Raw genomic sequence first — 57,671 nt, forward strand, 5'->3', positions numbered from 1 at the left:
TTTCGCCGGAACCGAAGGCGAAAAAGGCGCCGCCGTCACATTTGCCGCCGAAGCTGTTAAGCGCGGCGCTGTTGTTATCGATAATGGGGCAGACTTTCGCATGGACCCCAAAGTTCCTTTGGTCGTCCCGGAAGTTAATGGCAAAGATGTTAAGAAAAATAAAGGCATCATCGCCAATCCAAATTGTTCAACTATTCAAATGGTCGTTGCCTTGCAACCTATTCACAAAAAAGTCGGCATTAAACGGGTTATTTTAACAACGCTTCAAGCCTCGTCTGGCGGCGGAAAAAGCGCTGTTGAACAATTAAAAGAAGAAGTAACCGCAATTGCCAAAGCCGGATGTGAAAATGTTCATTTCACCGTCAGTCATAAATCCATGGCACAGCAATTAGCCTACAATGTGTTCCCTCATATCGGAAGCTTTGTGGAAGATGACTTCACCAATGAAGAGTGGAAACTCGTCAAAGAAACTCACAAAATCATGCACGCGCCCAACATGAAAATTTCAGCCACTACCGTTCGTGTTCCCGTTAGAACCGGACATAGCGAATCTGTTTACATTGAAACCGCAAAGCCAATTTCACCTAGCCAAGTTAAAACTCTTCTCGCTAAAGCGCCCGGCGTTATCCTCATGGATGATGTTAAAAAGAATCTTTATCCGATGCCTAAAGATGTCGAAGGCAAGGATGAGGTTTTTGTCGGCCGCATTCGCCGCGATCCATCCGTTAAAAACGGTTTGTGGCTGTGGGTTGTCGCCGATAATCTGCGTAAAGGCGCTGCCTTAAACGCTGTTCAAATCGCCGAAGAATTGATCAAATAGCTAATTTAGATGCTCCCTAAAATGCGTGCGTTTAAATTAACCATTGAATACGACGGAACGCATTTCTCCGGCTGGCAGTCGCAAACTAAAACAACGCGCACAGTTCAAGGCGAGATCGAGCTTGCTCTTAAAAAGCTTTTTGGTAAAAAAGTAAAGCTGCACGGTTCCGGACGAACGGATAGCGGAGTTCACGCGCAGGGGCAAGTCGCTCATTTTCGCGTCAATACGCCGCGAACGACCGAAGTCATTCTTCAAGCGCTTAACGCCAATTTGCCAGACGATATCTCTATTCTAGAATGCTGTGAAGTTCCCAAGGGTTTCCACGCACGGTACAGCACTAAAACAAAGACCTATCGCTACACGATTTTAAATAGAAAAACGCGCTCACCGGTCGGGCGTCAGTTCTTTTATTTTTGTCCATACGCGCTTAATGTGGCCCGCATGCGGAGAGCGTCAAAAGCGCTCATTGGCGAAAAAGATTTTAAATCATTTCAGGCGTCTGACACAGCTAAAAATCGCGCGCTTAAAACAAAAAATACCGTGCGCACGATCAAACAGTTGAGGATCAGAAAAAAGAACGATTTTATTTATATCGATATCACCGCCAACGGCTTTCTCTATAAAATGGTACGTAATATCGTCGGAACTCTCCTTAGTATCGGACGAGGAAAACTTTCACAGGAAAGCATTAAAAATATCCTTACCGAAAAAAATCGCAACTACGCATCCGCCACCGCTCCGGCAAAAGGATTATGTTTATTAAAAGTAAATTATTGACAATTCAATCAAAAATGATATACTTCAATAACTTTTTCAGAATAAAATTAAGGACGAGGAAATGCAAAAAATAAAAACGTTTATCGCAAAAGATATTGATATCAAACGCGCTTGTTATGTCATCGACGCCAAAGACAAAATCCTAGGACGCATCGCGACAAAGGCCGCGGCAATTCTACGCGGAAAACACAAAGTCATTTTTACGCCAAATGTTGACTGCGGAGATATGGTCGTTGTCATCAATGCCGATAAAATCCGTGTTACAGGCAAAAAGTTGACCGATAAAATCTACAAGCGCTATACCGGATACCCAGGCGGTGTTAGAAAAGTTCGTTTAGAAGAAATGCTCAAGAAACATCCGACCCAAGCCATTACGCTGGCTATCAAGCGGATGATCCCAACCGGCCCCTTAGGATACCGGGTTATCAAGAAATTACGTGTTTACGCGGGTGATCAGCACGAACACAAGGCACAGAAACCAATTGCATTAGAGGTCTAATCCATGGTAGAAATTGTAAAATTTTCAGCAACAGGCCGGCGAAAAACTGCCGTCGCACGAGTGAATTTAAGCCCGGGCAGCGGAAAAATTGTCGTCAATGAATTTGCTATTGAAAAATATTTCACGCGGGAAACCGATCGAATATTGCTCATGGAGCCTTTGCGGTGTACGAACTCAATTGCTAAATTTGATATTATCGCCAAAGTTTTTGGCGGAGGAATAACCGGCCAAGCGGGCGCTATGAAGCTTGCTATTTCCCGGGCTTTAGCTGTTTGCGATGAGGAAAACCGAAAAGCCCTGAAAAAAGAGAACTGCTTAAGCCGCGACCCCAGAATGAAGGAACGTAAAAAGCCGGGGCAGAAAGGTGCACGTAGAAAATTCCAGTGGGTTAAACGGTAAACCTATAGCAGCCAATTAAATAAAGAAATTTAAAAACCTATCTCCTCGACAAAAACGTTGACGAGATGGGTTTTTTATTTTAAGATAAAACATTGTTTTTTAAATTCGATTTCAACAAAACTTATTGAAAATAAAAGGGATAAAAATGATCCGAGTCGGTATTGTAGGGATTAGTGGTTATTCAGGCGAACTGCTTTTAAACATCCTCTTAAAACATCCGCAGGTACGTATCACTTATGTCAGCGCCGGGACCACCAAAGGAAAAATTGAAGATATTTTCCCCTATCTAAAGGGAAAAACAAGCCTTGTTTGCGGCGAATTTGATGCAAAAAAAGCGGCCGCATCGTGCGATGTCGTATTTTTAGCGGTCCCGCATACGGCTTCACTTAAGATAACTCCCCAGCTTTTAGCCGAGAAAAAGCGGGTTATTGATCTAAGCGCAGATTACCGGTTAACCGACACAAAAATATTTGAACAATGGTATCACGTCGCTCATTCCGATAAAAAGAATCTGGCGCACGCGGTTTACGGGCTTCCGGAGCTTTACCGGGAAGATATTAAAAATGCTCAATTGATCGCAAATCCGGGCTGTTACCCGACCACGGCAATTTTAGCTTTAGCGCCGATCATGGCCATGAAAGCAAAATCAGTCGCGTCCGTCATTATTGACGCCAAATCAGGCACCACCGGCGCGGGACGAAAAGCCGCGGCAAACTTACTATTCGCAGAAGTGAATGAAAATTTCAAGGCTTATAAAGTGCTTTCACATCAGCACACACCGGAGATTGAGCAAATCTTGTCTTCGTTGGCGAAAAAAGATATTAACCTAACGTTTACAGCGCATCTTTTGCCCGTTAGCCGGGGAATTTTGGAAACTATTTATGTTCAATTTAAAAATAAAAGCGCGTTAGAAAATCTTCACGGCCTTTATACGAAATTTTACAAAACGGAACCTTTCGTCCGGGTTTTAACTCCCGGTTTGCAACCGGAACTAAAATTCGTCAACGCAACAAATTATTGCGACATTGCTATTGTCGTCGATGAAGCGAAAAAATTGTCGATCATCACCAGCGCTACCGACAATCTTATGAAAGGCGCGTCGGGGCAAGCGGTGCAAAATATGAATATCATGTACGGTTTCGATGAAACGGCAGGGCTCTTATGAAAATTATAAAGGGGGGCGTCACAACTCCGCAAGGATTTACCGCTAACGGAATTTCGGCCGGAATTAAGAAATCTGGGAAGCCAGATCTTGCGCTTATTGCGAGCGACGTTCCTGCTATAGCCGCCGGAGTTTTTACTAAGAATTCTGTAAAAGCCGCACCACTCATTGTAACAATGAAAAATATCGCCTCCGGCAAAGCCCAGGCCATTATCGCCAATAGCGGTAATGCGAATTGCTTTACCGGAGATTTCGGGCTTCTTTACGCGCAAAAATCAACAGAATTGATCGCCAAGCTCCTTAATATAAGCGCAAAACTTGTTTTGGTGACATCGACGGGAATCATCGGAAAACCTTTGCCATATCAAAAGATCGTTCATGGCGCGCCACGACTGGTCGCCGGTTTAAATTCTAGCGGCGGACGAAAAGCCGCCAAAGCCATTTTAACGACCGATCTCGCGCTCAAAGAAATTTCCGTCCAAATTAAATTGAGCGGAAAAAAAGTTTCGATCGGCGCCATGGGCAAAGGTTCGGGAATGATCGCGCCCAACATGGCCACAATGCTAGGGTTTATCACAACGGATGCGGCCATTAGCGCACCCATGTTAAAAGCCGCGCTTAAATGCGCCATCAATAAATCGTTTAACAACATTACCGTTGACGGCTGCATGAGCACCAATGACATGGTTGTTGTTTTTGCTAACGGTTTAGCCGGCAATAAGCCGATCATAAAACAGGGAAAAGAATTTAAAACTTTTTGCGATGCCTTAACTTTTGCTTGCGTTGATCTGGCTAAAAAGATCGTCTGGGATGCTGAGGGGATCACAAAATTCATCGAGATCACAACAAGCGGCGCAAAAACGGTTGAACAGGCAAAAAAGATATGTTTCGCGATAGCCAACTCAAATTTGGTCAAAACAGCCGCCTACGGAAATAATCCGAACTGGGGACGGGTTGCGGCTGCCGTTGGATCATTAGGATTTCCCATTACCGAAAAACAACTGAAGATCCGGTTTGATTCTTTTAAAAAGAAGCACATCCACATCAATGTCGATGTCGGATTAGGAAAAGAGAAGGCAACCGTTTACACATCGGATCTATCTGTGGAATACGTGAATATCAATGGACGATATAATTAAAAAAGCCGGGGTTCTGGTTGAAGCTATTCCGTATATCCATGCCTTTCGGCGGAAGATATTCCTAGTTAAATACGGCGGAAGCATCCTGGAAGATGCCACCATCCGAAAACATGTCTTAGAGGATATTGTTTTCTTAAGCTATGTCGGGATCCGAGTTATTTTGGTGCACGGCGGCGGACAGAATATCAACGCGCGTTTGACCGAGATCGGAAAAAAAGCGGAATTTCACGAAGGCATTCGAGTTACCGATAAAGAAACATTGGATATTGTTTGCGACGAGCTTGATAAGCTCAATAAAAAACTCGTGGAAGAAATTAAAACTTTGCGCGGCGATGTGGTGGGTTTACGCGGCCATCACAATATTGTCCACGTTCAAAAGAAAAAAGCTTCTCGCGACCTAGGTTTCGTGGGGACCATTACCTCCGTTGACCAGGAAGCCATTGAAACGAACTTGAAAAAAGGGCAAATTGTCGTTATGTCTCCGATGGGAATTGGCGTCGACAAACAAACGCACAATGTGAATGCCGATGAAGTCGCCGGCGCCATCGCAACATCCATGAAGGCCGAAAAGCTGGTTTTATTAACCAATGTTCCCGGTGTTTTGGCGCGCCACGAAGACAAAGACTCTTTGATCTCATCGGTAACGATCAAGGACGTTGAGACGCTCAAGAAAAATAAGATCATTCAAGGCGGCATGATCCCTAAGGTTGATTCATGCGTTGAAGTCTTACTGGGTGGAGTTACCAAAGCGCACATTATTGACGCGCGATTGCATCACGCGCTTTTACTGGAAATCTTTACCGACCGAGGCGTCGGCACACAAATTATCAAAGAATGAAAAAACAAGAAGTTTTCGACAACTATAACAATTTCATCCTTTCCACTTATACGCGAACAGCAGGTGTTTTCGTTAAGGGCAAGGGAATGACTTTAATTGATATGGACGGAAAGAAATATCTGGATTTCTTTCCCGGATGGGGTGTGAGCAATGTCGGGCATTGTCATCCGAAGGTGATGAGCGCCGTGCGCGATCAGATCGGAACACTCATTCATCTTCCGAATAATTTTTATCATCCCCAGCAGGCAAAATTAGCCAAAGAAATTGTGCGATGGTCTTTTCCGTCAAAAGTCTTTTTTGGCAATAGCGGCGCCGAGGCTTGCGAAGGCGCTATCAAGTTTGCCCGGGTTTTCGGACAAGGCCGTTATGAAGTCATCACTTTCGAGAATTCTTTTCATGGCCGAACGCTCGCCGCTGTTACCGCGACGGGACAAAAAAAATATAACGCGCCGTTCGCGCCTTTACCGGAAGGGTTTAAAACAGTTGCGTTCAATGATATAGAAGCTATTAAGTCAGCCATCACCGATAAAACCGCCGCTATTATGTTAGAACTTGTTCAAGGCGAGGGCGGCATCAACGTCGCCAAGCCGGAATTCTTAAAAGAGCTTCGGCAATTGTGCGATGAAAAGAAATTGCTTCTTATTTTCGATGAAGTTCAAACCGGTATGGGACGATTAGGGGAAATGTTCGGATTTAAAGCGTTTGGTGTCGTGCCGGATGTGATGATATTAGCCAAATCGCTGGGCGGCGGACTTCCTATCGGCGTTATGGTCGTCAAGAAAGAAATCGCGGATATTTTTAAACCCGGCATGCACGCGTCAACATTTGGCGGAAGCCCTTTGGTTTGCAAAGCCGCACTCGGCGCTTTTGCCGCCATCAGTAAAGATAAAATGCTCATCAATACGCGAAAAATGAGCCCGTATTTTTTCGCAAAGGCAAACGCTTTAAAGAAAAAATGTTCCTGCGTCAAAGAAGTACGCGGCTTAGGGCTTATGATGGGCATTGAACTAACGATCGAAGGAAAAGCGATCTTCGAAGAATGTTTCGCGCAAGGACTCATTATCAATTGCACGCAGGGAAATGTTTTACGGCTTATGCCGGCTTTAAATGTCACAAAAAAACAGATCGATAAAGCATTTTTTATTTTGGAAAAAGCTATCAGAAAGGTTGCAGGTTAGATGAAACGTGATTTAATAGCCGTACAAGACCTATCGACGGAAGAATTAAAGCAAATTTTTTCTTTATCAAAAGATGTTAAGCAAAATAAAGAAAAATTTTCCGGATTTCTTAAAGGAAAAACGATTGCCATGGTTTTTCAAAAACCTTCTAACCGAACGCGCGTTTCTTTTGAAGTCGGTGTTTGGCAATTAGGCGGAAACTGTGTTTATCTCGGCCCGGAAGAGATCAATTTAGGAAAACGCGAATCAACATCCGATGTGGCGAAAACACTGTCGCGCTATGTCGGCGGGATCGTCGCGCGGACATTTTCGCACCAAGATGTGATTGACTTAGCAAAGTTCGCTTCGGTTCCGGTTATTAACGGGCTTTCAGATCTAGCGCATCCGTGCCAAGCCCTGGCTGATATCTTTTCTATTGAAGAAAAATTCGGGGACGTTAAAGGATTAACGCTCGCTTACGTCGGCGACGGCAATAATGTGTGCAATTCGCTTATCTTCGGCTGTGCTTTGATGGGAATGAATATTTCCATCGCATCGCCCAAAGGATATGAGCCGAATGCCGCTTACGTTAAAAGCGCAAAACGTTTTTCCGATAAAAACGGCTCCGCGATCGAAGTCAGCAATGACCCGCAAAAGACAGTCAAAGACGCGGATGTCATTTACGCCGATACTTGGGTAAGCATGGGCCAGGAAGCAGAAAGCAAAAAACGCCTCAAAGATTTTGACGGATTTCAAATTGACGCCAAGCTTGCGGGCAAAGCCAAGAAAAATTATATTTTTATGCATTGCTTGCCGGCGCATCGAGGGCAAGAAGTTACGGACGACATTATTGACGGAAAACATTCCATTATTTTTGATCAAGCGGAAAACCGAATGCATGTACAAAAAGCAGTTTTGATGTTTCTATTAGGGGGCACAAAATGAAAAAAGTTGTTTTAGCATATTCAGGCGGATTAGATACCTCTTGCGCCATCACTTGGCTCAATAAAAAAGGTTACGACGTCATTGCCTTTATCGCCGATGTCGGCCAAGGCGAGAATTTTTCCCAAATCAAAAAACGCGCTCTGGCGACCGGAGCATCCAAGGTATATGTTTTGGACCTTACAAAAGAATTTGTGGAAGAATATGTTTTTGCCGCCCTTAAAGCCGGAGCAGTTTATGAAGGGAAATATCTTTTAGCCACCGCTTTGTCGCGGCCTTTGATCGCCAAATACCAAGTGGAAATTGCTAAAAAGGAAAATGCCTCGGCAATCGCTCACGGCTGTACCGGTAAGGGAAACGATCAAGTGCGCTTTGAAGTGACCGCGCGGATCTTAAATCCAAAGCTCGAGATCATAGCGCCCGTTCGTATTTGGGAATTTAAAACACGGGAAGACGAAATTGACTATGCCAAAGAAAATAAAATTCCCGTTGATGTCACCAAGAAAAAAGTGTACTCCATCGATAAAAATATTTACGGTATTTCTATCGAATGCGGAATTTTAGAAAATCCTTGGATAGAACCGCCGGAAGACGCGTACCAGATCACAAAAAGCCCTTTAAAAGCGCCAAATAAGCCGACCTATATTGAAATTGATTTTGAAAAGGGAATTCCGGTTAAGCTCAACGGTAAAGCGCATAATTCCGTTTCCATGATTTCAAAACTAAACGATCTTGGCGCGAAAAACGGTATCGGCCGGGTAGATATGGTTGAAAATCGATTGGTGGGAATAAAATCGCGGGAAATTTACGAAGCGCCCGCCGCAACGATCTTGCATTTTGCTCACAAAGAGTTAGAGGCGCTGGTCTTAGACCGAGAGACGCTTCATCAAAAAGAGATCGTAGCGCACAAATACGCGGAATTAATTTATTACGGGCTTTGGGAAACGCCTCTAAAGGGCCAGCTCGACGCATACATTGAAAAAACTCAAAGTAAAGTCAGCGGTACCGTGCGCCTGAAGCTTTACAAAGGAAATTGTATCGTGGCGGGACGAAAATCACCGCATTCGCTTTACAAGGAAGAATTAGCCACCTACGGCGAGAAAGATGTTTTTGATCAAAAGCTCGCCGAAGGGTTTATTAAAATTTTTGGGTTACCTTATTAACATCAAAAGGAAAAGACATGCCTAAAAAACTTTGGGGTGGACGATTTACCAAGAAGATCAATCCGCTGGTAGAGGAATTCACCAAATCTATTCAGTATGATTTTAAGATCGCGCAAGCCGATATTATCGGCTCGCTTATCCATATTCAGATCTTAAAGAAAAACGGATACCTAACAGCTGAGGAAACCTTGGAGCTCCAGGCCGCGCTGGGAGAAATCTTTGAAAGCATTGAAAAGGGCAAGTTCAAACTCGATATTGCCTGCGAAGATATTCACACGCAAATTCAAAATATGCTGGAAAAAAAGATAGGCGATCTGGCGCTAAAACTTCATACCGCGCGTTCGCGAAACGATCAAGTGGTTTTCGCTACCAAGCTTTACTGCAAGGCGAATATTTCCGAGATCCAGGATAATATCAACGCATTGATCGGCAGTTTCGAAAAGATAGCCGGCGGAACCGACATCATTATTCCAGGACTCACGCATATGCAGCACGCGCAGCCTATTTATCTTAAGGATTATTTTCTAGCCTTTGTGGAAATGCTTAAGCGTGACCATGTGCGCCTCGGGCAGATATTGGGAAATATCAAGATCACCCTCGGCGCCGGCGCTTTAGCCGGAACGCCTATTGACGCGGCGCTTTATAATGAAGGGGTTTCTGAACATCTTAAGACGCAAAAAAAGAACCTGACCGATATCTTTAAGGTTGAATCGACGGTTAATTCGGTCGATGCCGTAAGCGATCGGGATTTTGTGATCGAGATCTTAAGCGCGCTTTCGATTCTAGGCATGCATCTTTCACGGCTTTCGGAAGATCTGATCATTTGGTCATCGGCAGAATTTGATTTTGTGGAAATTGACGAAAGTTTCTGCACCGGAAGCTCTCTGATGCCGCAAAAGAAAAATCCCGACGCGCTGGAACTTATTCGCGGCTATGCGGGGCGGCTGTACGGCAATTTGGTCAGTGTTTTGACGACGATGAAGGGGCTGCCGCTTACGTATAATCGGGATATGCAGCTCGATAAAGAGCCTTTGTTTAATTCCATCGAGATCGCGTCCGATGAGCTTAAGATCTTAACCGGACTAATTGCCACCTTAAAATTCAACAAAGGAAAGATCGAAGCGCAATTAAAAGACGAATCGCTTTATGCCACCGACTTAGTTTACTATTTGGTGGACAAACGAATCGCCTTTAAAGAAGCACACACACTTGTCGGAAAACTGATAAAATATTCACTTGATAATGATATCCGGATCAAGGATATGCCCGAAGAACTACTAAAGAAGTTTTCCGGAAAATTCATCAAAAAAGAAATTGTTAAATTGTTCGACCCAAAGGTATCGGTCGAATCAAAGAAATCCATTAAACGAAAGTAACCATGCACGATTTTTTATTTAAAAACAACGAGCTTTACTGCGAAAAAGTGAAAGTTTCCACGATCGCCCAAAAAGCTGGAACGCCGCTTTATATTTACAGCCGCAAAACGCTAGTCGATCATTTCACTAAAATCAAAAAGGCGTTCGCGCCGGTCGCGCCAACCATTTGTTTTGCCATGAAATCGAACGACAATTTATCGGTCGTTAAGACACTTCTTAACGAAGGCGCTGGTTTAGATATCGTTTCCGGTGGGGAACTTCAAAAAGCGTTAAAGCTTGGCGCGAACCCACAAAAAGTCGTTTTTGCATCCGTAGGTAAAACGGAAGCTGAAATTACCTTGGCCATTCGTACCGGAATTTTATTTTTTAATGTCGAATCCGTTCCGGAACTCGATGAAATAAACCGTATCGCGAAAAGATTAAAGAAAGTAACGCAAGTAGCGCTTCGCATCAATCCGGATGTCGAAGCAGCCACGCACCACTTTGTCACCACGGGAACGCTAAAAAATAAGTTTGGAATTGATCTGCGCTCGGCGCGCCAGATCTTTAAATCGCGCGGAAAATATTCCAACATAAAGATCAACGGGCTTCATGTCCATATCGGTTCACAGATAACGACATCAGCGCCTTTTATCACCGCCATCAAAAAAGTTTTGGAATTTATCCAAACCTTGCGCAATGACGGGATCGTTTTGGAATATTTGGATATCGGCGGAGGCCTAGGCATTATTTACAGAGACGAAAAACCGCAAACCGCGCAGGAATTTGCTAATGCGGTGTTGCCGCTTTTGCAAAAAACAGGGCTTAAAGTCATTATGGAGCCCGGCCGGTTTATTGTCGGCAATGCCGGGATTTTTGTCACCCGGGTTTTATATATCAAAGATAATGGCTTTAAGAAATTCATGATCGTTGATGGTGGGATGAACGACCTTATTCGTCCGTCTTTGTATCACGCGTATCATGAAATTGTTCCTATTAAGAAAACAAACGCGAAGCCGCAAACCTTTGATGTGGTTGGCCCGGTTTGCGAAAGCGGGGACTTTTTTGCCAAAGACCGAAAACTTCCCACCGTTAAAAAAGATGCTCTTTTGGCGGTGATGAGCGCCGGAGCTTATGGATTTGCTATGTCGAGTAATTATAACGCGCGTCCACGCAGCGCCGAAGTTCTGGTGGATGGAAATAAATTTGCTGTTGTTCGTAAAAGAGAAACATTCAAGGATCTCATTCGTGGAGAAGTGATCCCGGGGTTTTTAAAATGAAAAAAATAGCTTTCACGAAAATGCAGGGTGCCGGAAATGATTTCGCGGTCATTGAACACGCGAAAGGGAATTTGCGCGCGCTGGCACAAAAGATGTGCCATCGTAAATTCGGAATAGGCGCGGACGGGATTTTGGTTTTAGGAAAATCTAAAAAAACCGATTACCGTATGCGCATTTTCAATTCTGATGGCAGCGAGGCCGAGATGTGCGGCAACGGCGTACGCTGTTTGGCGAGCTATATCGTCCGAAATAAAAATCCAAAAAAGAAAATATTCGGCATTGAAACCTTAGCCGGAATTATTTACTGCGAAGCTAAAAACGGTGTCGCGCAGGCGCATTTAAGCGCGCCCAAAAATTACGCTTCCAACATCACGCTCAACATTTTTGGGCGCGCTTTAAAAGTCAACTTTATCGACACCGGCGTGCCGCACGCGGTCGTCTTTGTCGATTCTTTAGAAAAAATTGACGTGGAAAGAATCGCGCCGCAAATTCGTTGGCATAAAAAGTTCGCGCCCCGTGGCGCCAATGTCAATTTTGTGGAGCAGGTCGGGAAAAACTTTATTAACGTGCGTACCTTTGAACGCGGCGTGGAAGGTGAAACCTTAGCCTGCGGGACCGGAAGTGTCGCATCCGCCGCTATCGCATTTTTAAAAGCAAATCCGAATGCGCAAAACGCAAAACAAATCGTTAAAGTTTTAACAAAAGGCGGAGAAACTCTTCTTGTCACCGTCGAACTCATTAACGGAAAAGTCCAGAATGTTTGGCTAAAAGGAAAAACCGATTTTGTATCGGAAGGAGTTTATTACGATGATTAAGGGCTCGATCGTTGCGCTCGCCACACCGTTTTCAAACGGCCGCGTGGATGAGAAAAAAATCAAAGAGCTGGTGGAGTTTCAGCTTAAAAACGGCACCAATGGCATTGTCCCGTGCGGAACAACCGGAGAATCCCCGACACTTTCTACCGAAGAGCACGAACACGTCATCGAAGTCACCATCAAAGCCGTCAATAAACGTGTTCCTGTCATTGCCGGAACCGGTTCTAACTCCACGTCTGAGGCCATCGTTTTAACACAACACGCCGAGAAATCCGGCGCCGATGCCGCTTTGATCGTTTCGCCTTATTATAATAAGCCGACACAAAAAGGGCTTTATTTGCATTTTAATGAGATCGCCAAGAATACCAAGCTTCCTATCATCCTTTACAATATTATGGGCCGCACCGGAGTTAACATCGAACCTGTCACCATGGCAAAACTTGCCGCGGATTGTAAAAATATTGTCGGTGTCAAAGAAGCCTCAGGTTCTTTGGAGCAAATGGCCGCCGTGCGCAAACTTTGCGGGCCGAAATTTATCTTACTTTCCGGAGATGACGCCTTAACACTTCCGCTTTTAAGCTTAGGCGGGATGGGTGTTATTTCGGTTGTAGCTAACATTGTTCCGGCGGATGTTTCCGCGCTGATCAGCGCCTTCAACGAAGGAAACTTGAAAAAGGCGCAAGAGATCCACTATAAATTACTGCCTTTAGTCAAAGCGATGTTTCTGGAAACCAATCCTATTCCGGTTAAAACCGCCATGGGGCTTATGGGCCTTTGCGAAGGGAGTTTACGCCTGCCGCTTTGTGAAATGTCAGATGAAAATTTAGCGAAACTTAAAATAGCCTTAAAAGAATACGGATTGCTAAAGTAAGAAGAGAGGAACTGCTTATGATCAAACTCGCCATTAGTGGTTGTTGCGGAAGGATGGGCGCGCGAATAGCCGAATTAGCCCAGCAAGATTCAGAATTCAAGATTTTGGCCGCTTTAGAGATCCCCAATCATCCAAAGCTCAATACGCCCTTAGGCGGTGTTAAAATAACCTCCAATACCGCCGCCATCAAGGGAAGCGACGTCCTCATCGAATTTACTTCGCCTGAAGCGACCATGATGCATTTAGACGAATGTGTCAAAACCGAAACAAAAATGATCATCGGCACGACAGGTTTATCCGCCGATCAGATCAAAAAAATAAAGCTCGCTTCTAAAAAGATCCCCATCGTTTTTTCCTCCAATATGTCGGTCGGTGTTAATTTGCTTTTTAAGCTAGTCGGAGAATTGGCCGCCAGAACCGCCGGAAAATACAAAGTCAAAATTGTCGAAGCCCATCATGTCCATAAAAAAGACGCACCATCCGGCACCGCCAAAACCATCGCGCAGGCAATAGAACGGGCCAGCAAATACCCGGTTGAAGATATTCAATCCATCCGCGAAGGAGAGATCATCGGCAATCACGACGTCACCTTTGAAAGCGATGTGGACATCATCACCATCGGCCATCACGCTAAAACGCGAGATATCCTTGTTCAAGGAGCTCTTGTCGCCGCCAAGTTCATCGCCAAAAAGAAAACCGGATTGTTTAGTATGCAAGACGTATTGGGGCTGAAGTAACATGTCCCGACGTTTTCTATTCATAATGGTAGCCGGGACTCCGACTTACGCCAACGGCGTAATGTCGGAGCAAGATGTTTTAGGGTTAAAGTAATTACCAAATTCCCAATATCAAATGCCCAATGTCAAGCAAATTCCCAATTTCCAATACGCAATTAGAAATTAACATCAAAGAATGGATGTCTTAAACGAAAAAGAATTTTTCTGCCCTTATTGCGGCAGTTGTAATACGATAACACTGGAACCGGGACAGGGAAAAGAGTACGAATTGATCACCGATTGTGAAATTTGCTGCCGGCCAATCGTTGTTTCCATAAAAATGATCGGCGAAGAGGCAGAGATCACCGCCCGCGCGGAAAATGAGTAGCGAAAAGACAATTTAAATGAGCCGCAATTGGGCTATTTGATTTTCACGAAAAGGTAAGTTCCAACAATAAAGGAGAACAGATGAAAAGATTTTCATGGATGATACTGGCGGGCGTTATTATATTGTTTTCAAACGGTTGTAGTTTTGTCGGCATCGAAGACGGACAGGGCGGCATAAAAGCCGACTTTGGAAAGATCGCCGATGAGCCCTTAGGAACAGGGTGGCATTTTTTTATTCCAATGTTTTCATGGATCGAAAGATGGGATATCAAAACTCTGGAATTACAAGAAACCGCCAATGTCCCTTCCTCGGAAGGATTGATCTCGCAACTCGACATCTCGGTCCTGTACAACGTCCCCAAAGAGAATATCGTAAAAGTCAGAAAGACCATCGGCCGGCATTATGTGGCAACGGTCATCGAGCCTTACGTCCGTGAATCTATCCGCAATATAGTGAGCGGCTACGAGGTTAAAGCTCTTTTTAGTGATGACGGAAGAAATAAAATAGGCAAAGGAATGCTCAACTTTCTTAAAGAGAAACTCGAACCGCGCGGAATTAACGTTCAGGATGTTTTGTTGCGTGACGTGCGATTACCTTCGGTTTTCTCTGATAGTATTCAGCAGAAATTAAAAACAGAGCAGGAAGCCCAGCAAAAACAATTTGAACTGCAAAAAGCCAAGATGGACGCGGAGATCGCCGTCGCTAAGGCCAAAGGTGTCGCCGAGAGTAATCAAATTATCGCCGGAAGCATCAGCGATAATTATTTGCGTTATCTTTGGATAGAGGGTTTGCAAACCAGCGACAAACAAATTATTTACGTGCCGACGGAAGCAAACCTGCCCATTATGGAAGCGGGACGAACCAACTCGCTAAGAGGAGCTTTAGACGCGGGCGGCAAATAAAAGTAGAAAATTCTTAATCCCGGGAACACGTACATATAAAACGAGAGGGGAAATGCGATGAGCATTTGGGGAATTCTTGCAGGATTCATTTTGTATCTTGTACCGCTTCAATTTTTCGTGGTACGATCTATTCCGCAACCAATCGAGCGTTTGCCCTTATGCATTCTCGTATCTTTGCCTTCGCTTTTACTCGCAATTTTTTCCTGGAAAAAGCAAAGAAAGTTTTCCATTGGAGTCATCGCTGGGACAATGATTTGCTTCTTATTTCTTATCCTTTCATTTGTTCCGCACAATTTAAGATCGGCTAGCAGCGAAATGCCTATTAAGATCAACAATACAAAATAAAGGAGCTTTATAAGCATGGAGATTGAACAATCGGAACGATTAAAAATGCTTCCTCCGTATTTATTCGTTGAGATAGACAAGGCTAAGCGCGAAGCGAAAGCGGCGGGAAGAGATATTATTGATCTGGGCGTGGGAGATCCGGATATGCCGACACCGCCGCATATTATTGAAGCGCTTAAAACGGCCGCGCAAGATGGCGGTAATCATCATTATGCTTTTGACGCGGGATTGCCGGCTTTGCGCAAAGAAATATCCGCCTTTTGTCAAAATCATTTCAATGTTTCCTTAAATCCTGATGGTGAAATTTATCCTTTGATCGGCTCTAAAGAGGGAATCGCGCATCTTCCTTTGGCTATCATCAATCCTAAAGATAAAGTTTTAGTTCCCGATCCGTGTTATCCGGTTTATCGTTCCGCAACTTGGTTTGCCGGTGGAAAAGTCGTTACTTTACCTTTAAAAGCCAAAAATAATTTCCTGCCGGATTTGGAGAGAATCAAAGACGCAAAATTGCTTTATATCAATTACCCGAATAACCCAACATCCGCCACCGCGCCGCGGGAATATTTAACCGAATTGGTAAAAATCTGCAAAGAAAAGGGAATTATCATCGCATCAGATTTGGCATATTCGGAAATTTATTATGACAATGAAAAACCGGTGAGTATTTTGGAAATCGAGGGTGCAAAGGATATCGCGATTGAATTTCATTCGCTTTCCAAAACCTTTAATATGACCGGCTGGCGTTTGGGCTGGGCCTGCGGAAATCCGAAACTCATCGCCGCTTTAGCCAAAGTTAAAGCCAATGTGGATTCGGGGATTTTCCAGGCCATACAAGTCGCCGGCATCGCCGCTTTAAAAAGCGATCCGCATGATTTAGATGACCTGCGGCGCATGTATCAGGAACGCCGCGACCTATTTATCAACGGGCTTCGTTCTATCGGATGGAAAATCGCACCGCCCAAGGCCGCGTTTTATGTTTGGGCGAAACTGCCGAAGAAATTTACCGGTTCTATGGAAACCGCTAAAGCATTTTTAGACCAAGCCGATATTGTGGCGACACCGGGTGTTGGTTTCGGCGAACACGGCGAAGGGTTTATCCGCATGACGATCACCGTTCCTAAAGAGCGGCTGACGTTGGCAGTGGAGAGGTTGAAGAAAGTCATTTAGTGAAATGACTAATTCCCAATGTCAAATGGCAAATAAATTACCAATGACTAATGTCAAATAAAATACATTAGAAATTGGAAATTTGACATTTATTTAGAATTAGAAATTTGGCATTCATCATTGATGTTTATCTGTAAAGGATCAGTGTTGGCTATTGTTTACTTCGGACTTGGTTCCAATTTAGGCGATCGGAAGAAAAATATTCTTGGCGCTTTGGCGCGGATGCGCCAAAGCGCCATTCGTATCCAAAAGGTTTCGCACGTCATTGAAACCAAGCCGGTGGGCGGCCCCAAGGGCCAAAATGATTATTTAAACGCCGCGGCAAAGGGTACAACTGAACTTACACCGGGAAAACTTCTTCGAACACTTAAATCCATCGAAAAAAAGCTCGGCCGAAAAAAAGGACTCCGCTACGGCCCGCGCTTGATCGACATTGATATTTTGATCTATGAAAACAAATGGATCAAAACGCCAAAGCTGACAATTCCTCATCCGCGCATGCTCAAAAGGGAATTCGTCTTAAAACCATTAAAAGAGATCGCTCCAAAACTCGTAAAGGAACTTTTATCGTGAAGATCGTTAAAAGCATAAAACAAATGCACAGTATAGTCCTTGACGCCAAGAGAAAAAATAAAACTATCGGCTTTGTCCCCACCATGGGCTATCTGCATCACGGGCATTGTTCGCTTCTTCGCCGATGCCGTAAAGAAAATGATTTAAGTGTTTTAAGTATTTTTGTCAATCCCGTGCAGTTTTCTCCGACGGAGGATTTCACCAAATATCCGCGCGATTTAAAAAGAGACGAAAAATTTGCAAAAGACGAAAAAGTTGATATAATCTTTTATCCGTCGGTCGACGAGATCTATCCCGACGGATACCGGACCTTCGTGCAAGTGGACGGGCTCTCTGATAAGTTATGCGGAAAATTCCGCCCGGGGCATTTTAGGGGCGTTTCCACAGTGGTGATGAAATTAGTCAACATTGTTGCGCCGGACACGCTTTATTTAGGGCAAAAGGATGCGCAACAGGCGCTCATTATCCAAAGGATGCTCAAAGATCTAAACACCGATGTGCGTGTAAAGATCCTGCCGACCGTCCGCGAGAAAAGTGGTTTAGCGATGAGTTCGCGCAATAGTTATTTAGCGCCCGAACATCACGCCAAGGCAACGATCCTTTACCGTTCTTTGCAGCACGCCAAGACCATTATTGAAGACGGCGAGCGCAACCCGGAAACAGTGATTGAAGAAATGCGCGTCTTGATCTCAAGCGAAGGCGCCGAAAAAATTGATTATATTGAATGCGTGGACGCTCAAACGCTTTTACCCTTAGATGACATTAAGGGGGATATTTTGATCGCCGTTGCGGTATGGTTTGGCACAGCCCGGCTTATCGACAACATTACGGTTAGTGTGACTGAATGAAAAAAACAAAGAAGTTAAGAGTAGGTATTGTTGGCTGCGGCGCTATTGGTTCGCGCATCGCCAAAAGCATTAGCCAAGAATTAAAATCCGACTGCGCTTTAAGCGCTTTGTTTGACATCGATACCGAGAAATCGAAAAAGTTATCCGCGAAATTCTCCGCTAAAAATCTCATCAAGAAAAATTTATCCGACCTTATCAGATCTTGTGACTTGGTTGTGGAAGCCGTAACCTCCACCGAAACACAAAAAATCGTTTCGGATGTTCTGCGTGCCAAAAAACACGTACTGGCCATGAGCGTTGGAAAGCTTCTTTACGCCGATAAACTATTCGCCTTAGCGCGAAAAAATAAATGCGCGCTTCTTTTACCGTCGGGCGCGATTGCTGGTCTCGACGCTATCAAGGCGGCAAGCCTACGCAATATTTCTTCCGTTGTTTTAACCACCCGTAAGCCTCCCGTCGGGTTTGCCAACTCCGCATATATAATTAAAAAAAATATTGATTTAAACGCGATTGCCTGCGAAACTGTTCTCTTTGACGGGCACGTTGACGACGCTGTTCACTGGTTTCCAAAAAACATCAATGTGGCGGCCACACTCGCGATCGCCAGCAATTGCAAAGAAAAAGTGCGCGTGCGTATTTTGACATCACCGGAATTTAAATTGAATTCACACGAAATAGAAGTGATTGGTGATTTTGGGCGAATGGTGTCGCGCACCGATAATGTGGTGTGTCCCGATAATCCGAAGACAAGTTATTTGGCGGTGTTGTCCGCTATTCAAACATTAAAGCAATTTTTTAACACAGTAAAAATCGGAACTTAATAAAACACGAGAGGGGGTGAATCAGAGATGGCAAAGAAAATCGCAAAGGTTGGAGTAAAAAGAGAAAAAGGTTATCTTTACTTCATTGACAAGCAAGGAGACGTATCTTGCGCAAAGATGGCTCGCGGTAACAAAAAAGGCGGGTCACCTAAAAAAGTCGCGAAGGTTGGTATCAAGAAAGAAAAAGGATACCTCTACTTCTTAGACAAGCAAGGTGATGTGTCAAGCGCCCAGATGGTCCGTGGCGGCAAAAAGAAGTCGAAAAAACGTTAATTGAAATAAGAGGTTTGGGCAGCTTCTGTTCTCCTTAAAAGAAGAACAGAAGCTGCCCTCATCGCTTAAGCATTTCTTCTCAACATTCCTTCCAGTCCAAATTAATTTAAAGTTAAAGTCATGAGCAGCGAACATATCATTATCCGCGGCGCCAAGGAACACAACCTTAAAAATCTTGATCTCAAGATCCCGCGCAATCAATTTGTGGTTGTCACCGGGCTTAGCGGCTCGGGAAAATCTTCTTTAGCCTTTGATACCATTTACGCCGAAGGCCAGCGCCGCTATGTGGAAAGTTTATCCGCGTACGCCCGTCAGTTTTTGGAACAGCTGCAAAAGCCCGATGTGGAATACATCGAAGGTTTATCGCCCACTATTTCCATCGAACAAAAAACCACCAGCCGCAATCCGCGTTCAACGGTAGCCACCCAAACCGAAATTTATGATTATCTGCGCCTTTTATTTGCCCGGGTGGGAACGCCTTTTTGTTACAATTGCGGAAGAAAAATCGAACGCCAAACATCCCAAGAGATCACCGAGCAGATCCTGAATTTCAAAGAAGGAACCGAGATCAATATCCTTTCTCCGCTTATTCAGGGAAGAAAAGGTGAATACCGCAACATCCAAGCCCAAATCTCCAAAGCCGGATTTGCCCGGCTTCGGGTTGACGGAAAAATTTACGATATCAACGATAAGATCAAGCTCGATAAATTCAAAGTCCATAACATTGACGTAGTCATCGACCGATTGACGATCAAACCCAATATCAAAAAGCGTCTGACCGAATCGATTGAAACCGCGCTTAAAATGGGCAACGGCATCGCCATCATCAGCTTCTCCTCCAAAATTCCCGATAAAATTTTCAGCGAAAAATACGCCTGCATTGATTGCGGTATTAATCTTTTAGAAATTGAGCCGCGTATTTTTTCTTTTAATTCTCCTTACGGCGCTTGCCCCAAATGTAACGGGCTGGGCACCAAGATGGAAATTGACCCCGAATTAATGATCCCAGATCCGTCTAAGCCGTGGATCAACGCCATCGCTCCCTGGAAAAAAGGCGGACGCGGTTTTATGATGTATTACCGCGCGGTTTTACGCGAGATCGCTCATCTTTACCGCATCAATTTAGAATTACCGTATCAAAAGTTAAATAAACGCCAACGTAACGTCATTTTGTACGGTTCCGGCGATGTCGTCTGGGGCAGACAGTTTGAAGGTGTCGTTGCTTATTTGGAACGGCTTTTCAATGAAACCGATAATGATTGGCTCAAGGATGAGATTTCCGGTTTTATGTCCGTTTTGCCATGCCCGGAATGCAAGGGAAATCGACTCAAGAAAGAATCGCTGGCGATCAAGATCGCTGATAAAAATATTACCGAAGCCACCGCGCTATCTATTAAGGAAGCCAAACAATTTTTCTCAACGCTCAATCTCTCAAAAGACAAAAAGATCATTTCCGAGCAGATCCTTAAAGAAATTTTGCGCCGGCTCGATTTTTGTATCAATGTCGGCTTGGAATATTTAACGCTGGATCGTAAAAGCGCCACATTGTCCGGTGGGGAAGCCGAGCGCATTCGCCTCGCCACTCAAGTCGGTTCCGGTTTAGTCGGCGTTATCTACATTTTGGACGAACCGTCCATCGGGCTTCATCAAAAAGATAATGATATGCTTCTTCATACTTTGCAAGCACTGCGCGATATTGGAAACAGTCTTATCGTGGTTGAGCACGATGAAGCCACTATTCGCGCGGCGGATTATGTCATCGACCTTGGGCCCGGCGCCGGCGAACACGGCGGCGAGATCATTTACGCGGGCGATGTTCCGGGGCTTTTAAAATCCAAGAATTCTCCCACCGGACAATATTTGCGCGGCGAGCTTAAAATTCCTTTTCCGGAAAAACGCCGAGAGATCCAAAAAACAAATTTTATAAAAGTGCTGGGCGCCAGCGAACATAATCTAAAAAATATTGACGCCGCTTTTCCTTTAGGAACTTTTATTTGCATTACCGGCGTGTCCGGCTCGGGAAAATCAACCCTCATTAACGATGTTTTATATACAGCGCTTGCCGCGCAAATCAATCATTCGCGCGAAAAAGCCGGCGCGCATAAAAAGATCGAAGGCATTCATCACATTGATAAAGTGATCGTCGTCGATCAATCTCCCATCGGACGTACACCGCGCTCTAATCCGGCAACTTACACGGGAGTTTTTGGCCATGTCCGCGACCTTTTTTCCCAGCTTCCCGAATCAAAAATGCGCGGCTACAAACCTGGACGGTTCAGCTTTAACGTCAAAGGCGGACGATGCGAAGCTTGCGGCGGCGATGGAATAAGAAAGATCGAAATGCATTTTCTGCCCGACGTTTATGTTCCGTGCGAAATATGTAAAGGGCTTCGTTTTACCGAGCAAACTTTGGAAGTACGCTTTAAAGGAAAAAATATCGCCGATGTATTGTCTTTATCAGTAAGCGAGGGCTTACAGCTTTTCGAAAATATTCCGCGGGTGAAAAATACTTTGCAGACATTATGCGACGTCGGCTTAGGCTATATCAAGCTCGGACAAGCCGCCACCACGCTTTCCGGCGGAGAAGCCCAGCGCGTTAAACTTGCCAGCGAACTATGCAAATTCGCCACCGGAAAAACACTTTATATCTTAGACGAGCCGACTACGGGATTGCATTTTGCCGATGTGGATAAATTGCTGGGCGTTTTACAACGCTTGGTTGACCGCGGCAATACGGTGATCGTCATTGAACATAATTTGGAAGTCATTAAAACCGCCGATTACATCCTTGACCTAGGCCCGGACGGGGGAGATAAGGGCGGCGAAATTGTTTTTGCCGGCTCACCGGAAGAATTGATCAAATGCCCATCGTCTTACACCGGACAATACCTGAAAGATTTTTTACGCGCCAGCCATCAGCAAAAACCCGCGGGAAACTAACCACCCCTTAAATTGCAAAAACCGCCAAACCTGTTATAATGTTGGCTATGAAATTAAGAAAATTTTTTATTTTTATCGCGCTTATCTGCGTTTTTAGCGCTGCGACCTTTGCTTACGGCGAAAATGAATCCAACGAACTTCTGATGGTCGCTCAAAAGGCATTTGACGACGGATTTTATGATGTCGCTATCCGCTACGCCGAACAATTCCTAGAAAAATATCCGCAAGACACCAAGCGCACCCAAGTTAGGCTTCTTTTAGGCCAATGTCATTTTTTTAAAAGCCAATATTTAAAAGCCTTTGAAGTTTTCCAAGGCCTCCTACAGACAGTGGAGATGAAAGATACGACACTTTACTGGCTGGGCGAAACCTACCTCAAAGGCTCCGATTACGATCAGGCCATCGCGCAATATCAGCAGATCATCAGCTCCTATCCGGAATCTTTGTATTTCGCGCAAGCGCATTATTCGCTGGCTTGGGCTTTGTTTGAAAAAAAAGATTACGCGAAAGCTAAGGAAGCATTTGGTGTATTCCTGCAGAAATTTCCAACGAACGAATTATCGGAAGATGCTTTATTTAAACTAGGCGAATGTTCCTATAATGAGCGCGCTTATGAAGAGGTCATCAAACAGTTCCAGGATTATGTCATCAAATTCCAGAATTCTAAACGCCACGACCAGGCTTATTTTTACGTCGGAGAATCTTATTTTTACTTAGATAAGCTCATTGATGCCATCGGTTATTATTCCAAGGCTGTTGACATTGCCTCCAGCGATAAGATCCGCTTAATGTCAAAGATCAGTATCGCCTGGAGCTATTTGAAGCTGAGCGAATTCGAAAAGTCGGCGCAATTTTTTGATGAAGCGCAAAAACTATCGGCCGAAAAAAATCTTCCTTCCGATGAAATTTATTTAGGGCAGGCTAATCTTTATTTGGAAATGAAAGATTATCCCAAAGCCCTTGCGGCCTATGATGAACTTTTAAAACGTTCGCCACAAACAACACGGCTGGCCGAGATCTATTTAGGAAAAGCCAATGTTTATTACCTGACCGAAGACTACGAGAAAGCTTTGAATTCTTATAATCTGATTCTTACGCAGTTCGCGCAAAATCCGGACGCTTCCGAACTTTTAGAGAAAGCACGGTTTGGGTTGGGTTGGACTTATCTTAAAATGGATGAAACCGATCTGGCCATCAAGAACTTTAATGACATCATCGATCAATCCGGCAGCAAAATTACCAAGGTCAGCGCCTTAACACAAATAGGCGATATTTATCAGGATATCGGTAAGATCGACGATGCCATCATAACCTACGACAAGGTATTAACTGAATTCCCCAACAGCCTTTACACCGATTATGTTCAGTACCGCCAAGGCATCGCGCTTTTAAAACAGAATAAAACCGAAGCGGCGACCATTGCCTTTCAAAGCCTGCAGACAAATTTTCCGCAAAGCAAATACTTAAGCGACGTCAAATACTATCTGGGCGTCGCCTATTTTAAAAAAGGGGATTGGGCCAACGCCAAAGACCATTTCATCACCTTTATTGACGAACTTCCTAAAACGAACGAATTCCAAGGCGACGCCCATTATCTTTTAGCTTTATCGTATTTCAACCTAAGCGATTACGCCGAGGCGTCCAAGACATTCCAAAAAGTCATCAAGGGTTTTCCTCAGGAAACGGCATTAACGCGCGACAGCGAACTTAATTTGGCCCGGTGTTTATTTGCCCAAGGCGACACCAAAGAGGCGCTGATAAAATTTAAGATCGTCGCCTACAAATATCCGCAAACCGATTCAGCCCTAGAAGCCTTGCTGTGGCTCGGCGATTATTATTTAAAAGCTTCCGATCTCGATAATGCCGTTACTTACTACACGCAAATCCTAGAATCATTCCCGGGAAGCGAGAAAAACGCGCTCGCGCATTTTAGCCTAGGCCAAGCCTATCAAGCGCAGGGGCTTTTCGATAAAGCGCTCAACGAATATAAATTTTTAAAGGATTCTTCCGACCGCGAACTTTACGCGAAGGCGCAGCTTGCCATCGCCGATATTTTCGCCAAAGAAACAAATCCCGAAGCCGCGGTCAATTCCTATAATAAAGTCGCGGCCAATTGTCCGGAATTTAAGCGCAGTGCTTTTGTTAAGATCGCCGAGATCTATCAAAATAACCGCGACTACGACAATGCTTTGAAATCTTACCAAAGCGCTTTGGGTGCCGACATCGGATTAAGCAATATCACAAGCGTGGAGCTGCAATTTTCCATTGCCGACCTTTTAGAGACATTGAATAGATCCAATGAAGCCGTCGAGGCGTATTTTAAAGTTCCGTACCTTTACCCGAACGAAACACATTGGATCAGCAAAGCGCATTTACGCATCGCGCGCATTTTCGAAGATGATGAAGATTGGGAAAACGCGAAATTAATTTATAAAAAAATCGTGGACGCGGGAACCGATGAGGTCAAATTCGCCCAAGAGCGCATTGACTGGATCGACAGCATCATGGCAACAAAGCAGTAAGTGCCCACACAAGCAAAAGCTTAATTAAGGAGAATACCAATGATAATCTGGCAAATGAACGCTTGGCAATTGATCGTCGCCGGAGGCCCTATGATGGCGCCGATCTTTTTGTGTTCGGTTTTTGCCTTGGCCATCATCATTGAAAAATTGACCTATTTCTCCAACATTAATTCTAATATCACGACTTTACGCGATACGGTCTTTGAGTTGCTCAAGAAAAATGATATTAAAGAAGCGGTTACGCAATGCGACAACAGCCCTTCGCCGGCCGCGAAGATCTTTAAAGTCGGAATTCTGAAATTTGGCGCATCCCGCGAAGAACTTAGGGAAGTCATGCAAGATGCAAGTTTGTCCGAAATTCCAAAGCTTGAACAAAAGCTAGGGATCTTGGCTACCATCGCGCATATCGCGCCGCTTCTCGGGTTTTTAGGGACCGTGATCGGAATTGCAGGAAGTTTTTTTACCTTTCAATCACGCGCTTCAGCTCTAAATTCCATTAGCGCGAGCGATCTAGCCGCAGGCATTTGGCAAGCTCTTATCGCCACCGCCGCTGGACTTATCGTCGCTATTCCGGTCTATATTGCTTACAATTATTTGGTCAGCCGGGTTAATGGCATCATCAACGAAATGGAACACGGCGCCACAGAGCTCGTCAATCTTCTCTCGGACCTTTTGGAAGCGCAATCGGCCAAAAAGGGAGGGCATAAAGTTGAGATTTAAGCGGCAGGCTAAATTAGAGCACGGCTTAACGCTCATTGATGTTGCTCCGATGGTCAGCATCATTGTTCAACTTCTCGTTTTTTTTCTGCTTTTGTCGCCATTCGTTTTTCAGAATAGCATCCAAGTCGCACTTCCCAAAACAGTAACCAGCGATGTTATTAAAGAAGAAAACCTGATCATCCTTTTGAACAGTGAAAACGTCCTCTATCTTAATAGCGCCGTCACGACCATGAAAGAGCTTGAAGCGGCATTATCCGCGGCAGGCAATAAAACTCGCCCGGTTATTATCAAAGCTGACCGCCGAGCTTCGTTGGGGCGCATTATCGATATTTGGGATCTATGCCGAAAACTCGGCATTGAAAAGATCAATATCGCGACCGATCGGACACAATAACGATCTTCTCATCGATTTAATATGCCAAAATATTCTACCTTAAAAATTATCTTTATTTCCTTCGCGTGCCACGCCATTTTGCTTAGCTTTTTTACCTTCAAGCTTTCTCCTCCCGCAAGCACAAAGCCGGCCTTTGTTTTCCTGGGATCAATTTTGCACCGCGGAGACTTTGCGTTCGGGCCGCCCACAGCAAAGAATTCTTCCGCGGCCAATATTATTCCGGAAAATTTCAACTTTATTAAAAGCGCCCCGTCAGCGCCAAAAGCCACAATATCGGAAAAACCTCTTTATAGGCAGCCGGCCGCCAAAATAACACCAAAGCCGGCTGCCTATCAACCTCCCAAATCGACGGTCAAAAGCCAAACGCCACCTTCCAAGGCCCCCGAAGCCTTGCTCGAGCCGTTAAAACCGCTTAAACCTTACGAAAATGATCTCCCTTGATCTTTCTGCGGCTGTTGCCGCTTACCTTTTTTCCGTTATCTTGCTTGTTATCGGTATATGGATATTCTATAATTACAGTACCGAGAAAAAAGGGCAGGGAGACGCGCAATATCTTCAGCAATGCCCGTTTTGCACACATGTTTTCTTTGATTACGAGAATAGCAAAGTTAAAATCTGTCCGCGTTGCGAAAGCTACATCGCAGCCGAAGACACAGGAGCAGCTCGTGAAATATCCACTCAAAACAAAAAAAAATAACAAATCCGGCATTGTCCTCATTACGGTTGTTATTATCATTTTTACCCTCATGATCCTGGCCGTAGGCTTGCTAAGCACAAACACCAATCAAGCCTTAATGAGCCAACATCAAATCGACCGTATTAAAGCCGAACAGCTTGCCAAGGGCGCTTTTTGGTATAATTATCATAATTTAACTGCCTCGGCAGGCGCGCTACCGCCTCCTCCCACTGAAACAATGGATGGAAAAACCTATTCCATCACCCAGACTAACTCCGTAGGGACAGGCCCCAACGGTACGGATACTTTCAGCTTCCAAGTTTCTAACTAATTCCGCCTTACACAAAACAGCTAATTAATTTTATCTACCAGAAAGAATAACGGCGGAAAAATAAAAAAATTATCTGTTGACGCGGTAAGTCTATTATAGTCTAATGATATCTAGGGATATCTGAGGAATACTAAGGAATTTAACGTAAGTCCTTTATGAATCATCGGCAAAGGGGATCGTATCGTGACCAGCCTACTTGACGTCGAGGAACTCGCAAAATACCTAAAGCTCCAGAAGCAAACCATTTACAACTGGTTGAGCCAAAGGAAAATTTCCGGAATAAAGATCGGCGGGGTTTGGCGTTTTGACAAGCGCGAAGTTGACAAGTGGTTAAAAGCCCAATCACGAAAGGTCCGGCATGGCGAATAAGAAACAAGTCTGCATATTCTTCGGCCCCAATTCCTTATGTTTTGTGGAAACGCAAAAGAAGGCTATTACGAATTTCTTTGATGTTCCCCATAACCTGCTGGATAATACCCAAAACACCGCTTTACCCAACGACATCAAGCTTACCGCCATTATTCAAAAGTCCTTAAGAGACCGTAAAATTGACACCTCTGAGGTTTACATTTCGCTCGCAAACCAAGACATCATCTTAAGATCATTCTTTATCCCCTGGATGGCCGCTTCCGAAGTTAAAGGCGTTATTGATTTTGAGGCGCGCCGCTACATTCCATTCAAGCTTGAAGACATCGCTTACACTTACCATTCCGCGCCGATCATTGAAAAAAAGAGCAAGCGCCTGCGCATTTTATTTGTCGGCATTAAAAAAGACGTTTTAGACCGATACTGCTCCGTCCTGGAGCAGGCCGGGCTTAAAACGCTTCTGATCGAACCGGCATCGCTAAGCCTTTTGCGGTTATTATCGCTAAAAAAGCAAGTTAACCCTAATCAGAAAACAGCTATTGTCCAGATGAACAAAGCAGAGGGAACCATCATCATCGTTGATCATGGCATTCCTCAGTTTGTCCGGGATTTCCGGCTGTCCTCCGGGTCGCACGAGCTTACACAGCTCGACCCAACGCTTTTAGGCGAGCGGATCACCAGCGAGATCCGCATTTCCATTGAATACGACCGCCGTCAAAATGCCGGGAACGTTGAAAAAATATTGCTCGTTTCATCCTTTGAGTCAAAAGACTTCGTTCAGCGTTTATCCGAGGAACTTTCGATTGCCAATATTTCAACGATCAACGCGCGGCAATTGCTTGGCGTTGAAGAAGAGGTCAGCTCCGGCGTTCTCAACGCGCTGGGCGGCAGCTTAAAAGACGCTATTCCTTTTAACTTGAACATCAATCTGATCAAGTCACGCGCGAAGCCCGTTGAGCCGGAAAAAATATTTGAAGCGCCAAAACTTAATTATAATCTTACGATCAAAATTGCCGCCGCATGCGCTTGTTTAGTCATGGCGCTTTTCGGTTTTCAGCACCTAAAGATAGCTGACTACCAAAAAAAACTATCCGATCAAATGACCAGGCAGGGAGTTTACGAATCACTTTCCATTGTGGATATTGAAACGAAGCAAAAAGACCTGGATAAAAAAATCAAAGGTTACGCGAACATACGTTTAAAGAGCAATGTTTCTTTTTTCTTACAGCGCATCCCTCATCTTCTTCCGGAGGGCGCTTGGCTGTCGCGGCTTACCATTGATTTTACCAACGCGTCTGATCCGCGGACATTTTCTGGGCGAGCGCAAAAACCCGGCGATGAACCACTAATGAATTCCCGGACATCCCTGGACATGGACGGTTTTGTTTTTGCCCAAGATCCCAATCAGCAGATCAATCTCGTTAATAAACTGATCGCAAGTTTAAAAAATGATAAGCAATTTTCACAGCCCTTTGAGGCTATTTCATTAGTGAACGCACAAAAACAGGACTTGAAAGAGCACACGGTAACTTCTTTTAAGATCATTTGCCGGTAAAACATATGGACATACAAAACATAGGCCGAGAACTTTCGCAAATTGACATTGCCAAGATTGACGTTGGAAAACTCAGTCAATCGCTAAAGCAACGCAAAGATATCCTTTTAAACATCGCGATCGTTGTGGCCACATTCCTTCTGGCGGGAAATATTTTTGAAAATCTTAAAGTGCAGGAAGCTAAGCTTCGCTCCGACATCAGCGGCTTTGCGACAAAAAATGACGCGATCAAGAATTACGAGAAATCACGAAAGAACCTAGACGATCTTTTAGCGTCGTTTCCTTCGGGATTTTCTGACGCGGGGCAGATGATGGACAAAATTAATGAGTTTGCGATCCTTCATAGCATTCAGATCTCCTCATTTACGCCCAAAGACGGACAGCAAACAGATTTCTACGACACGGTCGGGATCCAGTTAAGCGCTTCAGCCGCATCCTATGAAAACATCGCGTTTTTTATTCGCGACATTGAGAATTCGCCCTACGGGCTGCGCATTGAACATTGGGCGACGGAACTTGATTCTCGCTACACAACGAACACCGGCGACAGCGAACCGGGATCAGTTAAGATCAGCATAACCATTGAATCCGTTAAATTAAGAAAATGAAAAAAATCTTACTTCCGATTTGTTTAGTTTTTCTTCTGGCTTCATCCGCCTCAGGCGAGGATGAGCAAATTCTGCCTATCGCCGATGACGCGCAGGCATTTTTAAATCCTTTTGTTCCCGCTTTGCCAAAACCAGCTGTTGTAGAGCCTGTCGCTGTTGACAGCCCCATCGCCATCGTCGAACCGCAAGAGCAATTCATAGCTCAACCCATGATGGAACTTCCTAATCTACTGATCAACGGGCTCATCTGGAATACTAATCGGCCTCAGGCGATCGTTAACAATAAGATCGTCGGGCTAGGTGATACGGTGGACGGTGTTGAGATCGTTGCCATTGACCGCTCAGGCATCGAGATAGTTTTTCAGCAGCGCCATTATGAAGTCGGCCCGGATTCTAGCCCAAAAGAAATAATTAAAGAACAGCTGTTCTAAAATTTTTGGAGTGATAAAATAGCAGTATATAAAAGAGAGGGGCTCATGATCACAAGAAAAAACGTATCTATTTTTTCATTCCTTGGTTTCCTGGGATTATTTCTTTTCTTTTCTTCCGGCGCATCCGCGCAGTCTTTATCTTTAGAAGACAGGTTTTTCTTAAACCCTCAAACCTCAAAAACAATTTCCATGGATTTTAAAGACGCGGCACTTAACGATGTCTTAAAAATATTTTCCCAACAATCGGGCTTGAATTTTATCGCCGAACAAGAAGTCATCGAAAAAAAGATCACCTTATTTTTAGACAAAGTTCCCGTTGAGCAAGCCTTAGAAAAGATCCTCAGCGCCAACAATCTGACCTACGAGATCCAGGCTGACAGCAATATTTTCATCGTTAAATCATTAGGGGCCCCGGTTAAAGAGCTAGTCACGCGGGTTTACTACCTAAAAAATGCGACGGTGCAATCATCGAAATTCAACGCAACCATAAACATCGAAGACGAAGAAGATAGCGAAGGCACCAGCAATCAAAACACAATGTTCGGCTCGACAGGCCAGGCCGAAAATGGCGTTGCGTCAGCCCTTAAAACGATCTTAAGCGAATCCGGAAAGATCGTTGAAGACCCTCGCACCAATAGCATTATTGTAACGGATATTCCCAGCCAATTTCCTTTGATTGAGCAAACGATCGCGCGCTTAGATGTTCCGGTGTCGCAAATCCTCATTGAAACAGAAATGCTCGATGTTTCCAAGGATAACGCGGATAAACTCGGTATTAAATTTGGCGATACACCTTTGACATTCACCGGCGGAGAACGTGACCACGTTTATCCGTGGAACCAAAATAACCTTTTGCGAAAAGGCTTTGCCTTTGAAGAAGCGGAATATCGGGTGGGGACAATAAGCGCGGCCGGGCTATCGGCAACGTTGCAATTTTTGCGTACGCAGACCGACACGAAAAATCTTGCCCGTCCAAGAATTTTAACGCTCAATAATCAAACGGCGCAAATTAAAATTTCGACAAATGAAGCCATCGGAGTTCAGACAGTCACAGACTCCGCGCAATCCAACGCAACGACAACCGTAGAAGCCGAACGTGTGCAAACCGGCGTTTTTTTAACCGTAACGCCGCAGGCCAATTTAACAACCCGCGAAATCACGATGGCGATCGCGCCGCGCGTTATTCAGGCGCGCTCCGGCGCGACATTCGAGGGAAAAACTTTTAAAGATCCGGAAGAGCGGGGAACAAAATCGATCTTGCGCGTTCAAGACGGCGACACAATTATCTTAGGCGGGCTTTTGCGAACAGACTTAACAAATACGACCACAAAAGTTCCGGTCTTGGGAGATATTCCTATTGTCGGCGCGGCTTTTCGCCATAAAGACAAAAGCGACATCGAACGAGAACTGATCATTTTTATTACGCCGCACATCGTCAGCGACGCAACAACCGCAAAACTCGCATTAACCACAAATCCTCAGGACATCGTGCGCGAACAAGATGTTCCCGAATCGCGTCGCCAGCAAATAACCGATACGCTAAAGCGGATAGAAAATCAAAGGTAAATCCACATGACCTATCGCAAGCTCGGCGAAATACTCGTCCAGCAAGGCTTAATTAGCGCTAATCAACTTGGCCAAGCGATCGCTGTTCAGAAAAAAGACGGCGGCCGCATTGGTGAAATTTTAGTTAAGCTTGGCATCATCAAAGAAGAAGAGATGGTTGCCGCCTTAGGTAAACAACTTCTTTTGCCCTACGCGTCGCGCAGTTCAGGGTTACTTCATCCGCAAAAAGAGCAGGGCTTGCAAGACCTCATTCCGAAGGAATTCGCTCAAAAAAATCTGGTCTTACCTTTATCACGCAACTTAAATTCCTTAACCTGCGCCGTCTTCGATCCTTTGGATCTGCTCATGATCGATAATTTACGCAAAATGACATCTTGCGAGATCAACCTTGTCATCGCCGGAAGAACCGACATCATCAAAGCCATTGATGATTTTTATAGCAGCTTGCCTGCGTCAACTTCACAAACATCGATGTTGGGGGAAGCGGTTCAAGATACCTATACGCCTAGCGCCCGGCAAACCAGCGAAGCGAATCAGATCCTTCCGTCGGATGATGAAGAAACAGAATTAAGCCTTGATAAATTGATCGCCCGCGCCGAAGAAGCCCCTGTCGTTAAGCTTGTTGACCTTATTATCCGTCAAGCTATTGATGAGCGCGCCAGTGATATTCATATTGAACCGTATAAAGACAAGATCAATTTGCGCTATCGCATTGACGGCATCCTTTATGAAATTCCGCCGCCGGCGAGGCATTTACATCTTCCCATTATTTCCCGTATTAAAATTTTAGCGAAACTTGATATCGCCGAAAAAAGGCTTCCGCAAGACGGAGCGATCGTCGTTAAGCTTGAAGATCGTGTGGTTGACTTAAGAATTTCTACCATCCCCACCATCTGGGGCGAAAAAATCGTCATGCGAATTTTAGATAAAAACGCTGTTCCGCTCGATCTCTCTTATTTAGGGTTTGAACAAAAACAACTGGACCTGATCCGTAAAGCCATTCATTCACCTTATGGCTTAGTTTTTGTCACCGGGCCGACGGGAAGCGGGAAGTCAACATCGCTTTACGCCGCGCTTCGCGAATGTGCGGACCCTAAGAAAAATATCATTACCGTTGAAGACCCCGTGGAATTTCGCCTCGACGGGATCAATCAAGTCAATGTCAAGCCGGATATCGGATTAACATTTGCTTCAGCCCTTAGAGCATTTCTACGCCAAGACCCGGATGTTATGATGGTGGGAGAAGTCCGCGATCTTGAAACCGCACAAATTTGCGTCCGAGCCGCTTTAACCGGACATTTTGTTTTAAGCACGCTTCATACCAACGATTCCGCATCCGCCGTCACAAGGCTTTTAGATATTGGTATTGAGCCATATTTGCTTATGCCTTCGCTTATTTTAGTCATCGCCCAAAGATTAGGCCGAAAACTTTGCCCCAAATGTAAAGAAGCTTATGAACCGACGCCGGAACAACTCGGCGGCATAAAGATCAAGGCCGATCTAATTTACCGCGCCAAGGGTTGCGAAGAATGCAATCAAACAGGATACAAAGGACGCATCGCTCTTGGCGAGATCATGCCGATCGACGAAGAAATTCGAAAGCTCATTGCCGGCCACGCGTCCTATATGCAGATCAAAGATGTCGCCCGGAAAAACGGAATGGACACATTGTTTGAATCTGGAATAAAAAAAGTTGAAGCAGGATTAACCAGCTTGGAAGAAATTCTTAGTGTCGCCCTAAGCTAAAGGAGAGTTTCGTGCCGCGTTTTTCTTATACCGCTAAAGATATTAACGGAAAGACCGTAAGCGCAACAGATGACGCGCCGGATCAAGGCGCACTAGTCTCGCGACTTCAAGCGCAAGGTTATTTTATTGTCAGTGTTGCGCCCTTTAAACCAACCGCAGGAAAAAGATCTGACGGCAGGCCGGTCGTCAAGGGAACATTCACCCATAATAAAGTCAATTTAGATGATCTCTTGATGTTCTGTCATCAGCTTTCTACTATGCTTAATTCCGGGGTTACGCTCACACGAAGCCTTGATGTCATTTCTATGCAGGTGGAAAGCAAACAACTCTCCGAAACATTAATTGAAGTTAAAAAAGATGTTGAGCACGGTGGATCTTTAAGCGCTAGCCTTGCCAAGCATCCAAAAGTTTTTAACCAATTTTGGGTCAGCCTTATCGAAGTCGGCGAGGCCTCCGGAACCATGCCAACCGTCTTAGAAAAGCTCGCGACCTATATGGAACAAGAGTCTGCTTTCCAGGCTTCCATTATTTCAGCCATCATTTATCCTGCCATTCTTATGCTCGTTGCTACAGGTGCCATTGTCTTTTTTGCCTTGGTCATCGGGCCAAAATTTAAGACGATCTTTGACCAATTTCACGTTCAATTGCCCCCTTTGACCAGCGCGCTTTTAGTTGTTTTTGACTTTATAAAAGAGAAATTCCTCGTGTTGATAGGCGCCATTTGTGCTATATTTATACTAATAAAGAAGTACATCGCAACGCCGAAAGGGCAATTACAATTTGAAGGATTTTTATTCAAGATCCCCAAATTCGGCTACGTTATGAAAACAATTGTGGTGGAACGATTTACCTCACAATTGTCCATTTTAGTAGATAGCGGTGTCCCGATCCTGTACGCTTTAGACATCGCTCAGCGCATGGTGGGAAACAGAACTTGCGCTAATGTTATTGGTGAAATAAAAAATAATGTCAGGGAAGGAAAGCTTGTCGCGGAACCGATGATGAAAAGCGGATTCTTTCCTCCCATGGCCGTTCAAATGATCTTGATCGGCGAAGAGACCGGAGAACTCGGCAAAATGCTTAGAAGCGTTGCCGAGTTTTATCAAAATTACGTCCAAACGTTTATGAAGCGTTTTGGAACGATCTTTGAGCCCGTGATGCTGGTTTTTATGGGCGCTGTCATCGGAACTATTGTTATCGCGATGTTTATGCCAATATTTAACCTCGCCCAGATAGGCGGCGGATAATTTTTCTCAGAATACAGGAGGTGGTAAATACCAAATTACGAAAAGCTGTTTTTCGATAAAAATATACAGTCATCATACTTTTCAAACAAACAAAAGGAGGGGGAAATGAACAGGAGACTACGTAACAAAAGCGGTTTTACACTGCTTGAAATCATCATCGTCATCATCATCATCGCCATTCTCGCCAGTTTAGCCATGCCTAGGTTCTTGCGCACATCACAATATTCTTACTCAGCGGAGGCTTTGGCAAATTTATCAGCCCTACGTCAAGCCATGAATCGTTGCTATCTGTTCTCAAGCAGCTACGCGCCTTGTGATACGTTTGACGATCTCGACACCGGTGATCCGGGCTTAGAACCTAACGCACATTTTACTTACGGAATCGGCGGCTTAGCTGCTGGAACGTTTAACATCACGGCAACAGGCAGCGTTGCCGTTCCTACGGACATCATCTGGATTGATCAAACCGGCGCAAAGGGCGGTAACGGTATTTTCTCGGGAATTAGATAGTCTTATATTTTCATGACGGTGCTGAAAAGCACCGTCATGAAAACAAGGCGGTTAACGTGCAGAAAGCAGTGTCAAAAAACAATCAAAGCGCTTTTACTTTGATGGAATTGGTGGTGGTCACCATTGTTATCGCCATTCTTGCCGGCATTGCTTTACCGCACTTTACCGCCGCCCTGGAACGCAACAGGGCGGTGGAAGGTGTGAATATTTTAGGGGCGATTCGCAGCGCGCAAGAGCGCTTTGCCTTAGCTAATGGCGGCGCGTACACGACCAACATCCTTGACATTGACGTTGATATTCCTGTTCCTTTAAATTATTTTGAAACACCGGAAATTTGCGCGGGGGGGGGAGCTGTTCCTTTGGCTCGGATTCGCGACATTCCTCGACGATATCGGCTTCTCATTTACGATAATGGCGATATTGAATGTCACGGAAATGTTCTCTGTCAACGCATGGGATTTACCCAGATCGCGGCATTGCCAAATTGCCCATAAGGAAAACATGCTGAGTCGTCATACAAAAAAGGCTTTTACGTTAACTGAGCTTGTCGTGGTTGTTATTGCGATCGGCATTTTGGCCGGGCTTGCGATCCCAAAGTACACGACGATTGTTGAGCGGCAAATTGCTTCCGAAGGCGTTCAAATATTATCTACTATTCGCGCCGCACAGCATCGTTTCGCCTTGCGTAACGGCGGTAATTTTGACTTGGATGCCTCAGGAAATTTGACCAATCTTGACATCACGATCCCTGCATCTCAAAATTTTGACAGTTATCTGGCTTGTCGCACTACGTACATAGCTCAGGTTCGCAACATTCGTTTAAACTATTGGCTTTATATGGCTACCGATGGAACAATTGATTGCTGTGACGGAGCAGGCTTTGATTGCGCACGATTAGGAATAGCCACTGATGTCGGCGCGTGCATGGCGTGCAATTAGAAAGAGGCTTTTATGTTTTCATCAAATCAAAAAAGGGCATTTACGTTAATGGAGCTTTTGACGGTTGTTATCATTGTCGGAATTCTCGCCGCCTTTGCCGTTCCTAATTACATCAACACAATTGAAACTCAAATTTCCGCGGAAGGAATTAGCACATTAACCGCTATTCGCGCCTCTCAAGAGCGCCACAGAATTGAGACGGGCGCCTATGCGAATTCTGCGGCTGATTTGGATATCGGTGTTGGCCCGTCCACAAATTTTTCTGCTCCTTCGGCAAGCGCCAACGTCAATGAAGTTGGCGCAATTTCCCGTATGCAAGGCGCAACAAGGCTTTACACTATACACATCAGCAATGCGGGAACAGTTGTTTGTTGCGACCGTCTTGCGGATAATATCACCTGTGCAAAACTTGGTATTCCGGCCGGAGCATCATGTCCGGCTTTTATGATTCCGTAGAGGATGAAAACTATGCTTTTACTCAAGTCGCGAAAATCGTTTACCTTAATGGAGCTTTTGACCGTCGCTATCATTATCGGCGTCACGGCGGCAGTCGCTATTCCAAATTACAATGTTGCGGTGCAACGCTCTCAAGAGCGAAGCGCGGCCATGAACCTTCTGGCAGCCAAATCAGCTCAAGAAATATACCGCAGTGAACACGGAGAATTTTGGCCAACCCTTGCTTACGTCTGTAGCTCCGGCTGCAACGCACAAGAAATCAATCAAAATCTTCGCCTTTCTTTGCCAACGATCGGAAGCACAGCTTATACTTGCTTCGATATGAATGGTGGCCCGTATTGGTGCGAAGCAACATCCGCCGCTCCGGCTTGGACGCTGCAAAGCCGCGGCAATATTAATGCAGGTTGGCCGCGCTGTTCGGCCGGAACGTGCGAATTATGCCAACCGAATTGCCCAACGCCATAATCCATGAACAAATACAAAAACAATAAGGGTTTTTCTCTTATTGAAGTTCTCGTCGCCTCGGTTATTTTCACCATCGCAGCCGTTGGATTGTTCGCTACCGTCTCAAGCCTGCGCGGTGGCTCCGATAAGGCAGAGCGCCGGTTAGAAGTAACAAATATCGGCCGGCAACTTTTAGAAGAATTACGCTCAAAGATCGGACAAGCTGCTTGGCCACTCACTTGCGATGGAAATCCCCAACCTTGGCCTAACACGCTTTTACCAGCTGCCGGAACAAATCCAACGTATGATCGTTTATCAGCCAACCCTTTCAATTTGCAGTTTCAATATATTTGTGATGACGTAGATACAAACGGTGATGCAGCTCGAGTCCTATACAAAGTTGACCAAACAATAACTTACGATGAACCTTAAGACAAAAAAATCTCTCACGCTAGCAGAGCTTTTAACCGCAACTGTTGTCACCGGGCTTATCATGGCGGCCGTTGCTTCCATGGATTTTGCCATTCGCCAATCCGGGCAGGGAACAACGCGCAATGCCATCGTTACCATGCGCACAACCGCCACCATGGCTGACATCATTAAAAACGCATCGCTTGCCATTGGTAACGGCACGACGCTACCAAGCACAGGAATTGACCCCACAGCAAGTCACTTTTGCATTCGTCAAGATGCTGGACCGCCGCCCGGAACACCAGGGAACTACAACGACGATCGCTGGGTTTGTTATACTCTCCCCGCCGCATCAACAACGCTTTACAAGTGCATCGACGATATTCCCCCCATTGATCCCTTTGATTGCGGGCCAGCAGTACCTGGTAATGAAATCATAGGAAGTGTTGATGTTTTTGACTACAGTCTGCAGCAAGACCCCGTGCTTATGGAAAATTATATTGAGATAACTTTAAAAAGCCGCATGGATCCAACCCAACCAGCAAGTGTCACCAATCCGGAATATACACTTACCTCCCGCGTGCGCCCCGACAGCCATAGCTTCTAATTTTTGTGAAGATAAAAACTTGTCACAAGCCCCTTGTTTTGCTAAGATACCTCTTCACGTAGACCGTTCAATTAAAAAGATTCCGCGTTTGAATTAAAAGATTACTATTAAAAGATCATAACTTTTCGATGGGCCGATAGCTCAGCTGGGAGAGTGCCTGGTTCGCAATCAGGAGGTCGGGGGTTCGATCCCCCCTCGGTCCACTTAAACTTTCAGACTTCAGCCTTCAGCTTTCAGCACAAAAAGCTGAAGGCTGACAGCTGACAGCTGAAAGCTAAAACATGCATCGATTTTTCTGCCCGCAAGAAAATTTCATTCAAACAACCCTCACCATCACAGACCAAAAAGAAATCCATCATTTAAAAAATGTTCTACGCCTAAAGGAGGGTGACAGAATCGTCCTTTTTAACGGACAGGGAAAAGAAGCGGACGCAACGATCACTTCGATTGCCGAGAACGCCATTGAGGTCTCCCTAAGCGACATCCGACAAGACGAAAAGAAAAATTTCACGATCATCTTGGCCTGCGCCATTCCTAAAAAAGCAAAGTTCGAATCTATCATAGAAAAATGTACCGAGCTCGGCGTTGATGAAATTATTCCTCTTAAAACGCAAAGAACCGAAGTTATCTTTTCAAAAGAAAAAATGCCGGATAAGGTTAAACGCTTTCAAACCGTTGCCATTAATGCCTCCAAACAATCCAACCGAAAAACAATTCCCGCTATCCATCCGGTTTTAAGCTTGTCAGAGGCGCTTAAGCATATTGATAATTCCACACTCGCCTTGATCCCGCATCTCTCCGGAAAAAGGAAATCGCTTCATGAGATCATGAGTCAAAATCCGCATGCCAAAAAAATCATGTTTTTTATCGGCCCTGAGGGTGATTTTACTCCCGAAGAAATCGCTTTAGCCATTAAATCCGGATCCATTGCCGTTTCTCTGGGCGAAACAACGCTTAAAGTTGACACCGCCGCTATTTCTGTCGTCGCCTTTGCACAATTACTTTTGGCAGATGAAAAATAAAAGAGAAATCCTCTGCCTTGCCGCCATTTTCTTTTTCGCGTTAGCCTTACGCCTCGCCTACATGTTTTTCCTCAAGAAAGAATACCTTTTCTATGATCACCCGGCAGACGATGTTTTGTATTACCAAGAGTGGGCCGGAGAAATTGCCGCAGGGGACTGGATAGGCAAAAGAGCTTTTTGGGGGATGCCGCTTTATCCTTACTTTCTGGCGATCCTCATGCCATTTTCTTTCGGAAGCACTGAAGTGCTTCGCATTTTTCATCTTATCCTGGGAAGCGCCAACGTCCTTTTGGTTTATTTTATTGCCAAGCAGATCTTTTCAAGGCCGACAGCTTGGCTGGCCGCTTTTTTTACCGCAACAAATTTTATTTTAATCTACTACGATTGGCTCATGATGCCGGTCACACTCATCATTACGCTAAGTTTGATCCTTGTTTACGGGTTTTTAACGCTTAGCCCTTCGTCGAAAAGATCTGAATGGTTCATCCTGGGAATTGTTTTTGGTTTAAGCACATTATCCGATGGAAAATTCCTGATATTCTTTGCTTTCACGCTTATTTATCTTGCCTGGCAATATCGCCCTCCGGGCAAAAAAACTTTTATAAAAGTTTTTTTGCCCCTGATCGCCGGCGCGCTCATCATTATTCTTGGCGTTGCCATACGAAACCGCGTAATCGGTAAAGATTGGGTTTTAACCAGCGCTCACGGCGGGATCAACTTCTATATCGGCAATAATCCGAAAGCCAGCGGAGTTTTTGACAATCCTCAATTTATCCGCCCGGACCATAACGGATTTGAAACCGACACGCGCATTATCGCCGAGCAAGCCTTAAAAAGAAGTCTTCGCCCATCGGAGGTTTCACAGTTCTGGATGGATCAGGGAATCGAATTCATCCGGAAAAATCCCGGGCAATACTTGAGCCTCTTAGGAAAGAAAATTGCGGCATTTTTTCAAGATACCGAACGGTCCTATGATATTGACCTGGTTTTTCAAATTCCGTATAAAAATAAATTTGACTTCAACTCATTGCGCATTATTTTTCCGCTGGCAATCACCGGATTCATTTTTGCTTTCGTGAATTCTAGAAAATTTGCTTTTCCCGCGCTACTCATCGCCAGCCAGCTTATCTTTACGCTTTGTTTTTTTCTAATTACCCGGCATCGCGCGACGATCTTGCCGTTTTTGATCATATTCCAATCTTTTTGTATTATCTGGGCTATTAATCAAATCAAAGAGAAAAAATGGAATATGCTCATCATAGCGGCTCTTATTTCTCTCGGGATGTTCTTAATTTTAAAACCGGTATCCATTGATCCTAAAATCGTGTCATTTTTAAGATCAAGCAAGGCCGGCCCTCTTTTAGCCGAGCAAAAACGCTTCGATGAAGCCCGTAGGGAATACTTATCAGCTCTTAAATTGCAGCCCTTCGACGTAAACTCCATCTACAATCTTGCCAATACCTATGTCGCCGAAAATAATTTTAAAGATGCGATTTCCTGGTACGAACGCGCCTTGCAGATCAATCCCCGGGATGTTGATGCGCTTTATAATTTAGCTTATTGCCAGGAGCAAAATAAGAATACAAATACCGCCATCAAACTTTACGAGGAATTGTTGCGTCTTTCTCCGGAAAGCTTAGACGGCCATTACCGTTTGGGAAATATTTATCTATCGCAATCACAGTGCGAAAAAGCAAAAACTCATTTCAACATCATCGCTCAGAGCAATCCTTCTGTTCAAGATGAGTTAAAAAATGCCTTGGATTCATGCCGCCCTTGAACTTTTCTAACAATAACAATAGTTTTTCTTCTTAATCTATAACTTGTTCTATCGCAACGGTTTATTCTTGTTTTCCGTCTATCGAAAATGTTGACAACCCAATAACACTCGTGTATAATTTCACTCTCTTAATTAAATTTTAGAAAGGAAGTGGTTCATGGCTGAACAGAAAAAATCAGTTGAAAAGGCTGCCGAAAAAGACAAGGGAGCCGAAACTGCCCACAGGCAAAAAGCACTCGAACTTGCCTTAATCCAAATCGAAAAACAATTCGGAAAAGGTTCTATTATGAAGCTGGATAGCACCGTCAATATGGATATTGCGGCTATCCCGACAGGATCTTTGTCCTTAGACCTTGCCTTAGGCATCGGTGGTGTCCCTCGCGGAAGAGTCATCGAGATTTATGGACCGGAATCATCCGGAAAAACAACGCTCACCTTAAGCATCATTTCCCAAATACAAAAAATGGGCGGTGTGGCGGCTTTTATCGACGCGGAACACGCTTTTGATTCAAATTACGCCAAAACCGTCGGCGTAACACTCGAAGACCTTTTGATCTCGCAACCTGATACCGGTGAACAAGCCCTCGAGATCGCCGAAACGCTGGTACGCTCAAATGCCGTCGACCTCGTGGTCATTGACTCCGTCGCCGCCTTAACACCAAAGGCTGAAATTGAAGGCGACATGGGTGATTCACATATGGGGCTTCAGGCGCGTTTAATGTCACAAGCGCTCAGGAAACTAACCGCCGCCATCAGCAAATCAAAAACATGCGTTATCTTCATTAATCAGATCCGCATGAAGATCGGCGTTATGTTCGGCTCTCCGGAAACAACGACCGGCGGCCGAGCGCTCAAATTCTACGCCTCCGTTCGTATCGACCTTCGTAAAATTGAGTCTCTCAAAAATGGCGAAGAATTTGTCGGTAACCGAGTTAAAGCAAAAATTGTTAAAAATAAAGTCGCCGCTCCGTTTCGTGACGCCGAATTTGAGATCATGTTCAAAGAAGGGATCTCTTATGTAAGCGATATTCTTGATCTGGGAATTGCGCATGAGATCATTCAAAAGTCCGGCGCCTGGCTTTCGTATGAGAATGAAAAGATCGGGCAAGGACGCGAAAGCGCGCGCCAATATTTAAAAGAAAATCCGAAAATTCTTCAAAAGATCGAAAAGCAAATTCGCGAGAAACTAGGGATCAAAAAACAGTCGTAAGCTAGTTGAACAAAATCATTAGACAAGGGGGGAGGGCGCGATGAAATTCCGTATGAAAATCGCAGGTGTTCTTATCTTGTTTGCAGGAATTATTTTAGGGTTCACTATTGCCGCGCGCATTAATGTATCGCCCGAGGCAATAGCGCAACCAATATCGGACAGCGTGAATTTTTCTGACGCGATCGAGAATGTTTCCGAACAAGTCGGCCCAACGGTCGTTTCGATCCAAACGGAAAAGATTGCGAAACCACGCGTCCAACAGCGCCGTTATTACGCGAGTCCTTTTGGCGGCGGCTCAGAAAGCCCTTTTGAAGACGATCTTTTTAACCGGTTCTTTGAAGATTTTTTTGGCGAAATGCCGGATTTTGAACAAAAGCGTTCCGGATTAGGTTCCGGCGTCATCATTGACAAAGACGGCTATATTTTAACGAATGAACACGTTGTCAGTGATGCCGACATTATTACCGTAACATTATCCGACGGAAGAGAATTTAAAGGAACCTTAAAAGGGACCGATCCGCGTTCCGACCTGGCAGTTATAAAAATTAGCGCGCCCAATCTTCCCGTAGCGAAATTGGGACAATCCGACAATATCAAGATCGGACAATGGGTTGTCGCTATCGGCAATCCGTTCGGATATCTTTTGTCAAATTCCGAACCAACCGTTACCGCCGGGGTTGTCAGCGCTTTACATCGCTCACTTCCCAGGACTTCGTGGCGTGATAGTGACTATACCGACCTGATCCAAACAGATGCCGCGATCAATCCCGGAAATTCCGGCGGGCCTTTAGTTAATTTACGGGGTGAAGTTATCGGGATCAACGTTGCCATATTTACCACGTCCGGCGGGTATCAGGGCATCGGATTTGCAATTCCTATTGATACAGCCAAGCGCATCGTACAAAGCCTGATCGAAGGCAAAAAAGTTGAATACGGATGGATCGGTGTCAACATTCAAGAAATTGATGAGAAATTAGCCAAGTATTTTTCTCTATCCGGGCCGCAAACGGGAGCATTGGTTTCTCAGATCCTAGAAGACAGCCCGGCGCAAAAAGCCGGAGTAAGAAACGGCGATATCATTGTCGCCGTTAACGACCAACTCGTCAGAAAGCCGGCACATCTTATTAAGGTGATCGGAAATACTCCGGTTGGACAAAAGATCAAGTTAAAAGTTTTACGTGATAAAAAGCCGCTGGATATCACCGTTGAGGTTGCGAAAAGGCCCGAGTTCGACCAGGAAGGAAAGATAATCACGCAACAAACAGAAAATGATGATGCGATCGAAGATGACGGACATGTTTCTTGGCGCGGCATGGATGTTCAATCATTAACGCCGGAGCTGGCGAGCCGTTTGCGTTTAGAAAACAATACCGGCGTCATCGTCGATAGTGTAGAGCCCACAAGCCAAGCGGACCAAGCAGGATTACAACGAGGCATTGTCATCACCGAGATCAATAAAAAACCGATCAAGAATATCAAAGATTTTAAGGATGCGGTAAAAAATGAGAGCGGCGATTGCCTGATCCAAACAAATCACGGCTATCTCGTCATTAAGTTCGCAAAGGAATGAACCCCGAAGACGTAACGCCGGAATTCTCAAAAGCAAAAGCGGCCGCTTTTAGGCTGATCAAGGTACGAAATCGAAGCACCAAAGAGCTCATTGATCGATTAACAAGAAAAAGGTTTTCAAAAAGTATTATTGACAGCATTCTTCAATACCTTCAGAAAACACAACTCGTCGATGATGCGCAATTCACCAAAGATTGGATTCGTGCCCGCCTTCATAAGCCCTACGGCTTAAGACGCATAGCTTATGAACTGAAAGAAAAGGGAATTAGCGATTCCTTGGCGAAAAATGCCATCGCGCAAGTGAAAGCCGATTACCCCGAAGAAGCGATCGTTTCTGAATTAATAAAAAAACGTGTCGAGCGTTACAAGAATTTAGAGAAAACAAAAATAAAACAGCGATTATTCAATTATTTGGCAAACCGCGGATTTAATATAGACACCATCGAGCGAGTACTGAATAAATATGACGGCTAATGAAATAAGAGCAAAGTTTTTGGACTTTTTTGCCTCCAAAGGGCACAAGATCGTGGAGAGCGATTCGGTCGTTCCCAAGGATGACCCGACGGTCCTTTTTACCACCGCCGGGATGCAACAGTTCAAAAAACAATTTTTAGGCTACGTTGAAGGCTACACAAAGGCGGCCACATCGCAAAAATGCCTTCGCACGGACGATCTGGACAAGGTCGGCAAGACCGCCTTTCATCATACCTTTTTTGAAATGCTGGGAAATTTTTCCTTCGGCGATTATTTCAAGAAAGAAGCGATCACTTGGGCGTGGGAATTTTTAACGCATGCGTTAAAAATTCCCAGCGAAAAGCTCTGGGTTTCGGTGTACAAAGACGACGACGAGGCATACGATATTTGGCTAAATAACATCAAAATCAAAAAAGAGCGTATTGTCAAGTTGGGCGATAAAAGCAATTTCTGGCCGTCGGAAGCTAAAGAAAAAGGCCCCAATGGTCCTTGCGGCCCGTGTTCTGAAATTTTCTATGATTACGGTGTAAACCCGAATTGTCCCAACGGAAGCAAGTGTGATCCCGATTGCAGCTGCGGACGTTTTTCGGAGGTTTGGAATCTGGTCTTTACACAATTTAACCGTAAGGAAGGCGGCGTTCTAGAACCGCTTCCCAATAAAAATATTGATACCGGAATGGGTTTAGAACGCCTAGTCGCGGTTGTTCAAGGCAAAAAAAACAATTATGAAACCGATTTGTTTGAGCCGATTATTTCCGCCATTACGCAAGAAACAGAAAAAGAAAATTGCAAATTGGAAAGAGTCGAGAAACTTATCATTGCCGACCACTTGCGCGCCATCGTTTTTGGAATTTGCGACGGCGTTATTCCGTCTAATGAAGGCCGCGGCTATATCGTTAAGAAGCTTATTATTGACAGCACCGATTTGATTTTACAAAAAGGAGTGGAAAAACCGATTGTTTATAAGCTTATTCCAAGCGTTATTCATGCAATGAAAAACCCTTATCCCGAAATTGCAGAAAAACTCAGCGATGTTGCAACAGTTATCAAGAAAATAGAAGAAGGGTATATAAAGCTTGAGAAAGAGCGAATTCCTGAAATTAAAAAACTTGTTACCGATGCATATGCAAAAAATCAAAGTCTACAAGAAAAGCGACACGAACTCGTAGAAATTATGTTTAAATACCGCGACACTTTCGGGCTAACATTGGCGGCAATTAGCAAAGCAATTTTGGAAACCTCAATCGGTAAAGACGAGTTGCAAGAAGGTATCAATCGTTTTCCAAGCAAAATGGACGAGCAAAAAGAACGTTCCCGCGCCTCCAGTAAAATGACCGGTGATGTTTTCGCGGAAGCCGGAATTAATCTCAACGTTCCCAAAACCGAATTTTTAGGCTATCAGAAAAATGAAGCTGGCGTGAAAATCCTAAAACTGCTTATTGAAAATAAAGAAGTCGCGGAAGCTAAAAAAGGCGATTCCATAAAAATCATCTTAGATAAAACGCCCTTTTACGCAGAATCCGGTGGACAAGTAGGCGACAGCGGAACAATTTCTAAAAGCGGCTCTGTTATTAAAGTTACAGACACGCAAAAATTTGCCGACATTTTTATTCATACCGCAACAGTCGAAAGCGGCTCATTTAAAGAAGCTGACGCCGTAACCGCAAAAATTGACGAACCGCGCCGGCTTTCTATTATGCGCAATCATACCGCCACACATCTTTTGCAGGCCGCTTTAAGAAAAGTTCTAGGCGCGCATGTTCAACAGCAAGGATCACTCGTCGCGCCCGAACGATTGCGTTTTGATTTTACGCACCCGCAAGGCGTAACTAAGGACCAGCTTGCCCAGATCGAAACGCTCATTAACGGCTTTATTGCGGCGAATGACCAAATCGAAAAACACGTGATGCCCATTGCCGAAGCGAAAAAAAGCGGCGCCTTGGCCTTCTTCGCCGAGAAATATGGCGAAACGGTGCGCGTTGTTTCCATTGACGGTTATTCCAAAGAATTTTGCGGCGGAACACATTTGAATAAAACCGGCGAGATCATTTCTCTTAAAATTACCGGCGAAGGCGCCATCGCTCAAGGAATACGCCGCATTGAAGCCGTGACCGGAACTTATGTGCAAGATTGGCAAAAAGAAAAAGAATCCCAGGAACAGCTCCTGCGGCAATCACAACAGCTCAAGGAACAGGAAAAGCAAGAAAGCGAACAAAACTTTACGAACATCAAAAACTCAATTGATGCTATTATTAAAGAATCGACAATGATCGCCGATGCAACCATCGTCCGCCGACATTTTAAAGATATTGATCCGGGATTATTGCGCAGGGTTTCAGACTTGATCAAACAAAAGGTGAGATCAGCGGTCATCATTTTAACCTGTGAAAAAAGCGGCAATGCTCATATTTTGATCGCCGTCACTGAAGACCTGATCAAAAAAGATATTAAAGCCGATGAGATCGTTTCAAGGATAGCCCCAATCATTGACGGTAGCGGCGGCGGCCGGGCGCAAATGGCTCAAGCCGGAAGCAAAAACCCCGCAAAATTACCGGAAGCACTTAAAAAAACTGAATCCATCTTGAAAGAGTTGATCGAAAAATGAAAATCTTAAAACAGGGAAGCGCAGGCTTAGAGAAAATTTACGACCGGAATTTGTATATCCGCAAAAAACGCATTGAAGAACGCGTGGCGCAGATCATTGCCGATGTAAAACTTAATGGTGATGATGCTCTGCTCAAATACACCAAGCGTTTTGACAAGGTCAAACTGACTCAAAAGCAATTAAAAGTTGCTGAAAACGAGATCAGCGGCGCTTTTCAAAATATTACCAGCGATTTTATTTCCGCTTTAAAGATCATCATTAACAATGTTTCATTTTTCTATAAAAAGCAGCTAAAGAAACCTTGCCGCGTCAAAGACGGCGACGGCGTCGCTTTAAAAGAGATCATTCAGCCGCTGGATTCCGTCGGGATTTATATCCCGGCCGGAACGGCGCCTTTGGTTTCTACCGTCTATATGACGGTTGTTCCGGCTAAAGTCGCCGGCGTTAAACGCATTGTGATCGCGACGCCTCCTGATAAAAACGGCCACATCAATCCTTACATCTTGGCGGTGGCAAATTTGCTTAAAGTTAATGAGATCTATCGCATTGGCGGCGCGCAGGCGATCGCCGCACTTGCTTTGGGAACAAAAACAATTCCCAAGGTCGATAAAATTATCGGCCCTGGAAATATGTATGTTACCGAAGCTAAACGCCAGCTTTTTGGATATGTGGATATTGATATGCTCGCCGGCCCCACAGAACTCGTGGTCATCGCAAACCGATATAGCAATCCTGATTTTGTTTTAGCCGACCTTGAAGCACAAGCCGAACATTTAGGTGGGCTTGTTATTCTGATCACCACATCACGGGCGCTTCTTAAATTAGCGCAAAAGAAAATGTCCAAAGGTTATGCCGTTTTTGCTAAGAATATCGAGGAAGCCATTGAGATCTCTAATAGGATCGCGCCCGAACATTTGCAGATCCTCACCAACAATCCGCAAAGTGTCGCGAAAAAGATCCAAAACGTCGGCGCCATATTCTTAGGCCCGTATAGCCCGGCTGCCATCGGAGATTACGTCGCCGGCCCGAGCCATGTGTTACCAACGCTGGGTACCGCCAGATTTTTCTCCGGACTTTGTTTGTCCGATTTCACCCGGACCAGCCATATTATTGCTTATTCAAAGAAAGCGCTTGAAAAAGCGCGTGATCCTTTAGAAAAAGTCGCCACCATTGAAGGGTTAATAAAACATTACGAATCCGTTAAGGTCAGATTTCAATAGTTCAATAGAAAGGAAATTGTATGAAACAGCGTAAGGCACTGGAAAAACGCAAAAGCACCGAAACAGAAATAGAAGTCAAGCTTAGCCTTGACGGTAAGGGAGAAACAAAAATAAAAACCCAGATCGGCATTCTTGATCATATGCTGCACCTCTTTGCTTTTCACGGATTTTTTGACCTGGAATTGATCGTCAAAAAAGCCGATACTAATATTGACATTCACCACACCAACGAAGACATCGGCATTGTTCTAGGAAAAGCTTTTAAGGCAGCCTTGGGCGAAAAAGAAGGTATTCGCCGTTTTGGCCTAGCCGCCGCGCCGATGGAGTCTACCATCGGAACATGTGTTATTGATATCAGCGGCCGCGGGCATTTTAAGCTGAACATTGCCGGAAACCAAACAACTCATCCGGCATCGAAAGAGCAAGACGGATACGCCATAACATACTTGGAGCACTTTATGGAATCATTCGCGAAAAGCTTGAGCGCGACCATCGGCATCACCATTCAAAACCCCAGCGATGATTTGCACACGAATCTAGAAACTGTTTTTAAATCCTTAGGGATCGCTTTAGACCGGGCGACACAGATCGATCCTCGTCGAAAAGGTGTTCCGTCCACAAAAGGAATCATTGATTAATGATCGCCATTATTGACTACGGAATGGGAAATTTGCGCAGCGTGCAGAAGGCTTTTGAAAAAGTCGGCGCGCTGGCAACTATTACCCAAGACCCCAAAGACTTAGAATCAGCCGAAAAAATTGTCCTGCCGGGAGTGGGGGCGATGAAGCCGGCCATGGAAAAACTATCTTCACTCAACCTTGTCACGGCCATCAAGAAGTCCATCAAAGACAAAAAACCTTTTTTGGGAATTTGCTTAGGGCTGCAGCTTCTTTTTGACGAAAGCGATGAGGGAGGCAAGGTCAACGGATTAGGGATCTTAAAGGGGAGTGTTATTCGCTTTACACAACTCAAAGTTCCGCACATGGGCTGGAATCAGATCAATATTAAAAATCTCTCGTGTCCGCTTTTTTCCGGAATTGAAAATTTAACGTCCGTTTACTTTTGTCACTCTTATTTTCCAAAACCGGAAGACACAAATATCATAGCCACAACCACAGATTACGGCATAGATTTTTCATCGTCCGTCTGGCAGGAAAATGTCTACGGTGTTCAGTTCCACCCCGAGAAAAGCCAAGCGGCGGGGCTTAAAATCTTGAGAAATTTTGCGGAACTTAAATCATGATCATTATCCCGGCCATTGACATCAAAGACGGAAAAGTCGTACGCCTTTCCCAGGGACGGTTTCAGGAGATAACGATCTATTCATCCGACCCGGTCGCGTTCGCGAAAAAATGGGAAACGGCCGGCGCGAGCCTCATCCATATCGTCGATCTCGACGGCGCTGAAAAAGGCGAGATGAAGAATTTCGATGCCATCGCAAAGATCTCCAAGGCTGTTAAAGTTCCCCTGGAAGTCGGCGGCGGAATAAGAAAACGCGATGACATCTTACGCGTTTTAGGACAAGGGATCTCTCGTGTTGTTTTGGGAACGCGCGTTGTCGAAGACCGCGCATTTCTTAAAGAGATCCTGAAAGATTGGAAAGAACGTATTGTGGTGAGCCTAGATTGCTCGCATGGCATTGTCACACAAAAAGGATGGACATCCGTTTCAAATTTGAAAGCAACCGACTTTGCAAAAGAACTGCAAGACATGGGCCTGACACAATTGATCTACACCGATATTGCCCGCGACGGAACCTTGCGCGGCCCAAATCTAACCAGCATCAAAGAGATCTTAGATTCGGTCACGATCCCGGTGATCGCCTCCGGCGGTGTTTCAAATCTTGAAGACATTAAAAGCCTTAAGAAATTAGGAAGCCACCTTTGGGGAGCCATTGTCGGTAAAGCGCTTTATGAAGGAAATTTTGAATTGAAAGATGCCATAAGCTTATGCTCACAAAAAGAATAATTCCGTGCTTGGATGTTAAAGACGGGCGTGTTGTTAAGGGTGTCAAGTTCATCGGGTTGCGTGACGCGGGAGACCCCGTTGAGATCGCTAAAGTTTACGACACCAGCGGCGCCGATGAATTGGTTTTTTTGGACATTACCGCCAGCCATGAAAAACGAAAGATCATCCTTAACATTGTTCAAAAAACAGCGGAACAAGTTTTTATGCCGTTAACCGTTGGCGGCGGAATTAAAGACATTTCGGATATTCGCGACCTGTTGAACGCCGGCGCCGATAAAGTATCTATTAACACATCAGCGGTCCAAGATCCGTCGATCATTACCGACGCGGCAAAACGCTTCGGAAGCCAATGCATTGTGGTCGCCATTGACGCAAAGAAAGACGAAGAGGGATGGGAAGTTTATATTCACGGCGGGCGCACGCCCACCGGAAAAGATGTTATCCTTTGGGCCAAAGAGGCTCAAAAATTAGGCGCGGGAGAGATTCTTTTAACCAGCATGGATTGTGATGGGACCAAAGACGGATTTGATATTCCGCTTACAAGGTCCGTCGCCGACGCTGTCGAGATCCCGGTGATCGCCTCCGGCGGCGCGGGAACCGTGAAACATTTTTCTGATGTCTTTACAAAAACATCTGCCAGTGCGGCATTGGCGGCATCTATTTTTCATTACGGAGAAATTTCTATTAAAGAGGTTAAGGAATATCTTAATAAAAAATCAATCGAGGCGCGCGTATGAGCTCAATGGAAAAAATTATTTTAACGCCTAAAACGTTAAATAAATTAAAGTTTAACGATCAGAAACTTATTCCGGCTATTATTCAAGACTACAAGACAAAAGATGTCTTGATGCTGGCGTATATGAATTTGGAATCGATCCGCCGCACGATCAAACTTAAGAAAACATGTTTCTGGTCACGTTCCCGCAAAGAATATTGGATCAAAGGAATGACTTCGGGGCACATTCAACATGTTAAAGGAATTTATTATGATTGTGACTGCGACACACTGCTCATTAAAGTCCGGCAGATCGGCGGCGCATGCCACACCAATCAATACAGTTGTTTTTACCGAAAAGTGAAAGTATAAATGTACTATCCGTCAAAAAAAGAATTTATTGCCTTAACGCAAAAAGGGAATCTTATTCCGGTTTACCGCGAGATCTTAGGCGATCTGGAAACACCCGTTTCCACCTACCTAAAGATCGCGGCGAAGGCAAAATATTCTTGTTTGCTCGAATCCGTCGAAGGCCAAGAAAAAATAGCGCGGTATTCCTTTTTAGCCAAAGACCCCGAGCTTGTTTTCCAAAGCAAGGGACGAACGGCCGAAATTATCCAGTTTAAAAACGGCCGCATACAAAAAAACAGTCTTAAGGTTTTAGATACGCCGCTGTCTTTCATTCGCGAAATTATGGCACGCTATAAATTTGTTGAAGTGGCCAATCTTCCCAGATTCTGCGGAGGGCTCATCGGATATATGGGTTACGATCTTGTCCGTTATTTTGAAACCATTCCGGAAAAAACCAAAGATGATCTGCATCTGCCGGATATGATCTTTATGCTCTTTAAGAACATGGTGATCTTTGATCATATGACGCACAAGATCAAGATCATTTCCTGTGCCCATGCTGACTCTAAGGCAAGTAACCATGAAAAACTCAGCGCGTATGAAAACGCATTAACCGCCGTTGACCGCATTGTCGAAGAACTTAACCTGGCAACGCTCGATCAAAAACAAATTGAAGATACGCAGTTCCAGAAGCTTCAGCTCAAATCCAACATGACCGAAACACAATTCAAAAATTCCGTCCGAAAAGCCAAAGAGCGGATCACCGCCGGAGACATCATTCAAGTCGTCCTTTCTCAGCGGTTTGAAACACAGATCCAAGCGCATCCTTTTAGGATCTATAGAGAACTGCGCTCGGTCAACCCATCGCCGTATATGTATTATTTAAAACTTGATAACGTTGCTCTGGTTGGTTCATCGCCGGAACTTTTGGTGCGCTGTGAAGACGGCATTGTAGAAACGCGGCCCATTGCCGGAACCAGAAAACGGGGAAAAACAGATAAAGACGACGCTTCTCTTCAAAAAGAACTTCTTTCTGACCCTAAAGAACGCGCCGAACACACCATGCTGGTCGACCTTGGACGCAACGACCTTGGCCGCGTCTGCATTCAGGGAACCGTCAAATTATCCGAATTTATGAGCATTGAAAAATATTCACACGTCATGCATATCGTCAGTAATGTTAAAGGAAAACTACGCCCTGATAAAGATATTTTTGATGTCTTGCAAGCCGCTTTTCCGGCCGGGACAGTTTCGGGGGCGCCGAAGATCCGCGCGATGGAGATCATTGAAGACTTAGAGCCGACAAAACGAGGGCCTTATGCCGGTTGCATCGGGTATTTTAGCTTCTCCGGAAATCTGGATACCTGTATCACCATCCGCACCATCGTTATTAAAGATGAAAAGGCTTACATTCAAGCAGGAGCAGGGATCGTTGCCGACTCGCAACCACAGCATGAATATTTAGAAACGATCAATAAAGCAAAAGCACAGTTGATGGCCATCGAAATGGCTCATCAGGAATAATACGGAATAACACATAAGATTATTTCGTCAACAAACCAAAGTTAAGGAGAAACAGTTATGGAAGTTCGTATCAGATTGCAAAAATCAAGCAAAGGTGCTAATCGCAGCACAAATTACCGTATTGTCGCTATCAGCCGCACGGTGACACGCGACGGCCGACGGTTAGAAATTCTAGGGTATTACGATCCGTCTAAAAAACCGGCGCTGCTTTCGGTGAACAAAGAAAAGCTAGATGCGTGGGTCAAAAAAGGCGCTCGCATGAGCGACACCATTAAAAGCCTTGTTGCGAAATTAAAATAGCTTAATAACTCGTTTTTGTTTTAGCGAAAGGATTTCTATGCCTACGGACCAAGTCTCAAACCCGTTTTTATCGTCTTTGATGATCCCTTATATTCTTATTATCGCTATTTTTTACTTTCTCGTGATCAAGCCGCAAAAGGATCGCCAAAAACAGCATAAGCTAATGCTAGAAAATTTAAAAAAGAACGACGAGATCGTCACCACCGGAGGAATTCACGCCACCATTATTAATGTTAAAGACAAAACGGTGATCATCCGCATCGACGACAATGTTAAAATGGAGATCGATAAAGAGGCCATCGCCGTCGTTACAAAATCAGCAAACTAAACAAAGGGACTTTCATGGATAAAAACCTACAAGGACGTATTCTTCTTATTTGCGCCGTTATCGCGGCATGCCTGTATTGCATTTTTCCCATACAAAAAAGGATCAATCTTGGGCTCGACTTAAAAGGCGGGATGCACGTTGTCTTAAAAGTTGAAACTGAAAAATTGCCAGAAGCCTCCCGCAACGACGCGGTTTTACGCGCCATCGAGATCTTGCGTAATCGTATCGACAGCTTAGGCTCCGGAGAAACGCTTTTACAGCGTCAAGGTGAAGACGAGATCATTGTTCAATTGCCCGGTGTTACCGACCGCGACGCGGCCCTGGCCATGATCGGAAAAGTCGCGCAATTGGAATTTAAACTTGTTTCTCCTGATCCAAATAAGCTTAAAGAAGCTTTAAGCGGGACTGTTCCGGAAGGATACGAACTTAAGTTTATCAAGAAAGAAAAGGATGAACCGGTTCTTGTTGAGCAAAAAGTTACCCTAAGCGGCGATGCCATTACGGATGCAAAGGTAGATTTTAATCAATCTAGCTTTGGCGCTCCGGAAATTGCCTTTTCTCTTAATTCGGCCGGCGCAAAGATCTTTGCGGACGTCACCAAGGCCCACATCGGCGACAGGCTCGCCATTGTTTTAGACGGGGAAGTTATTTCCGCGCCAAACATTAATTCGGAAATTCCCAGCGGCAGCGGCGTTATTACCGGGATGTTCACATTTGATGAAGCTTCGCTTTTAGCGCTGGCGCTTCGTTCCGGCGCGCTGCCTGCGCCTATGCACATTGAAGAAGAAAGAACCATCGGGCCGCTTTTAGGAAAAGACTCAATTCGATCCGGAATTAACGCGACCGTTTTGGGCGCCGCGTTGGTTTTTATTTTTATGCTCATCTATTATCACATCGCAGGGATCACCGCCAACATCGCTCTTTTTTTAAACCTTTTGATGATCTTAGGAACCATGGGATTTTTAAATATTATGCTTCCCGGTTCTCAAACAACCCTGACATTACCAGGTATTGCCGGTATTATTTTAACGCTCGGAATGGCGGTTGATGCTAACGTTCTGATCAACGAACGCATCCGAGAGGAGCTATCCTCGGGCCGGCCGCTTCAATCCGCCGTCAACAACGGGTATCACCGGGCTTTTTCCGCTATCTTTGATTCGAACATTACAACACTCATTGCCGCATTTATGCTGTTTCAATTCGGCTCCGGCCCCATCAAAGGCTTTGCGGTCACTTTAGCTATCGGTATCAGCTCCAGTTTATTTACCGCGCTAACCGTAACAAAAACTATTTTTGATACTCTTATTCGTACACGCCTTATTAAAACCGTTAGCATGTTCCAACTATTCAAGCAGACTAAAATTGATTTCATTAGCAAACGATATATTTTCTATGCAATTTCGATCGTGGTCATCGTTGCCGGCCTTACATCCATCATTTCCAAAAAAGAGGCCGCCTACGGAATTGATTTTTCCGGAGGGCAATTACAAGAATACCGCTTTAACAAAGCTGTCAATGTTGAGATCTTGAGAACATCGCTCAAAGAAGTCGGATTAGGTGATGTGGCTATTCAGCAATTCGAAAAAGATCCGCAAACGATCATCATCCGCACCGATCAAGACACCTTTGATTCGGTCAAAAAAGTTCTTACCGAAAAAATGTCCGACAATCCCTACGACATTTTGCGCATTGAAAAAGTCGGGCCGGTCGTCGGAAAAGCACTGCGTACCCGTGCCATTTTAGCCATTCTCTTTGCCTTAGGAGCGATCCTTATTTATGTCGGATTTCGCTTCAAGCATTTTGACTTTGCCTTTGCGGGTGTCGTCGCGCTTTTACATGACGTTGTGGTTGCCGCCGGAGTCTTGGTCATGATGGGTCATCAGATCGACTTATTGGTTGTCACGGCACTTTTAACAATTGCCGGTTTTTCCATCAATGACACGATCGTTATTTATGACAGGGTACGGGAAAACATGGCCAGCATGCGAAAGCTAAGCTTGCGAGAGGTGATCAACTTAAGCGTTAATCAAACATTAAGCAGAACCATTCTCACATCCAGCGCGACGCTTTTAACCGTTATCGCTTTGTACTTATTCGGTGGGGAAGTTTTAAGATCTTTTTCGCTTTGCCTTTTGATCGGTTTTGTTTCCGGTGTTTATTCAACCGTTTACATCGCGTCACCTTTGGTCTTGGCTTGGCATAAAAAGTAACTTATGTTTAAGGCGCTTAAACTTTTTGTCGCCCAAACCGTTGATATCGATCATATCGCCGCCCAACTGGTCACTTTCGGCTATCGCTGGGCTTCGGCCGTTTCCAACGAAGGGGATTTTAGCCGGCGCGGCGGTATTATTGATATTTTCCCATCCAATTTTGACTCTCCCGTCCGCCTGGATTTCGACGGAGACATCATCCGCTCTATCCAAAGCATTGATCTTCTGACAGGCAGATCGACCTGGCAACACAATATCGTTTTTATCCTTCCCAAAAAGATCCCAAAAGAAAACTTATTTACCGCCGATACGCCTCTTAATCATTTTGTGGATATTAAAGAAGGGGATTATGTTGTCCACAATACGCATGGGGTCGGAAAATTCTTAGGCGCCACCGAGATCAGTAAGGATAAGAAATTAAGCGAGCATCTGATCATCGAGTACGAAGGCGGCGATCGATTATTCGTTCCAAAGCATGATATTCATCTCATTCAAAAATATCTAGGATTTACCAAAAAGCCTCCTCGTCTTTTCAAATTGGGCTCCAAAGAGTGGGACGCGGTCAAAGGGCGCATCCAAAAAAGGATACAACAATTCGCGGTTGAACTCCTTCATCTTCAAGCGCTGCGTGCCAGCCTCGGTGGATACGCTTTTTCTAAAGATGCGCCCTGGCAAAAACAATTTGAGAATACTTTTCCCTTTGAAGAGACCCCCGACCAAATTCGCGCGGCCGAAGATGTTAAATCGGATATGGAATCGTCTTTTCCCATGGACAGGCTTTTATGCGGCGATGTCGGTTACGGAAAAACGGAAGTCGCTCTTCGCGCGGCGTTTAAAGCCGTTATGGACAATAAACAGGCTGCTATCCTTGTTCCGACGACGATTTTAGCAGAACAGCACTATTTTAATTTTAGCCAGCGGCTTAAAGAGTTTCCCGTGCGTGTTGATATGCTCAGCCGTTTTAAAACGCGCCGGCAGCAATCGGAAATCGTTAAAGAACTTAAACTTGGAAAAATCGATATTATTATTGGAACGCACCGACTTCTGTCGAAAGATATTCAATTTAAAGAATTAGGGCTTATCGTCATTGACGAGGAACAGCGTTTTGGCGTGCGCTCCAAGGAAAAATTAAAGCACGTGCGCCTTTTGGCCGACGTACTTACATTGACCGCAACGCCCATTCCGCGCACATTGTATATGGCTTTAGCCGGCGCCAGAGATATGTCGGTCATCAACACGCCGCCTAAAAATCGTATTCCGGTTTCAACGCATTTAATTGAGCTCGATGAAGATCTGATCCGTGACGCCATTGATAAGGAATTGCGCCGCAAAGGGCAGGTTTTCTTTTTGCATAATCGCGTTGAGAATATTGAAAAGATCGCAAGCCTCGTAAAACGCCTGGCTCCCCATGCCCGTATCGCGATCGCTCACGGACAAATGCCTCCCAAAACTCTGGAAAAGATCATGCTCGATTTTTTGGGGAATAATATCGACGTTCTTGTTTGCACCACCATCATTGAATCAGGCATTGATGTCCCCAATGCCAACACGCTGATCGTTAATAATGCGCATCACTTTGGGCTGGCGGATCTGCATCAATTACGCGGCCGGGTAGGACGCTTTACACAAAAGGCTTACGCCTATTTTATTATTCCGCCTCAAGAACGGTTGTCTTCGCTCGCTAAAAGCCGTCTGAAAGCTTTAGAGCAATTTAGCGATCTGGGCTCAGGATTTAACATTGCTTTTGAAGATTTGCAAATCCGCGGCGCCGGAAATCTTCTCGGCGCTCAACAGCACGGATACATCTCCAGCATCGGTTTTGACCTCTACTGTCGTTTATTAAAAGAATCCATAGAAAATATTAAAAAACACGCTAAAATAGGTACCTATGAAAAGACATCTTAAGCTTTTATTGATTTTTGCCTTGCTTGGCATTTTCTCCACCTTAACGCCTTTAAGCTTTGCCGCGGATAACACCATCATCGCCGTTGTTAATGATGAGCTCATCGCGCTTAAAGACCTTCAGGATTACCTTACCGCTATTGCGATGCAACTAGAAGCCGAAGGCAAAAGCCCCGAGGAAATAAACAAGGCTATGGAAAGCTATCAACAGCGGGGATTAGAACGTTTGATCGAAGATAAGTTGCTCGTCATTGAAGCTGACCGTAAGCAAATGGTTTTTCGGAATAACGCTGTTGAAGATAAACTCAACGAGCTTAAGCGCCGTTACGCGTCACCCCATGATTTTGAACAAGACTTGCTGGCCGCCGGCCTGACGATCAGCGATCTTAAAAAGAAGATCCTCGATCAGCTAAAAAGCAAATACATCGTTGAAATGGAAGTAAAGGCAAAGGTCTTTGTTAATCCGCAAGAGGTCACAGATTATTATCAAAAAAATCCCCAGAACTTTCTCTGGCCGGAACAAGCCAAGGTGCAATCTATTTTTATTCCGTATGAAAACGATAAAAAGCTCGCGAACCAAAAAGCCAAAGAAGCGCTTCATCGCCTGAAAAAAGGCGAAGATTTTATCGTCCTGGAAAAAGAATATTCCAAACTGCCTTCCATTGGCATGGTTTTAAAAGGACAGCTTTTACCGGCTTTGGAAGACGCGATTTTCTCTCTCAATGCCAATGAACTATCACCCGCGATTGAAGTAGAAAACGGCATTTATATTTT

Annotated in this window: 60 protein-coding genes and 1 tRNA gene (2 of these 61 running past the window's edge); all 61 read left to right on the forward strand. The window is 44.8% G+C overall.

The features are described 5' to 3' along the window. Positions 1-820: the 3' portion of an aspartate-semialdehyde dehydrogenase gene (locus tag WC676_06165; protein ID MFA5060196.1), read on the forward strand. The gene continues 197 nt to the left of window position 1, outside the view; the window shows 820 of its 1,017 coding nt (coding positions 198-1,017); its start codon lies beyond the left edge, outside the window; it ends in the stop codon at positions 818-820. Positions 821-841: 21 nt separating this feature from the next. Then, positions 842-1,597, forward strand: coding sequence for a tRNA pseudouridine(38-40) synthase TruA (gene truA, locus WC676_06170; GenBank protein MFA5060197.1), 756 nt, complete (start codon positions 842-844; stop codon positions 1,595-1,597). Positions 1,598-1,658: 61 nt separating this feature from the next. Continuing rightward, entirely contained in the window at positions 1,659-2,096 is a 438-nt protein-coding gene (rplM, locus tag WC676_06175) for a 50S ribosomal protein L13 (GenBank protein MFA5060198.1), read from the forward strand. A gap of 3 nt (positions 2,097-2,099) precedes the next feature. Next, positions 2,100-2,495, forward strand: coding sequence for a 30S ribosomal protein S9 (gene rpsI / locus WC676_06180; GenBank protein MFA5060199.1), 396 nt, complete (start codon positions 2,100-2,102; stop codon positions 2,493-2,495). Positions 2,496-2,640: 145 nt separating this feature from the next. Next, positions 2,641-3,660: an N-acetyl-gamma-glutamyl-phosphate reductase gene (gene argC / locus WC676_06185; protein MFA5060200.1), complete on the forward strand. Its 1,020-nt coding sequence runs from the start codon at positions 2,641-2,643 to the stop codon at positions 3,658-3,660. After that, the gene (gene argJ, locus WC676_06190) at positions 3,657-4,796 is read left to right on the forward strand and encodes a bifunctional glutamate N-acetyltransferase/amino-acid acetyltransferase ArgJ (GenBank protein ID MFA5060201.1); all 1,140 of its coding nucleotides are present in this window, start codon (positions 3,657-3,659) and stop codon (positions 4,794-4,796) included. Before argC ends, argJ begins: the two co-directional genes overlap by 4 nt. Continuing rightward, positions 4,780-5,634 carry an acetylglutamate kinase gene (gene argB, locus WC676_06195; protein MFA5060202.1) on the forward strand — a complete coding sequence of 285 codons (855 nt, stop codon included), beginning with the start codon at positions 4,780-4,782 and terminating at the stop codon, positions 5,632-5,634. Before argJ ends, argB begins: the two co-directional genes overlap by 17 nt. After that, positions 5,631-6,812: an aspartate aminotransferase family protein gene (locus tag WC676_06200; GenBank protein ID MFA5060203.1), complete on the forward strand. Its 1,182-nt coding sequence runs from the start codon at positions 5,631-5,633 to the stop codon at positions 6,810-6,812. The genes argB and WC676_06200 overlap by 4 nt, the downstream gene beginning before the upstream one ends. Beyond that, complete coding sequence (argF, locus tag WC676_06205; GenBank protein ID MFA5060204.1) at positions 6,813-7,736, forward strand: ornithine carbamoyltransferase; 924 nt, start codon at positions 6,813-6,815, stop codon at positions 7,734-7,736. It begins immediately after the preceding gene. Then, positions 7,733-8,896: an argininosuccinate synthase gene (locus WC676_06210; protein ID MFA5060205.1), complete on the forward strand. Its 1,164-nt coding sequence runs from the start codon at positions 7,733-7,735 to the stop codon at positions 8,894-8,896. Before argF ends, WC676_06210 begins: the two co-directional genes overlap by 4 nt. 17 nt (positions 8,897-8,913) lie before the next feature. Further along, a complete protein-coding gene (gene argH, locus WC676_06215; protein MFA5060206.1) occupies positions 8,914-10,272 on the forward strand; it encodes an argininosuccinate lyase in 1,359 nt (452 codons plus the stop codon). A gap of 2 nt (positions 10,273-10,274) precedes the next feature. Then, positions 10,275-11,531, forward strand: a complete 1,257-nt coding sequence (gene lysA, locus WC676_06220) for a diaminopimelate decarboxylase (GenBank protein ID MFA5060207.1) — start codon at positions 10,275-10,277, stop codon at positions 11,529-11,531. Further along, positions 11,528-12,346 carry a diaminopimelate epimerase gene (dapF, locus tag WC676_06225; GenBank protein ID MFA5060208.1) on the forward strand — a complete coding sequence of 273 codons (819 nt, stop codon included), beginning with the start codon at positions 11,528-11,530 and terminating at the stop codon, positions 12,344-12,346. The genes lysA and dapF overlap by 4 nt, the downstream gene beginning before the upstream one ends. Continuing rightward, on the forward strand, positions 12,339-13,217 hold the full coding sequence (gene dapA / locus WC676_06230) for a 4-hydroxy-tetrahydrodipicolinate synthase (protein ID MFA5060209.1): 879 nt from the start codon (positions 12,339-12,341) through the stop codon (positions 13,215-13,217). The genes dapF and dapA overlap by 8 nt, the downstream gene beginning before the upstream one ends. A gap of 17 nt (positions 13,218-13,234) precedes the next feature. Continuing rightward, positions 13,235-13,954: a 4-hydroxy-tetrahydrodipicolinate reductase gene (dapB, locus tag WC676_06235; GenBank protein ID MFA5060210.1), complete on the forward strand. Its 720-nt coding sequence runs from the start codon at positions 13,235-13,237 to the stop codon at positions 13,952-13,954. Positions 13,955-14,129: 175 nt separating this feature from the next. Then, a complete protein-coding gene (locus WC676_06240) occupies positions 14,130-14,321 on the forward strand; it encodes a CPXCG motif-containing cysteine-rich protein (protein MFA5060211.1) in 192 nt (63 codons plus the stop codon). 80 nt (positions 14,322-14,401) lie between these two features. After that, a complete protein-coding gene (locus WC676_06245) occupies positions 14,402-15,223 on the forward strand; it encodes a prohibitin family protein (GenBank protein MFA5060212.1) in 822 nt (273 codons plus the stop codon). Between the two features lie 360 nt (positions 15,224-15,583). Further along, positions 15,584-16,735: an LL-diaminopimelate aminotransferase gene (locus WC676_06250; GenBank protein MFA5060213.1), complete on the forward strand. Its 1,152-nt coding sequence runs from the start codon at positions 15,584-15,586 to the stop codon at positions 16,733-16,735. Between the two features lie 147 nt (positions 16,736-16,882). Next, a complete protein-coding gene (gene folK, locus WC676_06255; GenBank protein ID MFA5060214.1) occupies positions 16,883-17,308 on the forward strand; it encodes a 2-amino-4-hydroxy-6-hydroxymethyldihydropteridine diphosphokinase in 426 nt (141 codons plus the stop codon). Beyond that, positions 17,305-18,156 (forward strand): pantoate--beta-alanine ligase, encoded by an 852-nt coding sequence (panC, locus tag WC676_06260; GenBank protein ID MFA5060215.1) that lies wholly within the window; start codon positions 17,305-17,307, stop codon positions 18,154-18,156. The genes folK and panC overlap by 4 nt, the downstream gene beginning before the upstream one ends. After that, positions 18,153-18,977, forward strand: a complete 825-nt coding sequence (locus tag WC676_06265) for an aspartate dehydrogenase (GenBank protein ID MFA5060216.1) — start codon at positions 18,153-18,155, stop codon at positions 18,975-18,977. The genes panC and WC676_06265 overlap by 4 nt, the downstream gene beginning before the upstream one ends. A 27-nt stretch (positions 18,978-19,004) precedes the next feature. Beyond that, positions 19,005-19,250, forward strand: a complete 246-nt coding sequence (locus tag WC676_06270) for a hypothetical protein (GenBank protein MFA5060217.1) — start codon at positions 19,005-19,007, stop codon at positions 19,248-19,250. A 120-nt stretch (positions 19,251-19,370) separates the two neighbouring features. Further along, positions 19,371-22,190, forward strand: a complete 2,820-nt coding sequence (gene uvrA / locus WC676_06275) for an excinuclease ABC subunit UvrA (protein MFA5060218.1) — start codon at positions 19,371-19,373, stop codon at positions 22,188-22,190. A gap of 47 nt (positions 22,191-22,237) precedes the next feature. Next, positions 22,238-24,712 (forward strand): tetratricopeptide repeat protein, encoded by a 2,475-nt coding sequence (locus WC676_06280; GenBank protein MFA5060219.1) that lies wholly within the window; start codon positions 22,238-22,240, stop codon positions 24,710-24,712. Between the two features lie 39 nt (positions 24,713-24,751). Then, a complete protein-coding gene (locus WC676_06285) occupies positions 24,752-25,432 on the forward strand; it encodes a MotA/TolQ/ExbB proton channel family protein (GenBank protein ID MFA5060220.1) in 681 nt (226 codons plus the stop codon). Next, positions 25,422-25,826, forward strand: coding sequence for a biopolymer transporter ExbD (locus WC676_06290; GenBank protein MFA5060221.1), 405 nt, complete (start codon positions 25,422-25,424; stop codon positions 25,824-25,826). The genes WC676_06285 and WC676_06290 overlap by 11 nt, the downstream gene beginning before the upstream one ends. Positions 25,827-26,253: 427 nt before the next feature. After that, positions 26,254-26,523 carry a hypothetical protein gene (locus WC676_06295; protein MFA5060222.1) on the forward strand — a complete coding sequence of 90 codons (270 nt, stop codon included), beginning with the start codon at positions 26,254-26,256 and terminating at the stop codon, positions 26,521-26,523. Beyond that, entirely contained in the window at positions 26,492-26,833 is a 342-nt protein-coding gene (locus WC676_06300; protein MFA5060223.1) for a hypothetical protein, read from the forward strand. The genes WC676_06295 and WC676_06300 overlap by 32 nt, the downstream gene beginning before the upstream one ends. Positions 26,834-27,016: 183 nt before the next feature. Next, complete coding sequence (locus WC676_06305; protein MFA5060224.1) at positions 27,017-27,202, forward strand: helix-turn-helix domain-containing protein; 186 nt, start codon at positions 27,017-27,019, stop codon at positions 27,200-27,202. Continuing rightward, entirely contained in the window at positions 27,192-28,754 is a 1,563-nt protein-coding gene (pilM, locus tag WC676_06310) for a pilus assembly protein PilM (protein ID MFA5060225.1), read from the forward strand. The genes WC676_06305 and pilM overlap by 11 nt, the downstream gene beginning before the upstream one ends. Positions 28,755-28,759: 5 nt before the next feature. Continuing rightward, a complete protein-coding gene (gene pilO, locus WC676_06315) occupies positions 28,760-29,362 on the forward strand; it encodes a type 4a pilus biogenesis protein PilO (protein MFA5060226.1) in 603 nt (200 codons plus the stop codon). Next, positions 29,359-29,793, forward strand: coding sequence for a hypothetical protein (locus WC676_06320; GenBank protein MFA5060227.1), 435 nt, complete (start codon positions 29,359-29,361; stop codon positions 29,791-29,793). The genes pilO and WC676_06320 overlap by 4 nt, the downstream gene beginning before the upstream one ends. A gap of 45 nt (positions 29,794-29,838) precedes the next feature. Then, positions 29,839-31,359: a secretin N-terminal domain-containing protein gene (locus tag WC676_06325; GenBank protein MFA5060228.1), complete on the forward strand. Its 1,521-nt coding sequence runs from the start codon at positions 29,839-29,841 to the stop codon at positions 31,357-31,359. Between the two features lie 6 nt (positions 31,360-31,365). Beyond that, the gene (locus WC676_06330) at positions 31,366-33,105 is read left to right on the forward strand and encodes an ATPase, T2SS/T4P/T4SS family (protein ID MFA5060229.1); all 1,740 of its coding nucleotides are present in this window, start codon (positions 31,366-31,368) and stop codon (positions 33,103-33,105) included. An 11-nt stretch (positions 33,106-33,116) separates the two neighbouring features. Then, positions 33,117-34,352, forward strand: coding sequence for a type II secretion system F family protein (locus WC676_06335; protein MFA5060230.1), 1,236 nt, complete (start codon positions 33,117-33,119; stop codon positions 34,350-34,352). 105 nt (positions 34,353-34,457) lie between these two features. After that, positions 34,458-34,862: a type IV pilin protein gene (locus WC676_06340; GenBank protein MFA5060231.1), complete on the forward strand. Its 405-nt coding sequence runs from the start codon at positions 34,458-34,460 to the stop codon at positions 34,860-34,862. A 56-nt stretch (positions 34,863-34,918) separates the two neighbouring features. Further along, positions 34,919-35,356: a prepilin-type N-terminal cleavage/methylation domain-containing protein gene (locus WC676_06345; protein ID MFA5060232.1), complete on the forward strand. Its 438-nt coding sequence runs from the start codon at positions 34,919-34,921 to the stop codon at positions 35,354-35,356. 7 nt (positions 35,357-35,363) lie between these two features. Continuing rightward, a complete protein-coding gene (locus tag WC676_06350; protein ID MFA5060233.1) occupies positions 35,364-35,801 on the forward strand; it encodes a prepilin-type N-terminal cleavage/methylation domain-containing protein in 438 nt (145 codons plus the stop codon). A gap of 12 nt (positions 35,802-35,813) precedes the next feature. Then, positions 35,814-36,257, forward strand: coding sequence for a prepilin-type N-terminal cleavage/methylation domain-containing protein (locus tag WC676_06355; protein ID MFA5060234.1), 444 nt, complete (start codon positions 35,814-35,816; stop codon positions 36,255-36,257). 12 nt (positions 36,258-36,269) lie between these two features. Then, complete coding sequence (locus tag WC676_06360) at positions 36,270-36,722, forward strand: type II secretion system protein (GenBank protein MFA5060235.1); 453 nt, start codon at positions 36,270-36,272, stop codon at positions 36,720-36,722. 3 nt (positions 36,723-36,725) lie between these two features. Continuing rightward, positions 36,726-37,133, forward strand: coding sequence for a prepilin-type N-terminal cleavage/methylation domain-containing protein (locus WC676_06365; GenBank protein MFA5060236.1), 408 nt, complete (start codon positions 36,726-36,728; stop codon positions 37,131-37,133). Beyond that, positions 37,123-37,719, forward strand: coding sequence for a hypothetical protein (locus WC676_06370; protein ID MFA5060237.1), 597 nt, complete (start codon positions 37,123-37,125; stop codon positions 37,717-37,719). The genes WC676_06365 and WC676_06370 overlap by 11 nt, the downstream gene beginning before the upstream one ends. A 130-nt stretch (positions 37,720-37,849) precedes the next feature. Next, positions 37,850-37,922, forward strand: a tRNA-Ala gene (locus WC676_06375). A 78-nt stretch (positions 37,923-38,000) separates the two neighbouring features. Next, complete coding sequence (locus WC676_06380) at positions 38,001-38,741, forward strand: RsmE family RNA methyltransferase (protein ID MFA5060238.1); 741 nt, start codon at positions 38,001-38,003, stop codon at positions 38,739-38,741. Continuing rightward, positions 38,731-40,521, forward strand: coding sequence for a tetratricopeptide repeat protein (locus tag WC676_06385; protein MFA5060239.1), 1,791 nt, complete (start codon positions 38,731-38,733; stop codon positions 40,519-40,521). Before WC676_06380 ends, WC676_06385 begins: the two co-directional genes overlap by 11 nt. 157 nt (positions 40,522-40,678) lie before the next feature. Continuing rightward, the gene (gene recA / locus WC676_06390; protein MFA5060240.1) at positions 40,679-41,731 is read left to right on the forward strand and encodes a recombinase RecA; all 1,053 of its coding nucleotides are present in this window, start codon (positions 40,679-40,681) and stop codon (positions 41,729-41,731) included. Positions 41,732-41,771: 40 nt separating this feature from the next. After that, the gene (locus WC676_06395) at positions 41,772-43,301 is read left to right on the forward strand and encodes a Do family serine endopeptidase (protein MFA5060241.1); all 1,530 of its coding nucleotides are present in this window, start codon (positions 41,772-41,774) and stop codon (positions 43,299-43,301) included. Next, a complete protein-coding gene (locus WC676_06400) occupies positions 43,298-43,774 on the forward strand; it encodes a regulatory protein RecX (GenBank protein ID MFA5060242.1) in 477 nt (158 codons plus the stop codon). Before WC676_06395 ends, WC676_06400 begins: the two co-directional genes overlap by 4 nt. After that, positions 43,764-46,379 carry an alanine--tRNA ligase gene (alaS, locus tag WC676_06405; protein MFA5060243.1) on the forward strand — a complete coding sequence of 872 codons (2,616 nt, stop codon included), beginning with the start codon at positions 43,764-43,766 and terminating at the stop codon, positions 46,377-46,379. Before WC676_06400 ends, alaS begins: the two co-directional genes overlap by 11 nt. Beyond that, entirely contained in the window at positions 46,376-47,599 is a 1,224-nt protein-coding gene (gene hisD, locus WC676_06410) for a histidinol dehydrogenase (GenBank protein MFA5060244.1), read from the forward strand. Before alaS ends, hisD begins: the two co-directional genes overlap by 4 nt. A gap of 20 nt (positions 47,600-47,619) precedes the next feature. Next, on the forward strand, positions 47,620-48,237 hold the full coding sequence (locus WC676_06415) for an imidazoleglycerol-phosphate dehydratase (protein MFA5060245.1): 618 nt from the start codon (positions 47,620-47,622) through the stop codon (positions 48,235-48,237). After that, positions 48,237-48,842, forward strand: coding sequence for an imidazole glycerol phosphate synthase subunit HisH (gene hisH / locus WC676_06420; GenBank protein MFA5060246.1), 606 nt, complete (start codon positions 48,237-48,239; stop codon positions 48,840-48,842). The genes WC676_06415 and hisH overlap by 1 nt, the downstream gene beginning before the upstream one ends. Further along, complete coding sequence (gene hisA / locus WC676_06425) at positions 48,839-49,567, forward strand: 1-(5-phosphoribosyl)-5-[(5-phosphoribosylamino)methylideneamino]imidazole-4-carboxamide isomerase (GenBank protein MFA5060247.1); 729 nt, start codon at positions 48,839-48,841, stop codon at positions 49,565-49,567. Before hisH ends, hisA begins: the two co-directional genes overlap by 4 nt. Further along, positions 49,549-50,304 carry an imidazole glycerol phosphate synthase subunit HisF gene (gene hisF / locus WC676_06430; protein MFA5060248.1) on the forward strand — a complete coding sequence of 252 codons (756 nt, stop codon included), beginning with the start codon at positions 49,549-49,551 and terminating at the stop codon, positions 50,302-50,304. Before hisA ends, hisF begins: the two co-directional genes overlap by 19 nt. A 5-nt stretch (positions 50,305-50,309) precedes the next feature. Further along, positions 50,310-50,654, forward strand: coding sequence for a phosphoribosyl-AMP cyclohydrolase (gene hisI / locus WC676_06435; GenBank protein MFA5060249.1), 345 nt, complete (start codon positions 50,310-50,312; stop codon positions 50,652-50,654). After that, positions 50,655-52,157, forward strand: a complete 1,503-nt coding sequence (trpE, locus tag WC676_06440) for an anthranilate synthase component I (GenBank protein MFA5060250.1) — start codon at positions 50,655-50,657, stop codon at positions 52,155-52,157. It begins immediately after the preceding gene. A gap of 57 nt (positions 52,158-52,214) precedes the next feature. Then, the gene (rpsP, locus tag WC676_06445; GenBank protein ID MFA5060251.1) at positions 52,215-52,457 is read left to right on the forward strand and encodes a 30S ribosomal protein S16; all 243 of its coding nucleotides are present in this window, start codon (positions 52,215-52,217) and stop codon (positions 52,455-52,457) included. A 37-nt stretch (positions 52,458-52,494) separates the two neighbouring features. Continuing rightward, on the forward strand, positions 52,495-52,785 hold the full coding sequence (gene yajC / locus WC676_06450; GenBank protein ID MFA5060252.1) for a preprotein translocase subunit YajC: 291 nt from the start codon (positions 52,495-52,497) through the stop codon (positions 52,783-52,785). A gap of 14 nt (positions 52,786-52,799) precedes the next feature. Next, on the forward strand, positions 52,800-54,995 hold the full coding sequence (gene secD / locus WC676_06455) for a protein translocase subunit SecD (protein MFA5060253.1): 2,196 nt from the start codon (positions 52,800-52,802) through the stop codon (positions 54,993-54,995). 3 nt (positions 54,996-54,998) lie between these two features. After that, positions 54,999-56,900 carry a transcription-repair coupling factor gene (mfd, locus tag WC676_06460; GenBank protein MFA5060254.1) on the forward strand — a complete coding sequence of 634 codons (1,902 nt, stop codon included), beginning with the start codon at positions 54,999-55,001 and terminating at the stop codon, positions 56,898-56,900. Beyond that, on the forward strand, positions 56,884-57,671 hold the 5' portion of the coding sequence (locus WC676_06465) for a peptidyl-prolyl cis-trans isomerase (protein MFA5060255.1). 154 nt of this gene lie beyond the right edge of the window; 788 of the gene's 942 nt are visible here — the first part of the coding sequence; the start codon lies at positions 56,884-56,886; its stop codon lies beyond the right edge, outside the window. Before mfd ends, WC676_06465 begins: the two co-directional genes overlap by 17 nt.

Source organism: Candidatus Omnitrophota bacterium (assembly GCA_041649175.1).
Taxonomy (GTDB): Bacteria; Omnitrophota; Gorgyraeia; order Zapsychrales; family JBAZNR01; genus JBAZNR01.

Bases quoted from the DNA above. Each gene is read 5' to 3' on its own strand.
- WC676_06395 (MFA5060241.1), top strand. From the start codon at position 41,772: ATGAAATTCCGTATGAAAATCGCAGGTGTTCTTATCTTGTTTGCAGGA.
- WC676_06280 (MFA5060219.1), top strand. From the start codon at position 22,238: ATGAAATTAAGAAAATTTTTTATTTTTATCGCGCTTATCTGCGTTTTT.
- argB (MFA5060202.1), top strand. From the start codon at position 4,780: ATGGACGATATAATTAAAAAAGCCGGGGTTCTGGTTGAAGCTATTCCG.
- WC676_06265 (MFA5060216.1), top strand. From the start codon at position 18,153: ATGAAAAAAACAAAGAAGTTAAGAGTAGGTATTGTTGGCTGCGGCGCT.
- WC676_06325 (MFA5060228.1), top strand. From the start codon at position 29,839: ATGATCACAAGAAAAAACGTATCTATTTTTTCATTCCTTGGTTTCCTG.
- WC676_06380 (MFA5060238.1), top strand. From the start codon at position 38,001: ATGCATCGATTTTTCTGCCCGCAAGAAAATTTCATTCAAACAACCCTC.
- WC676_06400 (MFA5060242.1), top strand. From the start codon at position 43,298: ATGAACCCCGAAGACGTAACGCCGGAATTCTCAAAAGCAAAAGCGGCC.
- hisD (MFA5060244.1), top strand. From the start codon at position 46,376: ATGAAAATCTTAAAACAGGGAAGCGCAGGCTTAGAGAAAATTTACGAC.
- WC676_06365 (MFA5060236.1), top strand. From the start codon at position 36,726: ATGAACAAATACAAAAACAATAAGGGTTTTTCTCTTATTGAAGTTCTC.
- WC676_06320 (MFA5060227.1), top strand. From the start codon at position 29,359: ATGAAAAAAATCTTACTTCCGATTTGTTTAGTTTTTCTTCTGGCTTCA.
- WC676_06370 (MFA5060237.1), top strand. From the start codon at position 37,123: ATGAACCTTAAGACAAAAAAATCTCTCACGCTAGCAGAGCTTTTAACC.
- recA (MFA5060240.1), top strand. From the start codon at position 40,679: ATGGCTGAACAGAAAAAATCAGTTGAAAAGGCTGCCGAAAAAGACAAG.
- hisH (MFA5060246.1), top strand. From the start codon at position 48,237: ATGATCGCCATTATTGACTACGGAATGGGAAATTTGCGCAGCGTGCAG.
- truA (MFA5060197.1), top strand. From the start codon at position 842: ATGCGTGCGTTTAAATTAACCATTGAATACGACGGAACGCATTTCTCC.
- yajC (MFA5060252.1), top strand. From the start codon at position 52,495: ATGCCTACGGACCAAGTCTCAAACCCGTTTTTATCGTCTTTGATGATC.
- WC676_06245 (MFA5060212.1), top strand. From the start codon at position 14,402: ATGAAAAGATTTTCATGGATGATACTGGCGGGCGTTATTATATTGTTT.
- uvrA (MFA5060218.1), top strand. From the start codon at position 19,371: ATGAGCAGCGAACATATCATTATCCGCGGCGCCAAGGAACACAACCTT.
- dapA (MFA5060209.1), top strand. From the start codon at position 12,339: ATGATTAAGGGCTCGATCGTTGCGCTCGCCACACCGTTTTCAAACGGC.
- WC676_06240 (MFA5060211.1), top strand. From the start codon at position 14,130: ATGGATGTCTTAAACGAAAAAGAATTTTTCTGCCCTTATTGCGGCAGT.
- rpsI (MFA5060199.1), top strand. From the start codon at position 2,100: ATGGTAGAAATTGTAAAATTTTCAGCAACAGGCCGGCGAAAAACTGCC.
- dapB (MFA5060210.1), top strand. From the start codon at position 13,235: ATGATCAAACTCGCCATTAGTGGTTGTTGCGGAAGGATGGGCGCGCGA.
- WC676_06295 (MFA5060222.1), top strand. From the start codon at position 26,254: ATGATCTCCCTTGATCTTTCTGCGGCTGTTGCCGCTTACCTTTTTTCC.
- WC676_06250 (MFA5060213.1), top strand. From the start codon at position 15,584: ATGGAGATTGAACAATCGGAACGATTAAAAATGCTTCCTCCGTATTTA.
- WC676_06210 (MFA5060205.1), top strand. From the start codon at position 7,733: ATGAAAAAAGTTGTTTTAGCATATTCAGGCGGATTAGATACCTCTTGC.
- hisF (MFA5060248.1), top strand. From the start codon at position 49,549: ATGCTCACAAAAAGAATAATTCCGTGCTTGGATGTTAAAGACGGGCGT.
- WC676_06355 (MFA5060234.1), top strand. From the start codon at position 35,814: ATGTTTTCATCAAATCAAAAAAGGGCATTTACGTTAATGGAGCTTTTG.
- argH (MFA5060206.1), top strand. From the start codon at position 8,914: ATGCCTAAAAAACTTTGGGGTGGACGATTTACCAAGAAGATCAATCCG.
- mfd (MFA5060254.1), top strand. From the start codon at position 54,999: ATGTTTAAGGCGCTTAAACTTTTTGTCGCCCAAACCGTTGATATCGAT.
- WC676_06350 (MFA5060233.1), top strand. From the start codon at position 35,364: ATGCTGAGTCGTCATACAAAAAAGGCTTTTACGTTAACTGAGCTTGTC.
- WC676_06340 (MFA5060231.1), top strand. From the start codon at position 34,458: ATGAACAGGAGACTACGTAACAAAAGCGGTTTTACACTGCTTGAAATC.
- dapF (MFA5060208.1), top strand. From the start codon at position 11,528: ATGAAAAAAATAGCTTTCACGAAAATGCAGGGTGCCGGAAATGATTTC.
- trpE (MFA5060250.1), top strand. From the start codon at position 50,655: ATGTACTATCCGTCAAAAAAAGAATTTATTGCCTTAACGCAAAAAGGG.
- rplM (MFA5060198.1), top strand. From the start codon at position 1,659: ATGCAAAAAATAAAAACGTTTATCGCAAAAGATATTGATATCAAACGC.
- pilO (MFA5060226.1), top strand. From the start codon at position 28,760: ATGGACATACAAAACATAGGCCGAGAACTTTCGCAAATTGACATTGCC.
- secD (MFA5060253.1), top strand. From the start codon at position 52,800: ATGGATAAAAACCTACAAGGACGTATTCTTCTTATTTGCGCCGTTATC.
- alaS (MFA5060243.1), top strand. From the start codon at position 43,764: ATGACGGCTAATGAAATAAGAGCAAAGTTTTTGGACTTTTTTGCCTCC.
- argF (MFA5060204.1), top strand. From the start codon at position 6,813: ATGAAACGTGATTTAATAGCCGTACAAGACCTATCGACGGAAGAATTA.
- rpsP (MFA5060251.1), top strand. From the start codon at position 52,215: ATGGAAGTTCGTATCAGATTGCAAAAATCAAGCAAAGGTGCTAATCGC.
- hisA (MFA5060247.1), top strand. From the start codon at position 48,839: ATGATCATTATCCCGGCCATTGACATCAAAGACGGAAAAGTCGTACGC.
- pilM (MFA5060225.1), top strand. From the start codon at position 27,192: ATGGCGAATAAGAAACAAGTCTGCATATTCTTCGGCCCCAATTCCTTA.
- lysA (MFA5060207.1), top strand. From the start codon at position 10,275: ATGCACGATTTTTTATTTAAAAACAACGAGCTTTACTGCGAAAAAGTG.
- WC676_06330 (MFA5060229.1), top strand. From the start codon at position 31,366: ATGACCTATCGCAAGCTCGGCGAAATACTCGTCCAGCAAGGCTTAATT.
- WC676_06360 (MFA5060235.1), top strand. From the start codon at position 36,270: ATGCTTTTACTCAAGTCGCGAAAATCGTTTACCTTAATGGAGCTTTTG.
- WC676_06270 (MFA5060217.1), top strand. From the start codon at position 19,005: ATGGCAAAGAAAATCGCAAAGGTTGGAGTAAAAAGAGAAAAAGGTTAT.
- WC676_06415 (MFA5060245.1), top strand. From the start codon at position 47,620: ATGAAACAGCGTAAGGCACTGGAAAAACGCAAAAGCACCGAAACAGAA.
- hisI (MFA5060249.1), top strand. From the start codon at position 50,310: ATGGAAAAAATTATTTTAACGCCTAAAACGTTAAATAAATTAAAGTTT.
- argC (MFA5060200.1), top strand. From the start codon at position 2,641: ATGATCCGAGTCGGTATTGTAGGGATTAGTGGTTATTCAGGCGAACTG.
- argJ (MFA5060201.1), top strand. From the start codon at position 3,657: ATGAAAATTATAAAGGGGGGCGTCACAACTCCGCAAGGATTTACCGCT.
- WC676_06200 (MFA5060203.1), top strand. From the start codon at position 5,631: ATGAAAAAACAAGAAGTTTTCGACAACTATAACAATTTCATCCTTTCC.
- WC676_06385 (MFA5060239.1), top strand. From the start codon at position 38,731: ATGAAAAATAAAAGAGAAATCCTCTGCCTTGCCGCCATTTTCTTTTTC.
- WC676_06285 (MFA5060220.1), top strand. From the start codon at position 24,752: ATGATAATCTGGCAAATGAACGCTTGGCAATTGATCGTCGCCGGAGGC.